Origin of the sequence: Azospirillum sp. TSO22-1 (assembly GCF_003116015.1) — a bacterium.
GTDB lineage: Bacteria > Pseudomonadota > Alphaproteobacteria > Azospirillales > Azospirillaceae > Azospirillum.
In genome coordinates this window covers 1-57,671 of the sequence record NZ_LGQZ01000141.1, presented here as the reverse complement: position 1 = coordinate 57,671, position 57,671 = coordinate 1, and the positions used below count along the sequence as shown (strand labels likewise).

45 protein-coding genes (1 of these 45 running past the window's edge) are annotated in these 57,671 nt (G+C 71.0%); 22 read left to right on the top strand and 23 right to left on the bottom strand.

Features of this window, described 5'->3' with window-relative positions; all coding sequences use genetic code 11:
• A protein-coding gene (locus TSO221_RS29695) for an ABC transporter ATP-binding protein (RefSeq protein WP_109122117.1) crosses the window boundary here: on the top strand, positions 1-185 show its end. The gene continues 874 nt to the left of window position 1, outside the view; 185 of the gene's 1,059 nt are visible here — the last part of the coding sequence; its start codon lies off the left edge, out of view; it ends in the stop codon at positions 183-185.
• 45 nt (positions 186-230) lie between these two features.
• On the opposite strand, the gene TSO221_RS29690 is transcribed toward TSO221_RS29695, so the two are convergent.
• The 3 genes from TSO221_RS29690 to TSO221_RS29680 are packed head-to-tail and all read right to left on the bottom strand — an operon-like array spanning position 231 to position 2,909.
• A complete protein-coding gene (locus tag TSO221_RS29690; protein ID WP_109122116.1) occupies positions 231-1,070 on the bottom strand; it encodes an ABC transporter ATP-binding protein in 840 nt (279 codons plus the stop codon).
• A 14-nt stretch (positions 1,071-1,084) separates the two neighbouring features.
• Positions 1,085-1,915, bottom strand: a complete 831-nt coding sequence (locus TSO221_RS29685) for an ABC transporter permease (protein WP_109122115.1) — start codon at positions 1,913-1,915, stop codon at positions 1,085-1,087.
• Positions 1,916-1,934: 19 nt separating this feature from the next.
• Positions 1,935-2,909, bottom strand: coding sequence for an ABC transporter substrate-binding protein (locus tag TSO221_RS29680; protein ID WP_109122114.1), 975 nt, complete (start codon positions 2,907-2,909; stop codon positions 1,935-1,937).
• Between the two features lie 269 nt (positions 2,910-3,178).
• Between TSO221_RS29680 and TSO221_RS29675 the strand changes: the two genes are divergently transcribed.
• Complete coding sequence (locus TSO221_RS29675; protein ID WP_109122113.1) at positions 3,179-4,969, top strand: ATP-binding protein; 1,791 nt, start codon at positions 3,179-3,181, stop codon at positions 4,967-4,969.
• Complete coding sequence (locus TSO221_RS29670) at positions 4,962-6,326, top strand: sigma-54 dependent transcriptional regulator (RefSeq protein WP_109122112.1); 1,365 nt, start codon at positions 4,962-4,964, stop codon at positions 6,324-6,326. Before TSO221_RS29675 ends, TSO221_RS29670 begins: the two co-directional genes overlap by 8 nt.
• Before the next feature lie 4 nt (positions 6,327-6,330).
• Here TSO221_RS29670 and TSO221_RS29665 read toward each other — a convergent pair whose 3' ends face one another.
• The 6 genes from TSO221_RS29665 to TSO221_RS29640 all read right to left on the bottom strand — a co-directional run bounded on the left by TSO221_RS29665 (position 6,331) and on the right by TSO221_RS29640 (position 13,359).
• A complete protein-coding gene (locus tag TSO221_RS29665) occupies positions 6,331-6,981 on the bottom strand; it encodes a carbonic anhydrase (RefSeq protein ID WP_109122111.1) in 651 nt (216 codons plus the stop codon).
• Between the two features lie 139 nt (positions 6,982-7,120).
• A complete protein-coding gene (locus TSO221_RS29660; RefSeq protein WP_109122110.1) occupies positions 7,121-8,401 on the bottom strand; it encodes a four-carbon acid sugar kinase family protein in 1,281 nt (426 codons plus the stop codon).
• Positions 8,398-9,663: a ribulose-bisphosphate carboxylase large subunit family protein gene (locus TSO221_RS29655; protein ID WP_109122109.1), complete on the bottom strand. Its 1,266-nt coding sequence runs from the start codon at positions 9,661-9,663 to the stop codon at positions 8,398-8,400. Before TSO221_RS29655 ends, TSO221_RS29660 begins: the two co-directional genes overlap by 4 nt.
• Before the next feature lie 19 nt (positions 9,664-9,682).
• Positions 9,683-10,222, bottom strand: a complete 540-nt coding sequence (locus TSO221_RS29650) for a VOC family protein (RefSeq protein ID WP_109122108.1) — start codon at positions 10,220-10,222, stop codon at positions 9,683-9,685.
• A gap of 32 nt (positions 10,223-10,254) precedes the next feature.
• Positions 10,255-12,135: a TRAP transporter large permease subunit gene (locus TSO221_RS29645; protein WP_109122147.1), complete on the bottom strand. Its 1,881-nt coding sequence runs from the start codon at positions 12,133-12,135 to the stop codon at positions 10,255-10,257.
• A gap of 204 nt (positions 12,136-12,339) precedes the next feature.
• Positions 12,340-13,359 (bottom strand): TRAP transporter substrate-binding protein, encoded by a 1,020-nt coding sequence (locus tag TSO221_RS29640; RefSeq protein ID WP_109122107.1) that lies wholly within the window; start codon positions 13,357-13,359, stop codon positions 12,340-12,342.
• 122 nt (positions 13,360-13,481) lie between these two features.
• On the opposite strand from TSO221_RS29640, the gene TSO221_RS29635 reads away from it, so the two are divergent.
• The gene (locus tag TSO221_RS29635) at positions 13,482-14,552 is read left to right on the top strand and encodes a LacI family DNA-binding transcriptional regulator (RefSeq protein WP_109122106.1); all 1,071 of its coding nucleotides are present in this window, start codon (positions 13,482-13,484) and stop codon (positions 14,550-14,552) included.
• On the opposite strand, the gene TSO221_RS29630 is transcribed toward TSO221_RS29635, so the two are convergent.
• Positions 14,542-15,723 (bottom strand): TMEM43 family protein, encoded by a 1,182-nt coding sequence (locus tag TSO221_RS29630; RefSeq protein ID WP_158284252.1) that lies wholly within the window; start codon positions 15,721-15,723, stop codon positions 14,542-14,544. The genes TSO221_RS29635 and TSO221_RS29630 overlap by 11 nt on opposite strands.
• 179 nt (positions 15,724-15,902) lie before the next feature.
• Entirely contained in the window at positions 15,903-16,451 is a 549-nt protein-coding gene (locus TSO221_RS29625) for a PQQ-dependent catabolism-associated CXXCW motif protein (RefSeq protein WP_247878326.1), read from the bottom strand.
• 133 nt (positions 16,452-16,584) lie between these two features.
• Here TSO221_RS29625 and TSO221_RS29620 point away from each other — a divergent pair, with 133 nt between their 5' ends.
• The 4 genes from TSO221_RS29620 (at position 16,585) to TSO221_RS29605 (ending at position 20,473) form a co-directional block, all read left to right on the top strand.
• The gene (locus tag TSO221_RS29620; protein ID WP_109122104.1) at positions 16,585-17,568 is read left to right on the top strand and encodes an ABC transporter substrate-binding protein; all 984 of its coding nucleotides are present in this window, start codon (positions 16,585-16,587) and stop codon (positions 17,566-17,568) included.
• Between the two features lie 3 nt (positions 17,569-17,571).
• Positions 17,572-18,327 carry an ABC transporter permease subunit gene (locus TSO221_RS29615; protein ID WP_109122103.1) on the top strand — a complete coding sequence of 252 codons (756 nt, stop codon included), beginning with the start codon at positions 17,572-17,574 and terminating at the stop codon, positions 18,325-18,327.
• A complete protein-coding gene (locus tag TSO221_RS36905; protein ID WP_282187846.1) occupies positions 18,317-19,021 on the top strand; it encodes an ABC transporter ATP-binding protein in 705 nt (234 codons plus the stop codon). The genes TSO221_RS29615 and TSO221_RS36905 overlap by 11 nt, the downstream gene beginning before the upstream one ends.
• Before the next feature lie 375 nt (positions 19,022-19,396).
• Positions 19,397-20,473 (top strand): DUF1565 domain-containing protein, encoded by a 1,077-nt coding sequence (locus TSO221_RS29605; RefSeq protein WP_158284251.1) that lies wholly within the window; start codon positions 19,397-19,399, stop codon positions 20,471-20,473.
• 63 nt (positions 20,474-20,536) lie between these two features.
• On the opposite strand, the gene TSO221_RS29600 is transcribed toward TSO221_RS29605, so the two are convergent.
• The 4 genes from TSO221_RS29600 to TSO221_RS29585 form a co-directional block, all read right to left on the bottom strand.
• Positions 20,537-22,276, bottom strand: a complete 1,740-nt coding sequence (locus tag TSO221_RS29600; protein WP_109122100.1) for a methanol/ethanol family PQQ-dependent dehydrogenase — start codon at positions 22,274-22,276, stop codon at positions 20,537-20,539.
• Between the two features lie 212 nt (positions 22,277-22,488).
• On the bottom strand, positions 22,489-23,409 hold the full coding sequence (locus TSO221_RS29595; protein ID WP_247878325.1) for a quinoprotein relay system zinc metallohydrolase 1: 921 nt from the start codon (positions 23,407-23,409) through the stop codon (positions 22,489-22,491).
• A gap of 104 nt (positions 23,410-23,513) precedes the next feature.
• Entirely contained in the window at positions 23,514-24,287 is a 774-nt protein-coding gene (locus tag TSO221_RS29590) for a quinoprotein dehydrogenase-associated SoxYZ-like carrier (protein ID WP_247878324.1), read from the bottom strand.
• A 14-nt stretch (positions 24,288-24,301) separates the two neighbouring features.
• Entirely contained in the window at positions 24,302-25,165 is an 864-nt protein-coding gene (locus tag TSO221_RS29585; RefSeq protein WP_109122144.1) for a transporter substrate-binding domain-containing protein, read from the bottom strand.
• Positions 25,166-25,254: 89 nt separating this feature from the next.
• Here TSO221_RS29585 and TSO221_RS29580 point away from each other — a divergent pair, with 89 nt between their 5' ends.
• From TSO221_RS29580 to TSO221_RS29565, 4 genes are read left to right on the top strand one after another with little or no spacing between them, the layout of a single operon-like run.
• Positions 25,255-26,418, top strand: a complete 1,164-nt coding sequence (locus TSO221_RS29580; protein ID WP_109122098.1) for an ABC transporter substrate-binding protein — start codon at positions 25,255-25,257, stop codon at positions 26,416-26,418.
• Between the two features lie 17 nt (positions 26,419-26,435).
• Entirely contained in the window at positions 26,436-27,395 is a 960-nt protein-coding gene (locus TSO221_RS29575; protein ID WP_109122097.1) for a YVTN family beta-propeller repeat protein, read from the top strand.
• A 3-nt stretch (positions 27,396-27,398) separates the two neighbouring features.
• Entirely contained in the window at positions 27,399-28,136 is a 738-nt protein-coding gene (locus TSO221_RS29570) for an ABC transporter ATP-binding protein (protein WP_109122096.1), read from the top strand.
• A complete protein-coding gene (locus TSO221_RS29565; protein WP_109122095.1) occupies positions 28,133-28,924 on the top strand; it encodes an ABC transporter permease in 792 nt (263 codons plus the stop codon). The genes TSO221_RS29570 and TSO221_RS29565 overlap by 4 nt, the downstream gene beginning before the upstream one ends.
• 231 nt (positions 28,925-29,155) lie before the next feature.
• Here TSO221_RS29565 and TSO221_RS29560 read toward each other — a convergent pair whose 3' ends face one another.
• Both TSO221_RS29560 and nosP read right to left on the bottom strand, forming a co-directional pair.
• Complete coding sequence (locus tag TSO221_RS29560) at positions 29,156-31,405, bottom strand: NahK/ErcS family hybrid sensor histidine kinase/response regulator (protein ID WP_109122094.1); 2,250 nt, start codon at positions 31,403-31,405, stop codon at positions 29,156-29,158.
• Positions 31,402-32,562 carry a nitric oxide-sensing protein NosP gene (nosP, locus tag TSO221_RS29555; protein WP_109122093.1) on the bottom strand — a complete coding sequence of 387 codons (1,161 nt, stop codon included), beginning with the start codon at positions 32,560-32,562 and terminating at the stop codon, positions 31,402-31,404. The genes TSO221_RS29560 and nosP overlap by 4 nt, the downstream gene beginning before the upstream one ends.
• Before the next feature lie 448 nt (positions 32,563-33,010).
• Between nosP and TSO221_RS29550 the strand changes: the two genes are divergently transcribed.
• The 6 genes from TSO221_RS29550 (at position 33,011) to TSO221_RS29525 (ending at position 38,221) form a co-directional block, all read left to right on the top strand.
• Positions 33,011-33,394 carry a cytochrome c family protein gene (locus TSO221_RS29550; RefSeq protein ID WP_109122092.1) on the top strand — a complete coding sequence of 128 codons (384 nt, stop codon included), beginning with the start codon at positions 33,011-33,013 and terminating at the stop codon, positions 33,392-33,394.
• Positions 33,391-35,016: an alginate export family protein gene (locus TSO221_RS29545; protein ID WP_109122091.1), complete on the top strand. Its 1,626-nt coding sequence runs from the start codon at positions 33,391-33,393 to the stop codon at positions 35,014-35,016. The genes TSO221_RS29550 and TSO221_RS29545 overlap by 4 nt, the downstream gene beginning before the upstream one ends.
• 127 nt (positions 35,017-35,143) lie before the next feature.
• Positions 35,144-35,794: a response regulator transcription factor gene (locus TSO221_RS29540; protein ID WP_109122090.1), complete on the top strand. Its 651-nt coding sequence runs from the start codon at positions 35,144-35,146 to the stop codon at positions 35,792-35,794.
• A gap of 282 nt (positions 35,795-36,076) precedes the next feature.
• Entirely contained in the window at positions 36,077-36,508 is a 432-nt protein-coding gene (gene pedF / locus TSO221_RS29535) for a cytochrome c-550 PedF (protein WP_109122089.1), read from the top strand.
• Positions 36,509-36,570: 62 nt separating this feature from the next.
• Positions 36,571-37,023 carry a cache domain-containing protein gene (locus tag TSO221_RS29530; RefSeq protein ID WP_109122088.1) on the top strand — a complete coding sequence of 151 codons (453 nt, stop codon included), beginning with the start codon at positions 36,571-36,573 and terminating at the stop codon, positions 37,021-37,023.
• 409 nt (positions 37,024-37,432) lie between these two features.
• On the top strand, positions 37,433-38,221 hold the full coding sequence (locus tag TSO221_RS29525; RefSeq protein WP_109122143.1) for a transporter: 789 nt from the start codon (positions 37,433-37,435) through the stop codon (positions 38,219-38,221).
• Positions 38,222-38,279: 58 nt separating this feature from the next.
• On the opposite strand, the gene TSO221_RS29520 is transcribed toward TSO221_RS29525, so the two are convergent.
• Together TSO221_RS29520 and TSO221_RS29515 are read right to left on the bottom strand one after the other, a co-directional pair.
• Positions 38,280-40,058, bottom strand: coding sequence for a hypothetical protein (locus TSO221_RS29520; protein WP_109122087.1), 1,779 nt, complete (start codon positions 40,056-40,058; stop codon positions 38,280-38,282).
• A 176-nt stretch (positions 40,059-40,234) separates the two neighbouring features.
• Positions 40,235-42,754, bottom strand: coding sequence for a PAS domain S-box protein (locus TSO221_RS29515; RefSeq protein ID WP_247878323.1), 2,520 nt, complete (start codon positions 42,752-42,754; stop codon positions 40,235-40,237).
• A gap of 253 nt (positions 42,755-43,007) precedes the next feature.
• Here TSO221_RS29515 and TSO221_RS29510 point away from each other — a divergent pair, with 253 nt between their 5' ends.
• The 3 genes from TSO221_RS29510 (at position 43,008) to TSO221_RS29500 (ending at position 50,677) form a co-directional block, all read left to right on the top strand.
• The gene (locus TSO221_RS29510) at positions 43,008-48,221 is read left to right on the top strand and encodes an alpha-2-macroglobulin (RefSeq protein ID WP_109122085.1); all 5,214 of its coding nucleotides are present in this window, start codon (positions 43,008-43,010) and stop codon (positions 48,219-48,221) included.
• A 190-nt stretch (positions 48,222-48,411) separates the two neighbouring features.
• Entirely contained in the window at positions 48,412-50,415 is a 2,004-nt protein-coding gene (pbpC, locus tag TSO221_RS29505) for a penicillin-binding protein 1C (protein WP_247878322.1), read from the top strand.
• 76 nt (positions 50,416-50,491) lie between these two features.
• Positions 50,492-50,677 (top strand): hypothetical protein, encoded by a 186-nt coding sequence (locus TSO221_RS29500; protein ID WP_109122083.1) that lies wholly within the window; start codon positions 50,492-50,494, stop codon positions 50,675-50,677.
• 156 nt (positions 50,678-50,833) lie between these two features.
• On the opposite strand, the gene TSO221_RS29495 is transcribed toward TSO221_RS29500, so the two are convergent.
• On the bottom strand, positions 50,834-51,484 hold the full coding sequence (locus TSO221_RS29495) for a DUF882 domain-containing protein (RefSeq protein WP_109122082.1): 651 nt from the start codon (positions 51,482-51,484) through the stop codon (positions 50,834-50,836).
• Between the two features lie 245 nt (positions 51,485-51,729).
• On the opposite strand from TSO221_RS29495, the gene TSO221_RS29490 reads away from it, so the two are divergent.
• Positions 51,730-53,625, top strand: coding sequence for an MASE3 domain-containing protein (locus TSO221_RS29490; protein ID WP_109122081.1), 1,896 nt, complete (start codon positions 51,730-51,732; stop codon positions 53,623-53,625).
• On the opposite strand, the gene TSO221_RS29485 is transcribed toward TSO221_RS29490, so the two are convergent.
• The 3 genes from TSO221_RS29485 to TSO221_RS29475 form a co-directional block, all read right to left on the bottom strand.
• Positions 53,626-54,708 (bottom strand): LacI family DNA-binding transcriptional regulator, encoded by a 1,083-nt coding sequence (locus TSO221_RS29485; protein ID WP_109122080.1) that lies wholly within the window; start codon positions 54,706-54,708, stop codon positions 53,626-53,628.
• A gap of 402 nt (positions 54,709-55,110) precedes the next feature.
• The gene (gudD, locus tag TSO221_RS29480) at positions 55,111-56,439 is read right to left on the bottom strand and encodes a glucarate dehydratase (protein WP_109122079.1); all 1,329 of its coding nucleotides are present in this window, start codon (positions 56,437-56,439) and stop codon (positions 55,111-55,113) included.
• A 49-nt stretch (positions 56,440-56,488) separates the two neighbouring features.
• Entirely contained in the window at positions 56,489-57,565 is a 1,077-nt protein-coding gene (locus TSO221_RS29475) for a mannonate dehydratase (RefSeq protein WP_109122078.1), read from the bottom strand.
• Between the last annotated feature and the right edge of the window lie 106 nt (positions 57,566-57,671).

The following is a 57,671-nucleotide window of genomic DNA, read 5'->3' as shown; positions in this document are numbered from 1 at the left end:
TCGCCCACGGCGAGGCCGGCGGCGAGAACACCGTGCGCGCCGAGCTGGAGACCTCGGTCTACCTCGGCGGCCACTGGGAGCACGTGTTCCGTTGCGGCGAGCTGTCGCTGCGCGCCTTCGGCAAGCCGCTGAAGGCCGGCCCGCACTGGCTGCACCTGCCGCCGGAGCAACTGTGGGTGTTCTGATCATGCGGAAAGCCCCTTTCCCTCGACGGGAGAGGGGCTTTCGCGTCAGTCCGCCGTCACCGAGTGGATCTCGTCGGCGTTGAAGCGTTGCTGCTCCTCCATCACCATCTGGGCGAGGTCGCGCTTCAGGCGGTTGAACTCCGCCGACGCGCCGTCGCGCGGGCGCGGCATCTCCACCCGGACCTCCTGCTTGATGGTGCCCGGCCGGTAGGTCATCACCACGATGCGGTCGGCCAGATAGATCGACTCCTCGATCGAGTGCGTGACGAACAGCACCGTCTTGCCGACCTCCTCCCAGATGCGCAGCAGCTCGTCCTGGAGGGTGCGGCGGGTCAGCGCGTCGAGCGCGCCGAACGGCTCGTCCATCAGCAGGATCGGGCTGTCCAGCGCCAGCACGCGGGCGATGGCGACGCGCTGGCGCATGCCGCCGGAGAGGTCTTTCGGGAAACGGTTGCGGAAGTCCTGCAGATGCAGCTTGTGCAGCAGCACCTCCACCCGCTCGGCGATCTCCGCCTTGCCCATGCGCTTGATCTGCAGGCCGAAGGCGATGTTCTCGGCGACCGTCATCCAGGGGAACAGTGCGTATTCCTGGAACACCATGCCGCGGTCGGGGCCGGGCGCGGTGATCGGCTGGCCGTCCACCAGCACCACGCCCCTTGACGGCGGCTGGAAGCCGGCGACGGCGTTGAGCAGCGTCGACTTGCCACAGCCCGAGGGGCCGAGCAGGCAGATGAACTCGCCGTGGCGGACCTCCAGGTCGATGCCCTTCAGCGCGACGACCTCGTGGCCGCCGGTGGCGAACACCTTGTCCACCCCGCGCACCTCGATCTGCACGGGGGCGGTCTCGGGAACGGAGGCGGGGACGGATTTGAGTGCGGTGATCATGGGGACGCCTCCGCTCAGCTGTCGAGGCCGCGGTGCCACCGCAGCAGATGGGTGTTCAGCCGGTTCATCGCGATGTCGATGCCCAGGCCGAGGAAGCCGATGGTGAACATCCCGGCGATGATCTTGTCCGACCACATGAACTCGCGCGCCTCCAGGATGCGGAAGCCGAGGCCGGCGTTGACCGCGATCATCTCCGACACGATCACCACGATGAACGCGGTGCCGATGCCGATGCGCGCTCCGGCCAGGATGTACGGCGTCGCCGCCGGCAGGATGACACGCACGAACATGGTCAGCTTGCCGGCCCCCAGGTTGCGCGCGGCGCGGAGATAGATGCCGTCGACGTGGCGCACCCCGGCGATGGTGTTCATCAGCACCGGGAAGAAGGCGCCGATGGCGATCAGGAACACCGCCGGCGGGTTGCCCAGGCCGAACCACAGGATCGCCAGCGGGATGTAGGCGATCGGCGGGATCGGGCGCAGCACCTGGACCAGCGGGTCCATCAGGCCGTAGACGCGCTCGCTGGTGCCCATCAGCAGGCCGAGCGGCAGCGCCAGCCCCGCCCCCACCACGAAGCCGAGCACGACGCGGTACAGGCTGGAGTAGGCGTCGGTCAGCATCTCGCCCGACAGCGCCCAGGCGAGCCAGCCGGACTGTGCCGGATCGTACGGGTCGGCCGGCAGCAGATAGTGCCACCAGCGCACCAGCACCGCGCCCGGCGACGGCAGCACCGTGGGGTTGACCATGCCGGACGAGGACAGCGCCTGCCAGACGGCGACGACGACCAGCGGCACCAGAGCGCCGCGCGCCAGCGCGGCCGGCGTGATGCGGGAGGGACGGGACATGGCGTGCTCTCCCCTGTCCTCAGTTCACCTGGACGGCGGTCTTGGCCTTGGCCAGCAGGTCGGGCTTGACCCAGTCGGCGGCCTTCGGCGGATTGGCCATGCGGCCGACGCCGTATTTCTGCATCATGTCGGTGCTGGTCTGCACGTGCTCGACCGTGATGTCGGTGCTGAACGGCGAGTTGCCGATGGCGTCCTGGTAGTCCTGGCTGGTGATCTGGCCCTTGAAGACGTTTTCCCGCACGTACTTCTCGGCCAGTTCCGGCTTGGACAGGAAGATGGCGGTGGCCTCGACGAAGCAGCGGATGAAGCGCTGGGCCACCTCCGGCTTCTTCGTGTAGAAGTCCTCGGTGACGACCAGCGAGCGCACCGGTTCGCCCAGATCGGTGTCGTAGGGCTTGATGACCTCGACGCCGAAGCCCTTGTTGATGGCCTGGCTCGACTGCGGCTCCGACTGCGACATGGCGTCGATGCTGCCGGCGGCCAGCGCCTGGTTGAGGTCGGCATAGCCCATGTACAGGATCTGCACGTCCTTGCCGCCGCGATCCGACCAGGACAGGCCGTGCTTGGCAAGTTCGGCCAGCAGCACCAGTTCCTGCGTCCCGCCGCGCGCCACGCCCACCTTCTTGCCCTTGAGGTCGGCGATGGCCTTCACCCCGGCGTCGGGCTTGGCGACGATGCGCACGCCGCCCTTGGCGAAACCGGCCACCGCGTAGATCGGCACGCCCGACGCGCGGCCGGCGATGGCGGCCTCTACGGCGCTCGCGGCGGCGTCGATCTCTCCGGCGACGATGGCCGGCAGGATGTCGATGCCCTTGGGAAACACCCGTTCTTCGATCTTCAGGCCGTACTTCGGCCCGATCTCCTTCATATAGGAGACGGCGCCATAATGGGCGAACTTGAGGTTGCCGAGCCGCACCACGTCGTCGGCGTGCGCGGTCTGGGTCACGAAGGCGGCGAGCACCGCCATCGCGGCAAACAGGAACTTCTTGGACATGCATCCTCCTCGGGTTCTTCCGCGGTGGAGCCGCGGTTTGCCGGCCCCTATGGCAAGCAGCGTGCCGGAGGCGCAACCGTTGGGGATGCTGATGTTCGCGATGGCAAATCGGCGGAAATCCGCCGAGGCGCCGCGTGAAATCGGCGGAAATCCGCCGACCGCGGAAAATCCGTTCCTCCGCCGGAGGAACGGTGCCTTGCCGGCGCCCCTTGACCACGGGCGATCCGTCCCAGCACTCTGCGCTTCCGCCTCAATCCCCGGCACAGGCCATGTCCATTGCCCGCACCGACCAGCAGACGGACGCCCTGCCCCGCCCGCGCCCCGGCGGTCGCCGGGCTCTGTGGACCGTGGCGTTCGTCGCAGCGCTGACGCTCGCCCCTTGGCAGACGCACCGCTGGGTGGAGGCGAGCGGGCTGGCCGAACTGCGCCGGGTCGGCGACCAGCGCCTGGGCCTGTACGCCAGCGGCATCCGCACCGCCGTCGGCCGATACGACTACCTGCCTTTCCTGCTGGCGCACGACAAGGACGTGCTGGCGTTGCTGGAGGATCCTTCCGCCGACCGTCGGCACACCACCAACCGCCTGCTGGAGGACGCAAACGAGGCCGCCGGAGCGGCATCGTTGTACGTCACCGACCGCACCGGGCTGACGCTGGCCGCCAGCAACTGGCGTGACCCGGTGCAGAGCCTCGTCGGCAACCGCTACGACTTCCGCCCCTATTTCCGGCAGACGATGGCGACCGGCAGCGGCCGCTACTTCGGCATCGGCGCCACCACCGGCCTGCCCGGCTACTTCCTGTCGCGTGCGGCGCTCGGAGCGGAGGGGGTGGCCGGCACCGCCGTCGTCAAGGTCGACCTGGAGCCGCTGCAGCGCGACTGGCAGGCGGCCGGGGAACGGGTGATGGTCACTGACGGGAACGGCGTCGTCTTCCTCGCCAGCCACGCCGAGTGGAAGTACCGTCCCCTGCGTCCGCTGGCCGAACCGGTGCGCGCCCAACTCGCCGCCACCCGGCAGTATGCCGGCGCCGACCTCCGTCCGCTCGGCCTCGGTGACGGGCCGGACGGCATGGTGACGCTGTCGGATGAGCGGGGCCGCGCCTTCCTGATGCAAGAACTGGCCCTGCCCGACTTCGACGCCACCATCCGCCTGCTCGCCGACGTCGAACCCGTGCTGGCCCAGGCGCGCAGCGGCGCGGTGCTGGCGGCGGCGCTCGTGCTGCTGCTCGCCGCCGGCCTGCTGCTCGCCCGCCAGCGCGCCGAGACGTTGCGCCTGCAACGCGAGGCGCACGAGACTCTGGAGCGCCGCGTCGAGGAGCGCACCCACGAGCTGGCCGCCGCCAACCAGGTGCTCCGCGACGCGCAGGAGGAACTGGTGCAGGCCGGCAAGCTGGCGGCGCTCGGACAGATGTCGGCGGCGCTGGCGCATGAGTTCAACCAGCCGCTCGCGGCGATCCGCACCTTCGTCGCGTCCACCCGCCTGCTGGCGGAGCGCGGCGACACCCCCTCGGTGCTCGGCAACCTGGGCATGATCGCCGACATGGCGGAGCGCATGGCGGTGATCTCCGGCCACCTCAAGACCTTCGCCCGCAAGGGGCCGGCGCGGGTGGAGGCGGTGCCGGTGGGGCAGGCCCTCGATCGCGCGCTGCTGCTGCTCGGCCAGCGGCTGCGCCAGGATGGCATCGACCTGACCCGCGCCGTGCCCGACGACGCCCTGGTGCGCGGCGACGCGGTCCGGCTGGAGCAGGTGCTGGTCAACCTGATCCGCAACGCCGCCGACGCCCTGTCCGGTGTGGAGGACCGCCGCATCACCGTATCGGCCGTGCGTGGTCCCGGGGTGTGGGAGGTGCGGATCTCCGACATCGGAACCGGCATCGCGGCGGAGCATCAGGCCCGCCTGTTCGACCCGTTCTTCACCACCAAGGAGGTCGGCGAGGGCCTGGGCCTCGGGTTGTCGCTGTCCTACGGCATCGTGCGCGACTTCGGCGGCAGCCTGCGCGCCGAGAACAATCCGGACGCCGGCGCGACCTTCGTGATGATCCTGCCGGAGGCCGCCCATGGCTGAGCTGAGACACGTCCTGTTCGTCGACGACGAGATGCCGATGCGCGTCTCGGTCGAGCAATGGCTGCGCCTCGCCGGCTTCGCGGTGGAGGCGTTCGAGACACCGGAACCGGCGCTGGCCCGTCTGGCGCCGGACTTCCCCGGCATCCTGGTCACCGATGTGCGGATGCCGCGCACGGACGGGTTGACCGTGTTGGGACAGGCGCTGGAGCGCGACGGCGACCTGCCGGTGATCCTGGTGACCGGCCATGGCGACGTCGCCATGGCGGTGGAGGCGATGCGGCGCGGTGCCTACGACTTCATCGAGAAGCCCTTCGAGCCCGAGCGCCTGACCGAAGTGATCCGCCGCGCCTGCGAGAAGCGCCGGCTGGTGCTGGAGAACCGCGGCCTGCGCCGGCAGGTCTCCGGCCGCGGCATCGAGGGACGGCTTGTCGGCACGTCGCGCGCGATGCAGGACCTGCGGCGCGAGGTGCTGGAACTGGCCGCCACCAGCGCCAGCGTGCTGATCCACGGCGAGACCGGCTCCGGCAAGGAGGTGGCGGCGCGCTGCCTGCACGACTTCGGCCCGCGCGCCCGCGGCGCCTTCGTCGCCGTCAACGGCGGCGCCATCCCCGAGAGCATGGCGGAGAGCGAACTGTTCGGCCACGAACCCGGCGCCTTCACCGGCGCTGCGCAGCGCCGCGTCGGCCGGATCGAGCATGCCGACGGTGGCACCCTCTTCCTCGACGAGGTGGAGAGCATACCTGCGGCGATCCAATTGAAACTGCTGCGCGCCCTGCAGGAGCGCAGCATCGAGCGGCTCGGCTCCAACAAGGCGGTCGCCGTCGACATCCGCATCGTCGCCGCCAGCAAGGTGGACCTGTTGGAGGCCAGCGACGCCGGCCGCTTCCGCGCCGACCTCTACTACCGTCTGAACGTGGCGGAGTTGCACATCCCGCCGCTGCGCGCCCGCGGCGAGGACATCCCGCTGCTGTTCGACTTCTTTGCCGCGGAGTTCGCCGCCCTGCACGGCCGCGAGCCACGCCCGCTGGAGCCTGTGGACATCGACGCGCTGCTGGCGCACGACTGGCCGGGCAACGTGCGCGAGCTGCGCAACCTCACCGAACGCCACGTGCTGACGCTCGGCCGCGGCGGGGTGGCGGCGCTGCTGCGGCGACGGCCGATGGGCGAAGCCGAGACCGGACGGCGCTCCCTGCCCGAGCAGGTGGACGCCTACGAGAAACGCCTGATCGAACAGGCGCTGGAGCGCTGCCGCGGCGACATCAAGGCGGTGATCGACCTGCTTGGCATCCCGCGCCGCACCCTGAACGAGAAGATGGCCCGGCACGGGCTGGAGCGGCAGGCTTTCCTGGCGCGCTGACCGCTCAGCCGCAGGCGGCCGGCGGCCGGCGCTCGGTCTCCGCGGCCATGGAGCGGAAAGCGCCGCTGGCCGGGTCGTGCAGCAGCAGATCGGCCGCCGCCACGTCGAACAGGCAGCCGTGCAGCGCAAGCGTGCCGGTCTCGACCTTCTCGCGGATCCACGGGAAGCTCATGAGGTTGGCGAGGGATTGGCGGATCACCTCGCGCTCGGCCGCGGCGCAGGCCTGTTCCGGATGTGCGGCGCCGTCGAGGACCCGCGCGCGCACGTCGGCGGCGATGGACATCCACGGGCCGATGAAGTCGCCGCCATCGGCGCCGCGGTCGAGCAGCGTGCGGATGCCGCCGCAGCGGGTGTGGCCCATGACGATGACCTGCGGCACGCTCAGTTGCCGGATCGCGAACTCCAGCGCCGCGCTGGTGCCGTGGTAGTCGGCGCTTGGCGCGTAGGGCGGCACCAGGTTGGCGACGTTGCGGATGACGAACAGGTCTCCTGGCCCAGCCCCGAAGATCAGCTGCGGATCGACGCGAGAATCGCAGCAGGCGATCACCGCCGCGCGCGGGTTCTGCCCGGCGACGGAGAGGTGGCGGTAACGCTCCTTGTGATTCTGGAACGCCGTGGCGCGGAACGTCCGGAAACCATCGATGAGCGTCTGCATGGGGCGTCCTCGTCAGTCATGCCGCATGCGATTATTCGCATCCTTCGCAGGTTCGCAAGCCCTGGGCCGAAAAATCATGCAATCTTGCGAGGATATACGCCGCCATTCCTCCGTTTTTGCGAAGATTGCAAATTCGTGTTCACCCGTGAACCAGCCGTTCCAGAAGATCTTCGCTCCCCATCTGGCCGCCCTTGAGCATCAGCTCGATGCCGTCGCAGGCGGGGTCGTCGCCGTGGCTCCGGCACAGCGTCACCCCTGGCCCCAGGATGGTCGCATAGGATAGCCCCCAGCAGCCGAGCGCGGCGACGGCCCGGCTGGAGGTGTCGCCGCCGAGGATGCCCAACCGCCGCACCGGCACCGCGCGCACCACGTCGGCGACGAAGGCCGCGGTGGCGGCGGCGACCGCGGCGGCCTGAGCGGTGTCGGGCGCGTCGTCCGGCGGCGCGGTCCACACCAGGACGTGCCGTCCGGTCCGCAGGCGGGTGGCGACGTCCTCCCGCAGGCGCGCCGCGTAGGCGGGGTCGGCGCACAACAGGCCGGCGGCGGCGTGCAGGCGGTCGAAGGACGCGGCGGCCTCGACCTGCCGGCGCGTCACCGGCGACAGGCTGCCGGCCATGACGAACACCGGGCCGCGCGCCGGCTCCAGGGCGTAATCCATGGGACGGGACGCCGCCGGGCCGGCGAGCGACCAGTGCGCGGTCAGCGCCTGCGCCACGCTGCTCGGCCCCACCGCCAGCAGCGGCGCCCGGCGGGCGCGCTCCCAGATCAGCCGGCCGATGAGGGCGAGGTGCGCCGGGCGGGCGACGTCGAGCAGCACGCCCCCTTCGCCCACCCGCGCGTCGAGCGCCGCGTCGCCCAGGTCGTAGTCGGGGTAGTGCAGCGCCGCGACGTCGGACAGCCCTTGTGCGGCGAGATGCAGGCGCAGGTCGGCCTCGGTCATCGGGGTGACCGGGTGGGCGCGCATGGTCGGGTGGCGGTCGATGCGATGTACGGTCCCGCCGATACCGGCGGCGGCGAAGAGGGTGCTGAACAGGCAGTAGCGGCCAATATTCGGCTGGCCGCCGACGATGGGCAGGAACGGGTTCGGGAAGAACGGCCGCAGCGCCGCCACCGCGGCGCCGATGCTGCCGACGTGCGGCGCGCTGTCGAAGGTCGAACAGCACTTGTAGTGCATCACCGGCACGCGCAGGCCCGCGAAGAAGCGCCCGACCGGCTCCAACTCGGCCCGCATGGCCTCCGGATCCATGCCGCGCGCCGCCCCGGCGATGCCCAGCGCGTCGAGCGGGCCGAGGTTCGCCAGCCGCCCGGCGTCGGGCACGCCGAGCAGCAGCAGCGCCCGCTGCCCGGCCTTCGCCAGGGTCGCCAGCGTGTCGGTGGCGCCGGTGAAATCGTCGCCGTACCAGCCGTACCGGAGCGTCACGCCTTCCCCCCAAAGAACGCCAGCGCGCGTTGTAGTTCCGGCTGCGCTTTGGCCGCATCCTCCAGGCTGGTGCCCGCGCGCACCGCTGCCCACGCCTGCCGGATCGAGGCGACGCCGGCCGCCGGGCCGTCCGGATGCGCCATGATGCCGCCGCCCGACATGAACAGCAGGTCGTCGGTGCCCGCGGCGTCCCAGGTCACCGGCACGGTGCCCGCCCATTGCCCGGAGGAAAAGGCCGGCATCACCCGGTCGTCCGCCCCGTCGGCCAGCGGCGTCAGGCAGGCGCGCGCGCCCTCGATCACCTCCGAATCCGGCTGGGCGAACTTGCCCTGCAGGCCGTGCACGTGCATGTGGTCGACGCCGGCCAGCCGCCAGAGGACCTGATAGGCATCGAAGCCGATGCCCAGCATCGGGTGCCGGGAGAGAGCGCCGAAGCCGTTGCGGTGGCCGTGCAGCACCAGCCCGGTGCTTTGCCGCAGCGTTTGCACCGCCGAGAAGCCGCACCAGTTCAGGCTGACCATCACGCAGCTGCCGTCCTCGCGCTCCACCAGCTCGGCGTGGCGGCGCATGGCGTCGGTCTCGTCGGTGATGTTGAACGCGACCATCACGTGCTTGCCGGTGCGGTCCTGGTGCGCCCGCACCCGCCGCATCACCGCCGGCACCCGCTCGGCCAGCGGCGCGTGCGCCGGGTCGGCGCAGATTTCGTCGTCCTTGATGAAGTCCAAACCGGCGGCGCAGAGCTGGCCGACCAGCTCCCCCGTCTCCTCGGCCGACAGGCCGACGTTGGGCTTGATGATCGAGCCGACCAGCGCGCCCTCGGAGACGCCGGTCAGCCGCCGGGTGCCGGCGACGCCGTGCCGCGGCGCCTCGAACTGCGCCCGGTAGACAGCGGGGACGCGCACCGATTCCAGGCGCAGCCCGGTGACCTCGCCCAGGTCGTACAGGTTGCCGGCCACCGTCGCCGCCAGCGTCGGCAGGTTGGGCCCGAGGTTGGCGACCGGGAAGGAGATGGTGATCTTCGCCCGCCGCCACGGCCCCGGCCGCCTCTGCCGCTCCAGCCAGCTGTTCGGCAGGCTGGGGGTGAGCGCGGTGGGCAGTTCCTCGATCCGCTCCACCACGGCGCGGGCGCGGGCGCGCAGGTCGTCGGTCTCGCCGTGCACGCGGGTGAAGGTGCCGCAGGACTGCTCGCCGGCCATCACCTCGGCCACCTTGGCCGGGTCGAGCGGCGTCTCGATCAGGTAGTCGGCTTCCAGGCGCCCCATAATATGCTCCATAAGCGGCTTACAGCCGGCTGAGGTCGGGGAACGGGCGCACCGGGTCGCTGCCGTCCCAGCCTTCGGAGGCGGCGCGGATCAGGTCGAACATCTTGCCCTTGGGGCCGGCGACCTCCGACAGCTCGATGACGGTGCCGGGGTGGTACTCGGTGTCGAAATAGACGAAGCGCCCGCGCTCTCCCACCTCGCCGCTCATGACGGGTTTGAACCCCTGTTTGAGCAGCCGCTCCATGTCGGCGTCGTAGTCCTGCGTCCAGTAGGCGACGTGCTGGAGGCCGGTGCGCCCGGCCTGCCGGAAGTCGCGGTACATGGAGGGCGCATCGTTGCGGGTCTGGATCAGCTCCATCTGCAACGGGCCGGAGTTGGCGAGCGCCACCGAGTTGTGCACCTCGTACCGCTCGCCCCGGTAGGTGTAGTTCCTGATGGGCACGCGCTCGTTGTAGAACCACGGGCCGATGCCGAGCGTGCGGCTCCAGTAGTCCATGGCGGCCTCGATGTCGTCCACGACATAGCCGGCCTGCCGGATCTCGCCGAAGAATCGGCTCATGCGAACACTCCTTGAAAGAGGGACCGGCGGCCTCAGAAGGGCAGAAAGCCGGTGGAAATCCAGGGGATGGCGGCGACCACGACCAAGCCCACGAGCAGGGCGGCGACGTAACCCCAGATGTGCTTGAGGCCCTCGTCCGGGTGGACCTTGCTGATGGCGCAGGCGCCGTAGTAGCCGACGCCGAACGGCGGGGCGAACAGGCCGATGCCCATGGCGAAGATCACCACCATGGCGTAGTGCACCTCGTGCACGCCGGCGGCCCGCGCGATGGGGAACAGCAGCGGCCCGAACAGCACGATGGCGGGGATGCCCTCCAGCACGCTGCCGAGGATGACGAAGGCGACGATGGAGATGGCGAGGAAGCCGTATCCCCCGCCGGGGATGCCGGCCATCCAGCGCGCCAGATCCCGCGAGAAGCCGGATTGCGTCAGCCCCCAGGCCATGGCGGTGGCGCAGCCGACGATGAAGATGATAGCGCCCGTGAGCGACGCGGTCTCGATCAGCATGGGCCGCAGCCGCGCCCAGTCGAATTGCCGGTAGACCAGCAGGCCCATCAGCGTCGCGTAGGCGATGCCGATGGTCGACACCTCGGTGGCGGTCGCCACACCTTCGACCACCGCGGCGCGGATGACGAAGGGGAGCGCAATGGCCGGCAGCGCCACCAGGGCGAGGCGCGCGATCTCCTTCTTCGGCGTGCGGGCGACGTGGCTGAGGTCCTCGTGCCGGTAGCGCCACCAAACGACGGCACACAGCGCCGCGCCCAGCACCACCGCCGGCAGCAGCCCACCGGCGAACAGCGCGGCGATCGACACGCCGGTGACCGAGCCGATGGTGATCAGCACGATGGAGGGCGGGATGGTCTCGGTCTGGGCACCCGTGGCGGACAGCAGTGCCACGAGGTCGCCGGGGGCGGCGCCGCGCTTCTTCATCTCGGGGAACAGCACCGGCGCGATGGCCGCCATGTCGGCGATCTTCGAGCCGGAGATGCCGGAGACTAGGTACATCGCCCCGATCAGCACGTAGGACAGCCCGCCGCGCACGTGCCCCAGCAGGCTGGCGAGGAACTGGATCATGGCGCGCGCCATGCCCGTCATCTCGATCAGCAGGCCCAGGAAGACGAACAGCGGCACGGCCAGCAGGATCAGGTGCGACATGCCCTCGTCCAGCCGGCCGACCATGACCAGCAAGGGCGTCGTGGTGGTCAGCGCCAGATAGCCGAAGGTGGCCAGCGCGAAGGAAAAGGCAATGGGCACCCCGGCGAAGACGTTGGCCGCCACCACGCCGACGAAGAATATGATCAGGTTGGCCTGCCCCAGCGGCTTCAGCACCGGCCCGGCCAGCCAGAAGGCGCCGACCACGCCGGCGGTCAGCGCCACCGCCGCCAGCACCAGCCGGGGCGAGCGCAGCCGCATCAGCCGCACCAGCGCCACCACCAGCATCAGCGCCACGCCGGTCGGCAGCGCCGCGGCGCGCCATGCGTTGGAGACCTCCAGCGCCGGGGTGACGATGTACTGCTCCTCCATGGCGTAGTCGGCGGCGTGGTGCAGGATCAGCGCCAGGAAGGCGACGGGCGCGGTGATCGCCAGCGTCTCCAGCAGGGCGCGGGCCTGCGGGCCGACGCGGCTGACCAGCCCGGTCATCCGCATGTGCTCACCCCGCCGCAGCGCCACCACCGCGCCCAGCATGGACAGCCAGAGGAAGAGGATGGAGGCCAGTTCGTCCGACCACACCAGCGGCGCGTGGAAGACGTAGCGGGCGACAACCCCGGCAAAGAGGATGACGATCTCCACCAGCACCAGCAGCGCCGCCACCGCCTCGACGGTGAAGGCGAGGCCGCGGTCCAGCCGGTCGGCGAGATGGGTGGCCGAACCGGAGGAGGCCGTTGTCTGGAACACGGTCGCTTCGCCGGACATGGTCGCGTGCTCCTCGGTATGGGGGTGCATGGCGCTAATCCGCTTCTGCGACACCCTCCCCCGCCTCCGGCGGGGGAGGAAGGGGCCCGCGCCGCAGGCGTGGGAAGGTGGGGGCTACGGTGGAGGTGGCAGGCGGTGATCTTCGCGCGCGCTGCAGCCCCCACCCAACCCTCCCCCGCCGGAGGCGGGGGGGGGGGCAATTCATTACGCCAGCTTGCCGACCGCGCCCTCCAGCAGGCCCCAGGCCTCGTCGCCGAAGCGGCCCTTCCACTCCGAATAGAAGCCGGAGTCGCGCAGCTTGGCGCGGAAGCTGTCGGGGTTGGGCTTGTTGAAGGCCAAGCCCTTGCTCTCCAGGTCCTTCTGCACCGACTGGTTCAGCGCCTTGATGTCCTCGCGCTGCGCCATGCCGGCGTCGTTGATGGCGCCCGCCACAATCTTCTGGAGGTCCGGCGGCAGGCCGTTCCAGGCGCGGCCGTTGGCGATGAACCAGAAGCCGTCCCAGATGTGGTTGGACAGCGCGCAGTACTTCTGCACCTCGTACAGCTTGGCGACCTGGATGATCGGCAGCGGATTCTCCTGCGCATCGACGATGCGCGTCTGCAGCGACGAGTACACCTCGCTGAACTGCAGGCTGGCCGGGGCGGCGGAGAGCGCCTTGAACATGGCGATGGACAGCGGGCTGACCGGCACGCGGATCTTCAGGCCGTTCATGTCCGCGGCGGATTCGATGGGCTTGCCGCTGCTGGTCATCTGGCGGAAGCCGTTGTCCCACATCTTCTCGAAGGCGTGGAGGCCGACCTTGGCGATGGCGCCGCGCACGTGCGCGCCCAGCTTGCCGTCCATCGCCGCCCACACCTGCCCGTAGTCGGAGAAGGCGAAGCCCACGGCGTTGATCGCCGCCACCGGCACCAGCGTGGCGATCACCAGCGCCGACGGCGTGAAGAAGGTGATGCCGCCGCTGCGCACCTGGCTCAGCATGTCGGTGTCGCCGCCCAGCTGATTGTTCGGGAAGATCTGGACGGAGACGCGCCCGTTGCTCTCGCGGGCGATGCGCTCGGCCGCCTCCTGCGCGCGGACGTTCAGCGGGTGGGTGAGCGGCAGGTTGTTGCCGTACTTCAGCTCGAACTCGGCGGCGCGGGCGATGCCCGGCATCCCGATGAGCGCCCCCGCGGCCGGAGCGGCGGCGAAGGCCTTGAGCATGGTGCGGCGCGACAGCTGGTTCATGCTTTCCTCCCCGGCATCGTTGATGTAGTTTGATGCCATAGCGTGATTGTTGGCGTGACGGTATGTCGGCGAACCTCCTCGGTCAAACGTGATTTTTGATGTGATTTGATGGATGATCATTGATGCAGGATGATGTCGGAACGGCCGGTGAAGCCCGCGGCCTGCCGCGCATCGCGGACATCGCGCGGCTGTCCGGCGTGTCCACCGCGACGGTTGATCGGGTGCTCAACCACCGACCCGGCGTGCGGGCGGCCACCGTGCAGCGGGTGCTGAAGGCCGCCGCCGAACTGGACTATCTGCCCGAGGCCGACCTGCGCGCCGCCATGGCGCCGAAGCCGACGCGGGTGGCGTTCCTGCTGCCGGCCGGCACCAACCGGTACCTCACCGGCCTCGGCCAGCTGGTCCGCGCGTCGGAGGCGGCGCTGGCGCCGCTCGGCATCAAGGCGCAGGTCGAGTTCATCAAGAGCTTCAACCCCGAACTGCTGGCGCGCAGCCTGCTGCAGCACTGGCGCAAGGCCGACGGCGTCGCCTTCATGGCGCTGGAGCATCCCGCCGTGCGCGAGGCGGTGAACGAGCTGGCGGAGCGCAACGTGCCGACGGTGACGCTGATCTCCGACGTGCAGAACTGCCGGCGCGCCGCCTGCATCGGGCTGGACAACCGCGCCGCCGGCCGCACCGCCGGCCACCTGATCGCCCGCTTCGCCGGCCGCCGTCCCGCCAAGGTGGCGATGATCGCCGGCAGCCTCAGCTACCGCGCGCACGAGGAACGCGAGCTGGGGTTCCTCGCCTACCTTGCCGAGGCGGCACCGGACGTGCTGGTCCTCGGCCTGCGCGAGGCGCACGACGACGAGGGGGAGAGCTACCGGCAGACGCGCACCCTGCTCGCCCACCACCCCGACCTCGCCGGCATCTACAACATCGGCGGCGGGGCCGGCGGCGTCGCCCGCGCGCTGAGGGAGGCGCGGCGGGAGCGCGACGTGGTCTTCGTCGGCCACGGCCTGACGGCGGAGACGCGCGCCATGCTGATCGACGGCACGCTGGACGCCGTGCTCAACCAGGACGCCCGGAGCGCCATGCTGGCCGCCGCCGCGGTGTTCGCCAACCTGCGCGCCGGGCGCGAGGCCATGCACGGCATCGACGCCCCGCGCATCGACGTGATCTTCCGGGAGAATCTCCCCCAGCCTACGCCGTAGCGGCCACCCGCTTGCGCGACGGCAGCACGCGGCGGATCAGCACCGCCAGGACGATCCCGGCGACGATCAGCCCCGCGCCGACCAGCGGCCGGTGGGCCAGCCACGCCACCGCGACGACGGTCAGCGTCAGCGGGACCGACACCACCACCGCCATGCCGAAGGCCGCCGCCCCCACCAGCGATTCCAGGAAGGGCAGCAGGCTCGCCAGCCACAGGATTGGGCTGGCCATGAACAGCACCCCGAACAGCATCACGAAGAAACCCACCGCGCGCAGGATCCAGGTGAGCGTGTTCTCGTCCGACTTGGCGTGCTGGAACATGGTGTCGGCGCTGCGGGCACCGGTCTCGACCAGGTTGATCGTCTGGCCACGCTCGCCGGGGAAACCGGTCAGCGTGCCGTTCATCTGCGCGCCGACGACGCTGAGCGTCTGCACCGGCACCACCCGGAAGCCGACGCGCACGTCGCCGACCTGCGGCTGGTCGGGCGAGGCGCCGCGGTACAGCTGCTCGCCCACCCACGAGAAGCCCTGCGGCAGCACGGCGGACGAATCCGGCGCCAGCCGCTCGAAGGCGCTCACCTGCTTGACCAGCGACGGGTCGAGGGCGAAGGCGCCGAGCCTGGCGCCGCGCGCCTCAATGGCGGCGCTGCGGTAGGGCATGGAGGGATTGCGGTGGCCGTCCGGGCGCTTGAAGGCGCTGGAGTCGATGGGGCGCTCCGACCATTCCTTGACGTAGCGGTAGGTGGTCGTCGTGGTCTCGGAGCCGCCGACCGACTTCTCGCTCTTGCTCTCCTCGTTCTGGCGCCACTGGTACATCTCGACCGTGCGCTCCAGCCGCAGGGCCGAGGGGTGGCCGACGTTGAACACCGGGTCGTTCAGCCGCCCGGGCACGGTGGCCGGGCCGGAGACGTGGACGAGCCTGCCCTCGTTGGCCGGCTGCACGGCGTCGGCCGGCACCGACTGCACCGCCTTGGCGCCGGCGTTCAGGGCCGTGATGGCGTCCACCGCGCGGCCCTCGTTCCAGGACAGCAGCACGATGCTGCCGACCAGCATGAGGAACCCGATGAACGCCCCGGCGACCGAACCGCCGAGGCGGCCGAGCCACCCCTGCCGCGTCGTCTCGGTGACGGTGTCGTCACTGTCGGTGATGATCACCGTATCCTCGTCCGCCATGCCGGCCTCCCCCATTGCTTGCGGGCCAGCGTAACGCAAGCACAGCGCGCGACACCACCGCAGAATACGCAAATCGGCGCAATGTTGCTTCAGGGGAGAATTACAATGCAGCGTACGGTTTTGCTCTCCCTATGCCTGTTCGCATCGAACCAGTACATCCGCAAACACTGACGTGTTGGTCACGGCACGTCGAGCAGGGGCAGCGGGCCGCCGTCCTGGGTCGGCAGGCCCGCCTCCGCCCAGCCGTCGAGGCCGTCGCGGTACCAGTAGACGCGGCGGTAGCCGAGGGAGAGCGCCCGCTTGGCGGCGTTCCACGACATCCAGCAGTCGGCCAGGCAGTAGAACAGCAGCCCCCGCCCGCGCTCGCCGCCGGTCAGGCGCTCCAGGGCCTGAACCATGTAGGCCTCGACCTCCGGCCCGGGCTCGCCGAGCCCGACGTTGGGTAGCCAGACCCCGCCGGGGATTTGCGGCGTCGGCTTGGCCAGCAGCCACGGCCCGCCCGGCCGGCGTTCCAGCTTGAGCACGTTGACCGGCAGCGCCGCCCCCTCCTCCACCAGCCGCCGCGCCGCCGCCGTGTCGACGGCCATCGCCCCGGCCAGCGTCGCCGGCGTCGGCGCGCGGTAGCCGTCGAGGCGGTAGCCCGCCGGCTCGGCCACCGGCCCGCCCGCCCGGGCCGGCAGAGCCAGCGCCATCACGACGGCCATCGCCGTCCAGAAGGATCCGCGCACCCCGCCCTCCGTTCCAATCACGTTCACGCCGACGAGACCGGCGCCGGTCCCCCAACGTCAAGTTGCCTGAAGGTCGAATGTCCGGCCGGCCCGCGCCCTGATACCCTGATGTCTTCTGGGGAGAACGCCCGTGATGAACTTCTGGAAGCGCCTGACGGTCCCGGCCGTGCTGCTGCTCGCGGTCCTGGCCTCCCCCGCCGCGGCCGAGCGCCCGCTGCTGACCATCGGCGTGCTGAAGTTCGGCACCGCCACCTGGGAGCTGGACACCATCCGCGCCAACCGCCTGGACGAGGAAGGCGGCTTCGCGCTCAAGCTGGTCGAGCTGGCCAGCAACCAGGCCACCCAGGTCGCCTTGCAGGCCAAGGCGGTGGACATGATCGTCACCGACTATCTGTGGGTGGCGCGCCAGCGCGCGGCCGGGGAGGCGCTGTCGTTCCTGCCGCACTCCAGCGCCGTCGGCACACTGATGGTGCCGGCCTCCTCCCCGATCAAGGATGTGGCCGACCTGCGCGGCCGGCGCCTCGGCGTCGCGGGCACGCCGCTGGACAAGAGCTGGCTGCTGCTCAAGGCCTACGCCCGCGAGCGGCATGGGCTCGACCTGGAGGCGGAGTCCCGGCCGGCCTTCGCCGCGCCGCCGCTGCTGAACCAGAAGGTCGCGTCCGGCGAACTGGACGCCGTGCTCAACTTCTGGCCCTACGCCGCGCGGCTGGAGGCGCAGGGCATGCGCGCGGTGATCGGCGTGGACGAACTGATGCGGGGGCTGGGCGCCAAGGTCGCCGTGCCCGCCGTCGGCTTCACCTTCCGCGAGGAGTGGGCGAAGGCCAACCCGACACTGCTCGCCGGCTTCGCCACCGCGTCGGAGAAGGCCAAGCGGATCCTCGCCACCTCCGACGCCGCGTGGGAACGGCTGCGGCCGATCATGCAGGCGGAGGACGGCGCCACCTGGACACGCCTGCGCGACCGTTACCGCGCCGGCATTCCCGCCCACTGGGGCGACGCCGAGCGCGCCGAGGGGGCGGCGCTCTACGCCCTGCTCGCCAAGCTGGGCGGGCGGGAACTGGTGGGCGACGCGCCCACCCTGCCCGAGGGCACCTTCTGGCCATCCGTGCGGTATTGAATCATGCGCCGCGCCGCCCTCCCGCTGCTGTCCTTCGCGCTGCTGCTGGTGCTGTGGCAGGCGGCGGCGGTGCAGGCGGCCAGCCGCGTCCTGCCCGGCCCCGACGCGGTGTTCGCGGTACTGCTGCGCGAGGCGGCTTCGGGTGCGCTGGTCCACCACCTGGGCATCACGCTGCTGCGCGTCGCCGCGGCCTTCGTGGTGGCGATGGCGGTCGGCGGAGCGGTTGGGCTGCTGCTCGGCCGGTCGCGGACGGTGGACCGGCTGTTCGGACCGTGGCTGGTGTTGTTCCTCAACGTCCCGGCGCTGGTGGTCATCGTGCTGGCCTATGTCTGGTTCGGCCTGACCGAATCGGCGGCCATCGGCGCCGTGGCCGTCAACAAGATCCCCAACGTGGTGGTGCTGGTGCGCGAGGGCGCCCGCGCCGCCGACGCCCGCTATTTCGAGATGGCGCAGGTCTACCGCTTCAGCCCGCTCGATCGGCTGCGCCACGTGCTGCTGCCGCAACTCACGCCGTACTTCGCCGCGGCGGCCCGCTCCGGCCTTGCGCTGATCTGGAAGATCGTGCTGGTGGTCGAGATGCTGGGACGCAGCGACGGGGTCGGGTTCCAGATCAACCTCCTGTTCCAGATGTTCGATGTCGCCGGCATTCTCGCTTACACGATTGCCTTCGTGGCCGTGGTCCAGGTCCTCGAGTACGCCGTCCTGCAGCCGACCGAAGCCCGGCTTCTCCGCTGGCGGGACGTGCGCGCTGAGGCTTGAGGTCCGCTCCAAGCGCTACGGCGCCGCCGAGGCCCTGCGCGGGGTCCGGCTGGAGGTCGCGCGGGACGAGGTGGTGGCGCTGGTCGGCCCGTCGGGGTGCGGCAAAACGACGATGCTGAACATCGCCGCCGGCCTCGACCAGGCCTTCGACGGCGATGTGGAGCGGGCGGACGGGACGCTCGGCTACGTCTTCCAGGATCCGCGCCTGCTGCCGTGGCGGACGGTGCGCGAGAACGTCGCCCTCGCGCTGCCGCGGCGGGAGCGGCATGGTCCACGCGCCGACGCGGCGCTGGCCGCGGTGGAGATGGCGGGGATGGGCGACCGCTACCCGTTGCAGCTGTCGCTGGGCATGGCGCGGCGGGTGGCGCTGGCGCGCGCCTTCGTGGTCGATCCCGACCTGCTGCTGATGGACGAGGCGTTCGTTTCCCTCGACGAGCCGACGGCGATGCGGTTGCGCGCGCTGCTGGTCACGCTGCTGGAGCGGCGGCCGGTGGCCGTGCTGTTCGTCACCCACAACCTGCGCGAGGCGCTGGGGCTGGCCGACCGGCTGCTGGTGCTGTCGCCGGGCCCCGGCCGGGTGGTGGCCGAGGTGCCGATCCGGATCCCGCGCACCGAGCGCGGGCCGGAGGTGGTGGAGGCCTTGCGCGCCGAGCTGCTCGCGCGGCCGGAACCGGCGTTCCGGGTGCTGGCGTAGCGGATCCTTCGAGGACGACGTGCCGGATGAAACGCTTTGCGACACCGTGAAACGTGAATCGGTGGCGTGTTTCATGCCTGGACGCCCCCGGTTGCCGGTCGGGCCTGGCCTGCGGCTCAACCCAAATCACGGTAACAGGTATTTATTCCCATATCAAGTGCGCCCCTGCTTTGCCCAACGCCATAGTTGATGTGTGCGGTGCGGCGTATACCATGCGCAGGTAAAACTTGGCATTGATGGTAAGTAGTTCCTCCGTCATTGTCAGGACACAGCGCGCTACTCGGCTGCGCCATAAAGAAAGCGATGCGATTGGGGTGCTTTCACGGAATGGATTACCCCATTCATCATCGGACAGATCATGAGGGTTCGCAAAACATGGTCGATCTTTACGTCTCGGCGACCGGATCCGATTCGAATCCTGGCAGCAAATCCTCGCCCTTCAAGACCATCCAGGAAGCGGCCGAGCACGCCAAAGCCGGGACTACCGTCCACGTCGCACCGGGGACTTACCTGGGCGGGATCCATACCGAGACAGACGGCGTCACCTACGTCTCGGACGTGAAATGGGCCGCCAGGATCGTGCCGGGATCCGCCGACAACGAGCACGAGGCCTGGAACAACCTGGGCGACCACGTGGTGATCGACGGCTTCGAGGTCGACGGCAGTCAGCCGCAGGGCGGCATGCCCTGGCTGTATGGAGTGCTCACGTCGGGGAGCGGGTCGGCGGTGCGCAACGTCAAGGTGCACGACATCGCCCGAGATTCCGTGGCGTGGTCCGCCGCCAACACCGGCGGCCAGGGCGGCGCCGGAATCATGGCGGACGGCTTCAACGGTGACGCCGACATCACCATTTCCGGCAGCCTCGTCTACGACATCGGCCCGAACGGCGAGCACAGCACCCTCGTGCACGGCATCTATATCGGAACCAGAGGCCGGGTGGTGAACAACACCGTGCACGACGTGGTCGGCGACGGCATCAGCTCGTGGCACGACGCCACCGACCTGACGATCACCTGCAACGCCATCCGCGCGGTGCACGGCGCCGGCATCCTGATCGGCGCCGGCAACCATCTGCATGGCAGCGGTCCGAACGACCATTCGCTGGTCAGCAACAACACGATCACCGACAGCCTCAAGGGAATCGAGGAGAACGGCGACACCGGCGTGAACAACACCTACCGGAACAACACGCTGCGCGGCAACGGCACCGACTGGAGCCTGCAGACCGGCGTCCGGGCGGCGATGGCGGCGGAACCGGATCCGGGTGTGGCGAACCTGTTCGGCCCGCCGGCCCTGCTGGATCCCGGGTTGCCGCAGGACGGGGCGACGCTGATGGCCGCTCCCGGGGTGGATCTGCCGGGCACGCCGCGGAGTCCGCTCGACACGGTGTCGGCCCTCGTGGAGCCCCCGCAGCCGGGTTACGACCTGAGCGGCGGCTTCTTCATGCGCTGACATTTCAGACGCAAAAAAAGCCCCTCTCCCGTCGGGGGAGAGGGGCTTCCAGAGGCTTTTGCGCTACGCCTTCGGCAGCTTGAACACCCAGAGCGAGCCGCCCTGGTTGATGTCCTTGACCAGCTTGGCGACGTCGCCGCCCCACAGCGGCACGGCACCGCCCCAGCCGGAGGCCACGGCGACGTACTGCTCGCCGTCCATCTCCCAGGTGATCGGGCAGCCGACCACGCCGGAACCGGTCTGGAACTTCCACACCTCCTTGCCGGTCTTGGCGTCGAACGCCTTCAGGAAGCCTTCCGGCGTGCCGGTGAACACCAGGTTGCCCGCGGTGGTCAGGACGCCGCCCCACAGCGGGGCCGGGTTCTTGTATTCCCAGACGATCTTGCCGGTCTTCGGGTCCATGGCGCGCAGCGCGCCGATGTAGTCGTTGTACAGCGGCTTGATGGTGAAGCCGGCGCCCAGGTACGCCGCGCCCTTCTTGTAGGTGATCGGCTCGTTCCAGATGTCCATGCCCCACTCGTTGGCCGGGACGTAGAACAGCTCGGTCTGCGGGCTGTAGGCCATCGGCATCCAGTTCTTCGCACCCAGGAAGGCGGGGGCGGCGAACACCGGCTTGCCCTTCTCGGCGCCGCTCGGGTCGGCCGGGCGGTTGTCGTCGATGTAGACCGGGCGGCCGGTCTTCAGGTCGATCTCCTTGGCCCAGGTGATCTTGCTGACGAACGGCGCGGCGTTCAGCAGCTTACCGTTGGTGCGGTCGATGACGTAGAAGAAGCCGTTGCGGTCGGCCTTGGCGCCGGCCTTGATGGTCTGCCCGTCCTTCTTCAGGTCGAAGGAGACGAACTCGTTGACGCCGTCGAAGTCCCAGCCGTCGTGCGGCGTGGTCTGGTAATGCCACTTGATCTCGCCGGTGTCCGGGTTCAGCGCCACGGTGGACGAGGTGTAGAGGTTGTCGCCCGGCCGCAGGTGCGAGTTCCACGGCGCCGGGTTGCCGGTGCCGAAGAACAGCGTGCGGGTCTCCGGGTCGTAGGTGCCGCCCAGCCAGGTGGCGCCGCCGCCGGTCTTCCACAGGTCGCCCGGCCAGCTGGCGTTCAGCTTGCCGGTCATCGTGGATTCCTTGCCGTTCAGCGTGCCCATGTGGCCTTCGACCATCGGGCGCTGCCAGACCAGCTCGCCGGTCTCGGCGTCGCGCGCCTCGACCATGCCGACGATGCCGAACTCGCCGCCGGAGTTGCCGGTGATGACCTTGCCCTCGACGACCAGCGGCGCCGCGGTGTTGGAGTAGCCGGCCTGGTAGTCGGCCAGCTTCTTGTTCCACACCACCTTGCCGGTGTCCTTGTCGAGCGCCACGAGGCGCGCGTCCAGCGTGGTGAAGTAGACCTTGTTGCCGTGGATCGCGGCGCCGCGGTTCACCACGTCGCAGCAGGGCATGATGCCCTCCGGCAGGCGGTGATCGTACTGCCACTTCTTCTGGCCCGTGCGCGCATCGACCGCGAACAGGCGCGAGTAGGAGCCGGTGACGTACATGACGCCGTCGTGCACCAGCGGCTGCGCCTCTTGCCCGCGCTGCTTCTCGCCGCCGAAGGAGAAGGACCACGCCGGAACCAGCTTCGCCACCGTCTCGGGCGTGAGCTTGGCGAGCGGGCTGAAGCGCTGGCCCTGCGGACCCAGGCCGTAGCTGAGCACGTCGCCGGTGCTGGTCGCGTCCTTGAGGATGTCGTCGTTGGAGACCGGGCCGGCGACGGCCGCCGCGGCCCAGACCGCCAGGCCGGCCGCCAGGGCGAAGGTTGAGATCAGGCGCTTCATGATGCGGTTTTCTCCCATGGGCAGAGGTTGCGCAGGCACACCGTTCCCGTCGCCGCCGCACGCCGGTGCCGGCGGCGTTTCAAAGAAAGGCGATACTGGTTTTCTTTGGACGCGGAGCGCCTATGCTCCGACGTTAGGGTAGTCTAGACAGCGGCTCCGACACGGCAATTGTCAGATAGTAGGAGACGACTTGCGGCATCGTCCGGTTTCCTTCACTTGACGCGCGGCAGCGCCGCCTGTTCGATCTTCGGCCAGAGATGGGCGACCGAGCGCCGGTATTCCTCGCGCAGCACGCCCAGGCCGGCGAAGCGCTCGGGGATCGGCAGCTCCAGCGCCTCGGTCATGTCCAGCCCGGCTTCCACCGAGTCCCGCAGCGTGCGGTCGAGCCAGGTGAGCCAGTCGCGCGTCTGGGCGATGCAGGCCTTGTCGTTGCGAACGCGGCCGTGGTTCGGCACCAGCGTGCGCACCTCCAGCGCCTCCAGCGCATCGAGTTCGGCCAGCCATTTCGCGACGTCGGCGTGCGGCGTGGTCGGCGTGCGGTCGCAGAACACCACGCCGCCGGCGAACAGCACGCCGGTGGTCTCGTCCAGCACCGCGAGGTCGGCGTCGGTGTGGCCCTCCAGCGGGATCAGGCGCAGGCGGTGGCGGCCGTAGACGACGGTGGAGCCGTAGGCCGGCTCGGTCGGGGGCACCGGCTCGGTGCCGCGCATCCAGTCGCCGATCAGGCGGTACATGTTCCCGGCGATGCCCTCGCCCTCGCGCCGGATGCCCTCGATGGTGCCGGGCAGGGCGGCGATGGGCACGTCGGCGAAGGCCTGGTTGCCCAGCCAGTAGTCGGGGTGCAGGTTGCTGACGAAGACCTTGCGGATCGGTTGCGCGGTGACGGTGGCGATCGCCGCCCGCAGCGCCTCGCCGAACTTGCGCGACGGGCCGGTCTGGAACACCAGCACGCCATCGCCGGTGACGATGAAGCCGGGGTTCAGGATGTTGCCGCCGTTGGCGCGGGTGAAATGCTCGCGCGTGCCCTCGAAGACGTAGGTGTCCTCGGCGATGCGGATCGGCGTGAGGGTGTAAGTAAGTGGGGCGGCGGAGGCGGAAAGGGTAAGGAAGGCGGCGAGCACGCTTGCCCCCACCCTGAACCTCCCCCGCTTCGCAGGGGAGGGAACTCCGCCGCTTGTTCCCCCTCCCCTGCGAAGCGGGGGAGGGGTCAGGGGTGGGGGCAATACCTTGCGTCGCATCACCCTTCCCTCCCCACCCACGGCAACGGAATGGTCGCGTCGATCTCGCCGGCCTGGTTGTCCCGGCCGCGCAGGCGCACCGCGCGCGTCGCGCCGGGGTGGAGTTCCAGGGTGAAGACAGGGTTCTCCGCCACCGGCTCGCCGGTCTGCAGCCGGCCGAGCACGCGGCCGTCGTCGCCGGTCAGCGCCAGTTCCTCGATGAAGTAGGCGGGAATGCCGGCGACCAGCCCGGTGTCCTGCGGGTGCCGGATGCGCAGGCGGACTCGCGTCGTGCCGGCCGGACCGGGCGCCCAGGCGCGCGCCTGCACCTCGCCGACGTGCTGGGCCCAGTCCTTTTCCGCGTAGGCCTGCGCCGGCGCGGCGCAGCCGCCGCCCGCCGCGTCGACCAGCGCTCCGCCGACGTGCCACACCCCATCCGCGGTCAGCGCCGCGCCGCGCACGGCGGTGGCCTGCTGCACCTTGATGCGGGTGGCGACGAAGGGCGCCGCCGCGTCGGGACGGAAGCGCAGCACCAGCGGGAACGGGTTGAGATCGGCGAGGAGCACGATCTCGCGCACGCCCTCCAGGCCGCGGGCGTCCACCGCCACCGGCACGGCGAAGACGTTCTCGGCGCTGGCCGGCGCGGTGACGGCCACACGCCCGTCGAAGACCACCGGCGCGGTGCCGAAATACTCGCCGCGCAGCACCTCCCACATCGGCGAGCCGAACGGATCGTCCTGCGCCGCCGCGGGCGCGACGGCCAGGACCAGCAGGAGAGCCAGGATCGTCCGCACGCCGCGTCCTCCGCTCAATCCACGGGAATCGGCGCGTAGGTCACGCCGTGGCGGCGGAACAGCGCCTCCAGGCTGCCGTCCTCCGCCATCGCCGTGACCACGTCGCCGGCGGCGTAGGCGAGGTCGCGGGCGTTCTCGCGCGCCGCCATGCCGATGTCCCAACTCGACGCCATCAGCCCGGGCAGGCGGACCGCGGCGACCGGGAACCGCGCTCGCAGCTCGCCGAGCGCCGCCTCGATCTGGCTGCGCGGTGCCAGGACGGCGGCCAGTTCGCCGCGCGCCAGCGCCTCGACCGCCGCCCTGGGATCGGGGAAATGCACCACGTGCCGGCGCAGACGGCCGCCGTCGAGGCCGAGCAGGTAGAAGTCGGGGACGCTGTCGATCTCGACGCCGACCGGCTCCTCCGGCAGGTCGGCGGGATCGGCGAAGGGCACGCGCTCCGGGTCGCGGACGAGCGCGAACAGCTCGCGCTGGTAGGGGGCGAACAGCACCGCCTCCGGGTTGCGCAGCGCGAAATCCTTGCTGTGCGGGATGTGCATCATGATGTCGGCGGGCTCGCCGCCGAACAGGCTGCCACGCCAGACGGCGACGCGCAGGTCGTCGGACACCGTCTCGCCCGCCGTGTGCTCGAACACGTCCGGGCGGACGCCGAGCCGCTCGGCGATGGTGTTGGCGAGGTCGACGTCGATGCCCTTCAGCGCCCCGCCCTCGCGGTAGGAGAAGGGGTGGAAGTCGCGGTAGACGGCGACGCGCAGCCGGTTGCGCTGCACCACCTCGTCCAGCGGGCGGGCGCGGGCGGGGCCGGCCGCGAGCGCGGCGGCGCCCAGCGTCGTGACACCGAGCGTGGCGAGGAACTGGCGGCGGGAGGCGAGTTTCATGCGCGCCAGGATAACCATCGCTGCCCTGGTCAATAATTGGACGATGGTACAATAGCCCCCAGCCGGGGCGGGGTCGTTACAGTGCGGTCATGCGCCCGTCCGCCGTCCCCCTCCTGCTCGCCCTCCTGTTGCCTGCGGCGGCGCACGCCCAGGAGGCGGAGCTGCGAATCGGCTACCTGACGCAGGAGGTCGAAGCGCCGCCGTCGCTCTCCACCCCCGACGAGCCGGTGCCGGACGCCGGGCTGATGGGGGCGAGGCTGGCCATCGCCGACAACGCCACCACCGGCCGATTCCTCAAGCAGCGCTTCGAGTTGGACGCCGTCACCGTCGCGCCGGACGGTGACGTCGAGACGGCGTTCCGCGACCTCGCGGCCAAGGGCGACCGCTTCGTGGTGCTGAATCTTTCCGCCGCCGCGGTGGCGCGCCTGACCAAGCCGGCGCAGGCGGCCGGCGTCACGCTGCTGAACGCCAGGGCGCCGGACGATTCGCTGCGCGCCGAGGGCTGCGCGCCCAACCTGCTGCACGTCGCGCCGAGCCGCGCCATGCTGGCCGACGCGCTGGCGCAGTACCTCGTGAAGAAGCGCTGGAGCAAGTGGCTGCTGGTCGTCGGCCGCCGGCCGGAGGACGCCCTCTACGCCGCCGCGATCCGCCGCGCCGCCAAGCGCTTCGGCGCCACCGTCGTCGAGGAGAAGCGCTGGACCGCCGAGAGCGACGTCAACCGCACCGCCGAGGCCGAGGTGCCGGTGTTCACCCAGGCCCGGGCGCACGACGTGCTGGTGGTCGCTGACGAGATCGGCGAATTCGGCGAGTACCTGCCCTACCGCACCTGGGAGGCGCGCCCGGTCGCCGGCACGCAGGGCCTCGTGCCGACCTCCTGGCACCGCACGCACGAGCAATGGGGCGCGTCGCAGCTGCAGAACCGCTTCAAGGCGCTGGCGCACCGGCCGATGACTCCGGCCGACCTCGACGCCTGGACCGCCGTACGGCTGGTCGGCGAGGCGGCGGCGCAGACCCGCAGCACCGACCCGGCGGCGCTGGCCACGCACATCCGCAGCCCCGGATTCGCGATGTCGGCGTTCAAGGGCGTGCCGATGAGCGTGCGCCCGTGGGACGGGCAGCTGCGTCAGCCGGTGCTGCTGGCCGCCGACCGCTCGCTGGTCTCGGTGTCGCCGCAGGACGGCTTCCTGCACCCGAAGACCGATCTGGACACGCTGGGCTTCGACCAGCCCGAAACCGGCTGCAAGCCGCACTGACCGAGGGAATTCCCACGATGAAACGCCTGCTCCCCGCCCTTCTCCTGCTCGGCCTCGCGCCGGGTGCTTCGGCCGGCACCATCTACGTGTCGAACGAGAAGGACAACACCGTCTCCGTCATCGACGGCGGCTCGCTGGAGGTGGTCGACACCATCAAGGTCGGCCGCCGGCCGCGCGGCATCACACTTTCGAAGGATGGTGGCCAGCTCTTCGTCTGCGCCAGCGACGACGACGCGGTGCAGGTGGTCGATCTGGCGACGAAGAAGGTCGTCCACGACCTGCCCTCCGGCCACGACCCGGAGCTGTTCGCGCTGCACCCCGACGGCCGGCAGCTGTTCATCGCCAACGAGGACAGCAACGTCGTCACCGTGGTGGACGTGCCGACGCGGCGGGTCACCTACCAGGTGGACGTCGGCGTCGAGCCGGAGGGCATGGCGGTCAGCCCCGACGGCCGCTGGGCGGTCAACACCTCTGAGACCACCAACATGGTCCATTGGATCGACACCGAGAAGCGCGCCACGGTGGACCACACCCAAGTCGGCGCCCGCCCGCGCTACGCAACGTTCAGCAAGGACGGCCGCCAGCTGTGGGTGAGTTCGGAGATCGGCGGCACCGTCGCGGTGATCGACGCGGCGACGCGCAAGGTCACGAAGACCATCGGCTTCAAGCTGAAGGGCATCGCCCAGGACAAGATCCAGCCGGTCGGCGTGCGCCTGACCGACGACGGCCGGTACGCCTTCGTGGCGCTGGGGCCGGCCAACCACGTGGCGGTGATCGACGCGCAGACCCACGAGGTGAAGCAGTACCTGCTGGTCGGCCGCCGCGTCTGGCAGATGGACCTGTCCGCCGACCAGAAGACGCTGTTCACCACCAACGGTGTCAGCGGCGACGTGTCGGTGATCGACGTGGAGAAGCTGTCGGTCGTCAAGACGGTCAAGGTCGGCCGCTATCCCTGGGGCGTGGCGGTGAAGGGCTGAGGCATGGACGCCCTGTCGGTCGATTCCCTCGGCTACACCTACGCCTCCGGGCGTAAGGCGCTGGACGGCGTGTCGTTCGGCGTGGCGCCGGGCCAGTTCACCGCGCTGCTCGGCCCCAACGGGGCGGGGAAGTCGACGCTGTTCGCCCTGGCCACCGGGCTGCTGAGCCCGCAGGCCGGACGGATCCGGGTGCACGGCCATGACCTCGCCCGCACGCCGGGGCCCGCCTTGGCGCGGCTGGGCGTGGTGTTCCAGCAGCCGACGCTCGACCTCGACCTCAGCGTGGCGCAGAACCTGCGCTACTTCGCGGCGCTGCACGGCATCCCCCGCCGCGAGGCCGACCGCCGCATCGAGGTGGAGCTGACCCGCTTGGACCTGTTCGGGCGCCGCGACGAGAAGGTGCGCGCCCTGAACGGTGGCCACCGCCGCCGCGCCGAGATCGCCCGCGCCCTGCTGCACCGCCCGGCCCTGCTGCTGCTCGACGAGCCGACGGTGGGCCTCGACCTGCCGACGCGGCGGAAACTGATCGAGCACGTGCACGCGCTGTGCGCGCAGGACGGCATCGCGGTGCTGTGGGCCACCCACCTGATCGAGGAGATCGACGCCGGGACCGACCGCGTCGTGGTGCTCCACCGCGGCACGGTGCGGGCGGCCGGGCCGGTGGCCGAGGTCAACCGCGCGACCGGCGCCGCCACCGTCACGGAGACCTTCGACCGCCTGACCGGAGGGGCCGCGGCATGAGCTGGTGGATCGCGCTGAACGGCGTCGTGGTGCGCGAGGTGCTGCGCTTCGTGCACCAGCGCGAGCGCTTCCTGGGCGCGCTGGTGCGGCCGCTGATCTGGCTGTTCGTCTTCGCTGCGGGGTTCCGCGCCGCGCTCGGCATCGCCATCGTCCCGCCCTATGCGACCTATATCCCCTACGAGGTCTACATCGTGCCGGGGCTGATCGGCATGGTGCAGCTGTTCAACGGCATGCAGGGCTCGCTCTCCATGGTCTACGACCGCGAGATGGGCAGCATGCGCGTGCTGCTGACCAGCCCGCTGCCGCGCGGCTTCCTGCTGTTCGCCCGGCTGCTGGCTGGGGTGGTGGTGTCGATCCTCCAGGTGTACGCGTTCCTGCTGGTGGTCACACTGTACGGCGTCGAGCTGCCGGCCTGGGCGCCTCTGACCGTGCTGCCGGCGCTGGTGCTGAACGGGCTGATGCTGGGCGCGCTGGGGATGCTGCTGGCCTCGACCATCCGGCAGTTGGAGAACTTCGCCGGGGTGATGAACTTCGTGGTGTTCCCGCTCTTCTTCCTGTCATCGGCGCTGTACCCGCTGTACCGCATGCAGGAGGCCGGCGAGGCGCTGTACCTGCTGTGCCGGCTGAACCCCTTTACGCACGGGGTGGAACTGGTGCGCTTCGCCCTGTACGGGCAGGTGTCGGGCGAGGCGCTGGCGGCGGTGTTGGGAGCCACGGCGCTGTTCCTGGCGGGGGCGATCCTGCGCTATTCGCCAGCGCGGGGGATGACGGCCAAGGCGGGGGCCTGAAGCCCTCCTTCGCCTCCGGTCCACCGCATACGCACATGTTGCGGCGCTCCGCGTCCCCAAATTCAAAAACTTAACCGTCATCCCCGCGAAGGCGGGGATCCATACGTTCCACAGCCTCTCGCTTTGGGAGTTATGGATCCCCACTTTCGTGGGGATGACGGAGAAATAAATATTTTTCAATGACTTACTAGTTCGCGACCTCTGTGCATACCCGAGGCGAGGGAGGGGCTTTTACCCGATCAGCCCGCTCATCAGCGCGCGCAGCTGCGCCGGGCGGACCGGCTTGTTGAGCAGCATGCAGCCCTGCGCCTGCGCCTCCGCCGCCAGCTCGGCGGTGCGGTTCGCCGTGATGATGATCGCCGGCAGGCGCCGGCCGCAGGCCGCGCGCAGCCGTTCGACCTCCGTCACGCCGAGCGCGCCGTCGTCCAGGTGGTAGTCGGCGATCAGCAGGTCCGGCGGCCGGTCCAGCCCCTCCAGCCCGCGCAGCGCCTCCGCGCCCGAGGCGGCGGAGGTCACCCGGCACGACCAGCCACGCAGCAGCGCCTCCATCCCCGCCAGCACCGCCGGTTCGTTGTCGAGCACCAGCACCGACGCGCCGGCCAGTCGGTCGTTCACCGGCCGCACCGCCACCTCCGGCGCGCGGGCCGGGCGCGGGCGGATGCCGGAGGGCACCGTCACCGAAAAGACCGAACCCCGCCCCGGCTCCGACCGCACGCCGATCGGGTGGCCGAGCATGCGCGCCACGCGCTCGACGATGGCGAGGCCGAGGCCGATGCCGCGGTGCCGGTCGCTGGCGGCGCACGGCGTGTCGAGGCGCCGGAACTCCTGGAACACCTCGTCCAACTTGTCGGGCGGGATGCCGGGACCGGTGTCCCACACCTCGATGCGCAGGCCCTCGGGCACCCTCCGGCAGCCCACCAGCACACGCCCGTGCGCCGTGTAGCGCAGCGCGTTGGACAGGAAGTTCTGCACGATCCGCCGCAGCAGCCGGATGTCGGAGCGCACCACCGCCCCCGACACCACGACGCGCAGGTCCAGCCCGCGCTCCCGCGCCACCGGCGCGTATTCGGTGGCCAGCGAACCGAACAGGCCCTTGACCGGGAAGTCCGCCAGCTCCGGCGTCACCGCGCCGGCGTCCAGCTTGGAAATGTCGAGCAGCGCCGCCAGCAGGTCCTCCACCGAGGCCAGCGCCACGTCGATGTTCTCGACCATGGTGCGGTTGGCCGCCGGCTGCTCCAGGTCGTCGAGGGCGGAGACGAACAGCCGCGCGGCGTTCAGCGGCTGCAAGAGGTCGTGGCTGGCGGCGGCGAGGAACTTGGTCTTCGACAGGTTGGCCTGCTCGGCCTCGGCGCGGGCGACGCGGGCGGCAGTCTCGGCCGCGGCACGCTCGCGGATCTCCTGATGGAGCTTGCGGTTGAGCTGGGTCAGCTCGGCCGTGCGCTCGACGACGCGGCGCTCCAGGCTCTCCTTGGCGTCCTCCAGCGCTTGCGCCACCTGCCGGCGCTCGGTGATGTCGGTGAAGGTCAGCACGAAGCCGCCGTCCGGCATCGGGTAGCGGCTGATCTCCAGCACGCTGCCGTCCAGCCAGGGCTGCTCGACCACGCAGGCGTGGCGCGTCAGGGCGCCCATGGACAGCCCGCGCTCGCCGAGCGCCGCGTTGAAGGCGACGAAATCGGCGAAGCGCGCGTCCTTGCGCGCCACCGTGGTCGGCAGGCGCAGCAACTCGGCGAAGCGGCCGTTCCAGGCCACCAGCTTTTCGTCGCGGTCGTACACCGCCACACCCTGGGCGATGTTGTCGAGGGTGGCCTGGAGCAGCGCCGACTTCTCCGCCAGCTCGCTCTCGCGCCGGCGGGTCTCGTGCTCCTTGAGGTCGGTGATGTCGGTGTAGACGCCGACCACGCCGCCGTCGCGGATGCGCCGCTCGTTCACCTGGATCCAGCGCCCGTCGGCCAGCCGGTGCACGTGCGGCCCGCCGAGGTTGCGGTGCTGGCCCAGGCGCTGCGCCAACCAGGCCTCGGCCGGCTGGTCCGGCTCCCCGGCGGCGTGGGTGGAGGCGACCAGCTCGGCGATCTCGCGGAAGCGCATGCCGGGCTGGATGCGGTCCGCCACCGACGGCCAGAACGACAGATACTTGCGGTTGCACAGCACCAGCCGGTCGTCGGCGTCGAACAGCGCGAAGCCTTCGTTGACCGATTCGATGGCCTCGGACAGGCGGGAGCGCATGGTCTCCGCCAGTTGCTTGGCGCGGGCGAGGTCGCGGTGCGAATCCTCCAGCTCGCGCAGTGCCCCTTCCAGCTCCAGGGTGCGTTCGCGCACCTTGTGCTCCAGCACGATGGCGGTCTGGAACAGCGAGAAGGCGCCGCCCTGGAAGTCCATCGACCGCTCGACGCGGTCCATCAGCACCTTGTTGATGCGCTTCAGCTTCTGGTTCTCGCGCTCCAGCTCGGCCAGCCGCGCGCCCTCGTCCAGCAGCGTGGTCATCGGCCACCTATGGCGACCCCGGTGAGGGTCTGGTTGACGTGCATGCCGTTGTACTGCTCGCCGTAGGCGCAGAAGCCGACGACGTTGTGCTGCGCCATCAGGCCGGACATGGTGCGCTTCAGCTGGCTCTGCTCCAGCTCCAGCCGGCGCAGGATGCAGTCGCAGCTGAGCACGAGGTCCGGCGTGCCGATCTCGTCGGTCAGGCGGGCCATCATCGCCTCGAAGTTCCGCACCGGGTCGACGCCCTCGGCCACCGTCAGCACGATGCCCTCGTCGATGGCGCAGAAGAAGGTGAGGCTCTCGTCCTCGTTGACCTTCTGGATCGAGCGGACGTGGTACTGGCCGCCGACGCGCACCACCACCGGGTGGGCGGCGAAGATCATCGGCGTCAGCGGCTCGCCCTCCAGCCCGACCATGCGGGCGTATTCGCGCCCGGCCGGCTCGGCGTTGATCTCGGTGACGATGCGGCGCTGCGGGTCGGCGCCGGTGACCACCATCTTGCGGTCCGAGCTGACGAAATGCTCGGTGCGGAAGACCGAGAACCGGCGGGCCGAGGTGAACAGCGCGATCACCCCGGCGTTCTCGTGGAAGCGCCCGTCGTGCAGGACAAAGGTCCGTTCGAAGCGCAGGTCGTCGCCGGCCGAGCCGCCGAACAGCGGGATGTCCACCAGCACGCTGTGCAGCGCGCTGACCACCGTCTCCTCGCGCATCGACATGCCGTCGACCAGCAGCATGGCGAAGCTGCCCTTGTCCGGGAACGGCTCCGGCCGCGCCGCCAGCGCGCGGTCGCGCTTGGACAACAGCGAGCGCAGGATCCGCGTGCTGTCCGACACCTCGAAGCCGTTCAGCGCGTCGATGCGCTCGGTGACGATGGAGAAGTCCTCGGACGGGAAGCCGATGCCGACCAGCGTGCCGGAGGCGTAGCCCTCGGGCGTGATCTCGCCGGCCGTGGTGCAGCCGATCACCGTCGTGTCGCCGAACCGCCCGGCCAGTTCCCGGCCCAGCTCGGCGGTGTCGTAGCGCGGCGCGCAGAACACCACCACCAGTTCCAGACCCGGCCGCCACAGCCGCTCGTGCAGCTCGCGCGCCGCGGTGGCGGCGTCCTCGGCCGTCGACATGGCGCGCGGCAGCGCTGAAGCGTCGGCCTGGGCCGGCATGGCGCAAGCTCCTGTTCCGTTGGGGCGATTCCCCGCGACCGAGCGTAGCGCAGCCGCGTCTTCCGACAAAAGGCGCTTCGCCACCGAGGCCATGCGACTTTCGTCCAGTTTACGCCAGATCGGCCCATCGATACGCCACATGCCGCGGCACCGCTCCACAAAAAAGACGCCCCCCGCGGGGCGGGGGGCGTGAGAGCGGGTATTTCTGGTCGCACCGCCCGCCGGGCTGAAGCCCGGACCGGCGATGACCCGCCCCTTATACGCCATCCCACCCGCAGGCGCTATGACGAAAAAAACATAGCGAAAATCCAACCCGTCTCCAGTGGACCTTGGTTGGAGGTTTTGCCGGCGGCAACCGGGGGCGCGTTCGTCCTTAGTCGCATTCGGCGGCATAGCGTGTTCGGTTATCATTAGTGGTATCAATGATCCGACACGGGAGAATCCACCGATGACGCGTCCGTCGCCTTCCTTCCTGGCGCTCGCCGCCGCTGCCGCGGTGCTGGCGTCGGGCGCGGCCCGCGCCGACGGCGACCCGGCGGCGGGCGAGAAGCTGTTCCGCCAGTGCCGCTCCTGCCACGCGGTCGAGCCGGACAAGAACCGCGTCGGCCCGTCGCTGCACGGCGTGGTCGGCCGGCCCGCCGGCAGCGCGGCGGGCTTCCCCGGCTATTCGGAGGGGCTGAAGGGCGCCGGCTTCGTCTGGGACGACACCCGGCTCGACGCCTATCTGACCAACCCGAAGGCGGTCATCCCCGACAGCCGCATGAGCTTCGCCGGCGTGCCCGGCGCCGAGGAGCGCGCCAACCTCATCGCCTACCTGAAGACGGTGCGATGAGCGGCGGGGCGGGCCGGAAGGCGCTTTGCCGCCTGCTGCTGCTGGGCCTGCTGGCGCCGGCGGGCGCGTTGGCGCAGACCGCCGTGCCGGTGGAGGAGGCGCCGGCCGCGCCGCGCTTCACCAAGGGCAAGAGCCCGGGCACCGGCGGCTTCCACATCGCGCGCTACGACGAGGACAGCGGCCATCTGCGCGACCCGGCCAAGGCGACCTCCACCCTCGCCCCGCTCAAGTTCATCCGCCTGGACGAGGCGGGAGACGTCTATCTGACGCTGAACGGCGAGGCCCGGCTGCGCTTCGACTACACGGAAAACAAGAACTTCGGCGTCGCCACGACGGCGCGCGTGCCGACGCGGCCAGGGGCGCCGCTGGTGCTCGGCGCCGCCCGGCCACCGCTGGACAGCGAACTGCTGAAGCAGCGCTACATGGTCGGCGCCGACCTGCACCTCGGCCCGTACCTGCGCTTCTACGGCGAGCTGTGGCACGCCGAGCAGACCGGCCACGGCTCCGGCCCGGTGATCCCGGCCAGCCAGCGCAACGACCTGGAACTGGTCAACGGCTTCGCCGAGGTCATGCTGCCGCTGGAGGGCGGGCGCGCCGGACTGCGCGCCGGCCGGCAGGCGCTGTTCTTCGGCAACAGCCACAACGTCGCCGCCAACATCGCCACCAGCCTGCCCGACCCGATCTTCGACGGCGTGCGCGCCTACGCGGACTGGGGCAGCGTGCGCGTCGACGCCTTCGGCTACAACGCCTACCGCTACAAGGACGGCTGGTTCGCCGGTGAGGACAACCCGCACCGCAACCTCTGGGGCGTCTACGCCAGCGTCGACCTGCCGAAGGCGGCGCTGTTCGGGGAGCCGCTGACGGCCACGCTCGACGCCTTCTACTACGGCTTCCGCGCCGCGCCGAACAACAACGGCCCCGGCACCGGGCTGTACAACGCGGCGGAGTTGCGCACCGCGGCGACGGTGTCGGCGACCAGCGGCTTCCTGGTCGCCCAGGACCACCGCCACACCGTCGGCCTGCGCGCCTTCGGAGCGCTCGGCAACGTCAGCTACGACTGGGACGCGGCGGTGCAGCGCGGCAGCTACGGCCCGTTCGACGTGCGGGCCTGGGCGTTCAACACCGACACCGGCTATACGTTCGCCGCCGAGCCCTGGCGGCCGCGGGTCGGCGTACACATCGACGGCGCCAGCGGCGGCGCCGACCGCGCCCGCGGCACCCTCGGCACCTACCAGCCGCTGTTCCCGGACACGCTGTACTACATGCCGAACAGCTTCTTCTCCCCCACCAACTTCTACGACATCGCCCCGCGCGTCCGGGTGACGCCGCTGCCGGGGGTGAGCGCCGAGTTCTCCTACGGCTTCTTCTGGCGGCACTCGGAGGACGACGCGGTCTACGGCGGCAACTGGAAGGGGGCGAACGGCACCAACCCCATGGCGGTGTCCGCGCTGGTGCCCGGCCGGGTCATCGGCCGCCTGCCGAACCTGACCGTCGCCTGGGCACCGCTGCCGAACCTCGTCCTGCGCGTCACCGTGGCGGAGTTCCTCCCCGGCAGCGCGCTGAAGGCGGTGCAGGCGAGGAACACCACCTACGTCAACACCCAGCTCACGGCCCGATTCTGACCCGCGCCGGCATGGACATCTTGTTGCGGGAACAGCACGGCCGCGTTGCCGTTCTTGCGGACACCACACCCATGCGTCATGATGACGCCTGGAAACGCCCTGGCAACCACGAGCGTGGAAACACGCCATGAGCAAGATTCTCATCGCCGACGACCACCCGATGGTCCGCGACGCGCTGCGCAGCGCGGTCGGCTACACCTGTCAGGCCGAGCAGGTCTTCGAGGCCGGCTGCCTCGACGATGCCGTGCGCCTGCTGGGCGAGCAGGGCGACATGGACCTGCTGCTGCTGGACATCAACATGCCGGGGATGAACGGGCTGTCCGGTCTGGTCAACCTGCGCAACCAGTTTCCGGCGACGCCGGTGGTGGTGGTCTCCGCGCACGAGGACCGCAAGCTGGTGCGCGAGGTGATCCAGTGCGGCGCCGCCGGCTTCATCCCGAAATCCACACCACGCGACGGCATCGCCGCGGCGCTGCGCCTCGTCATGGAGGGCGGCGTCTACGTGCCCGACCTGCCCGGCGAGGACGAGCCGGAGGACGGCGAGACCGCCGAGATCGCCCGCCGCCTCGCCACGCTGACGCCGCAGCAGATGCGGGTGCTGGAGATGCTGGGCACCGGCAAGCTCAACAAGGAAATCGCCTACGAGCTGAGCATCACCGAGACGACGGTGAAGGCCCACGTCTCGGCCATCCTGCAAAAGTTGAAGGTCTACAGCCGCACCCAGGCCGTGGTCTTCGCCAACCGCCTGCAGATGGAACAGGCGCGCACCCACTTCTGAGCGGCGCGGAGCAACCGCGACCACTCCCTTGACCGTCATCCCCGCGAAGGCGGGGATCCATAACTCCCATGACAGGCCGCTTCGAAACTTATGGATCCCCGCCTTCGCGGGGATGACGGCGTGAAGAGCGGCCGATTGCGCCCAGCTCAACCACCCGCTCATTGTACCATCGTCCAATTATCCGCCCCACGGCGTCCTCGTTACTCTTCCGGCCAGATGATCCAGCCGCTCGGTTTCAGCACATCCGAGCCCTGATTTCTTGCCCAGAGAGGACGCTCACTGATGAACGCTCGGCTTCTTCGGCTCATGGCGGCCGGCCTGATGTTCGGTTCCGTCGCCGCCGTTCCGGCCGTCGCCGTCGCCCATGGCGACGTCACCCCGCAGGCGGTGGACACCACCGGCCTGGACAAGCTCGGCGCGGACTGGCGCGAGGCCAACCCCTACCGCGGCAACGGGCGGGCCGTCGAGATCGGCTCCTCGGCCTTCAACCAGAACTGCGCGCGCTGCCATGGCCTGGGCGCGGTGTCGGGTGGCATCGCCCCGGACCTGCGCTTCCTGGAGAAGGGCGACGCCGGCGACGAGTGGTTCAAGGAGCGCGTCATCAACGGCTCGATCCGCAACGGCGTCACCTACATGCCGAAGTTCGGCGAGGCGCTGGGGCAGGAGGCGCTGTGGGCCATCCGCACCTGGCTGGAGACCGTGCACGAGGACTGACCTTCCCGTTCTCCGACCAAAGACCAAGACCCGACCCAAGGACGACCTGAAAGGTGCCCGCGATGCGCAAAGCCGTTCCGCTGATCCTCCCCCTCCTCCTGATGGCCGGCGGCGCCGGGGCCGCCGACCGCTCGACGCCCGAGCAGGCCAAGGCGCTGGTGCAGGAGGCCGCCGCCTACCTGAAGGCCAAGGGGCCGGAGGAGGCGGTGAAGGCCTTCCACGACCCCAAGGGCGCCTTCGTGCGCCAGGACCTGTACGTCTTCGTGTTCGACACGGCGGGGAAGTACGTCGCCTCCGGCGCCAACCCCAAGCTGGCAGGCTCCAGCGCCTCCGACCTGACCGACGCCGAGGGCAAGCCCCTGGTGCAGGAGATGATCGCCCGCACCCGCGACACGCCGGAGGCCGCGCTGGACTATGTCTGGCTCAACCGCCAGACCAACAAGGTGGAGCACAAGCACTCCTACCTCATCCGCCAGGGCAATTACATCGTCGGCTCCGGCTCCTACAGCCAGTGACCGCCGGTTTTCCGCACCGGACATGGGCCTCGAAGCCATTGCGGCTTCGGGGCCTTTTTGTTGCAATAAATGCAGCCATGACCACATGCTTCTTAAGTACTATCAATACAAAAGTATCATGCCGCCAAATCGTTTTTACTGCATCGCACAATTAAAAACGACTCGAGTCGCGCCAAAGACTATCAATATTTGACGTGAGTCGCGCACGCGAGAGTTATTGCCAGTGCGAATGGGCGCGGCGTCAGATAGTTCAATAGCCACCCAAGCTCCTTTTCCTGCGTATTGCGCCCGGCGCCGACGCGCGCCGAACGGTGGCCGGGCGACAACCGGCATCCGATGGGAAAAAAACGCATCGCGAGAAAGGGCGCGGACAATGTTGAAATTCTTCGGTTCCAAGCTGCGAAGCACCATGGTGGCAGCGGCCGGTGCGGCGGCGGCGTTCTGCACGGCGCCGGCGCTGGCCGGTTCGGTCACCCAGCCCGGCGAAACCATCGGCCTCGCGGCCGGAGCCCCGCTGCCCGAGGGCTTCTACTTCGTCGATACCTTTGACTGGGGCGTGCGCAAGGGCACCGGTTCCAATCCGGACGTGACGCTGGGCGTCAACATTCCGGTGCTCGCCTGGTCGACTCCGGCGAAGATCGCCGGCGGCCGGCTGCAGTTGCTGGCCGCGTTGCCGGAACTCGAGGTCGGCGTCAACAGCACCAGTTACAAGTCCGGCATGTACAACCCGTTCTTCGCTGCCCAGCTGGCGTGGGACCTGGGCGGTGGCCTGGGCGTCAGCTACCTGTTGGGCGTCTACACGCCGGTGGGCAACCGGCTGGGCTTCGACACCACCGACATCAACCAGCGCCTCGGCATCAGCTACACCGCCGACGGCTGGAACCTGACGGGCAACTTCATCTACGGTATCAACACCCGCGACGCGACCCGCACGCTGAATCCGGACTTCCTGAACATCGACCTCACCGCCACCAAGAGCTTCGGCAAGTGGCAGCTCGGCCCGGTGGCCTTCGCCTCGTTCGACACCAGCAAGCCCACCCCGACCTACAAGAAGCAGGAGCAGTTCGCCGTCGGCGCGCTGGTCGGCTACAGCTTCTCCGAGCTGATCCTGCAGGGCTACCTGACCCGCACAGTGGCGGAGAACAACTACGGTGGCCTCGACACCCGCGCCTGGGGCCGCATCATCCTGCCGTTCTGACGGGATCCCCCTGGCAGCTCCGAGCGACTGCGCGCCTCCATCCGGGGGCGCGCCTTTTTCAGTTCCGCGGCAGCTTCGCCACCCGGTCGGCCTGCATCCGCCAGCCGCGCAGCGCGAGGTTGGTGGAATCCTGGTCGGGGCGCTTGTAGGCGCCGAAACGGCGGTCGTGGATCTGCGCCTGGGCGTCGGCCCACACCACCGCCCAGTCGATGGTGCCGCTGGTCAGCAGCCGCTCCTCGATGATGCGCAGCAGCGCCTGGTTGACGGTGGAGATGCCCATGTTCTGGGTCGCCAGCACCTGGGCGTCCGGCGCCTGCTCCAGCGTCGCGCCCAGCCGCACGTGCCCGCCGCACGAGCCCCAGAACACCAGGGCGGTCGCCGCGGCGATCTCCGTCATGGTGCCGTCCTCGTGGTAGCTGTGGCCGCGGTGGACGACGATGGTGGGCGACACCCCGTGCTGCTCCAGCCACGCGCGCAGCGCAGCGCGGCCGGCCTCGCCCGATCCGGGGACGTCGGCGATGATGACGATGCGCCGGCCGCGCCGCTCCGGGCTGGCGGCGGTGATGAAGCCGCCGTGGTCGTTGATCGCCCAGCCGAGCGCGCGGCGCTGCTGCACGAAGGCGCGGAACGAGGCACGGCCGTCGCGGTCGTCGTAGAAGGTCATGCGCTGCCAGTTGACGCCGCGCTGGAACAGCCGCTCCTCCGACAGCGCCGGCGGCGGCGGCAGGCGGTACAGCTCGCCGAAGCGTTCGGTCTGGAAGGCCGGGCTGGCCGGACGGCCGGACAGCCGCAGCGCGTGCAGCCCGCCGGCGAGGCCGGCCACCGCCTTGGCCTGCGGGTCCTGCGTGGTGCGGTGGAAGGCCGCCACCTCATCCTCCAGCGCCGTCCGGGCGGGGATCAGGCGGATGGTCATCGCGTCGGCCAGCGCCCCGGCGACGATGGGCGGCGCCACCCCGTGATCGAGCGTCAGCAGCGCCGCGACGCTCACCCGCGCCAGCTCGCGCACGTCGCCGGCGGTCGCGTCGAACAGGTCGCGCGCCCGGCCGCTGGACACCACGGCGACGAAGAACTTGGCCCACAGCGCGCGGGTGCCGGGCGCCTTGGCGAGGTTGAGGACGCTGCGCTTCTCCTGCTTCAGCTGGATGCGCAGCACGTTGACCAGCCCGTCCAGCGACGAGGTGTAGAGCAGTGGCCCGGCGTGGGCGATCAGCTCGAACAGGGAGTCGGCGGGCAGCGCCAGCGCCACGCGGAAGCGGTCGGCCGGGTGGTCCTCCGACATGTCGTCGAGCAGGATGCCGATCTGGCTGGACACCGCCACCGGGTCCTGGCGGAAGGCGCCCGCCAGCAGCCTGGCCGCCCGTCCCTCCAGCGCGCGCACGGCGGCCGGCTGCAGGCGGCGGCGCAACTCGTGCCGCGTCTGGTAGAAGGGCAGCCCGTTGTCGAGCGCGCGCTCCAGCAACGCCGGGTCGAGCGCCGCCTCGACGATCGCCGCCCCGCCGGGGCGGACCGACAGCCGCTCGAAGGCGCCGACTGCGTCGTAAGGCGCGGCGCGGGCGGCGGCGAGCAGCGCCTCGGTGGCGGCGGCGCCGGGAAACAGGTCGGAGCAACGCAGCGCATCCGCCGGCCGCTCGCGGGCCAGCCGCGCCACCGCCTCCTCGCCGCCCGCCGCGGCGTCGAGCACGGCTTGGCCCGGCGGCTCCTCATCGACGCAGGTGGGCGGCGCGTTCGGGTTGGGCGCCGCCTTGGGACGCTGCCAGAGCGTCTGCAGCGGGTCGCCGGCCGGGGAATGCGGCACGCGGGCGCCGCCGTCGCCGGGCAAGGCGGCCAGGACCACCACCGCCAGACATCCGGCCAGTCGGACCCGAGGCCGTGCCGCCCTGAGGGACACGGTCGCTGCCATTCGAACCGGACTGGAAACCATACCCGCGGGCCTTCGCCTCAAATGCCGTCGGCGGCAATCTAGCATCCCAGAAAGTGGTATCCAAACTATATGAGCCCGCTGTGACCGCCCCCTCACTCCGCCGCGCGCAGCATCTCGCCGACGGTGGCGCGCAGTTCGTGCGCGGCCACCGGCTTGTGCAGCAGGGCGTAGCCGCCCTCGCGGACCTCGACCAGGCGCTCGGGCGCGGTGTCGCCGGTGATGACGGTGGCCGGCACCGCGGTGTTGAGGCGGCCGTGGATGGCGCGGATGGCGTCCAGCCCGGTCTCGCCGCCGCGCAGCCGGTAGTCGGCCAGGATGGCGTGCGGCCACGCGCCGCTCTCGATATGGCGGACCGCCTCCTCCACCGAGCCGGCGGACAGCACGCGGTAGCCCCAGCCCTCCAGCATGGCCTGCAGGCCCAGGCGCACCAGCGGCTCGTCGTCGATCACCAGGATCAGGCCGTCGCGCGGTCGGGCGCTTTCCACCTTCGCCGGCTGGGCGTCGGCGGCCGCAACGACGACCGGCATATCGAGCGCGAAGACCGAGCCCTTCCCCGGCACCGAGCGGACCGTCACCTCGTGCCCGAGCAGCCGGGCCAGCCGCCGCACCACGGCGAGGCCGAGGCCCAGGCCCTTGCTGCGGTCGCGCTCGACGTTGCCGACCTGGAAGAACTCCTCGAAGATGTCCGCCTGCTTGTCCGGCTCGATGCCGACGCCGGTGTCCCAGACCTCGACGCGCAGCCGGTCGCCGCACCGCCGGCAGCCGAGCAGCACCCCGCCCCGCTCGGTGTAGCGCAGCGCGTTCTCGATCAGGTTGCGCAGGATGCGCTCCAGCAGCACCGGGTCGCTGCGCACCACCATCCCGGTGCAGGCGACGCGCAGGCGCAGCCGCTTGGCACCGGCCTGCGGGAGGTACTCGGCGGCGAGGCGCTCGATCACCGCCATCAGCGGCACCTCCTCCGGGTGCGCGACGATCAGCCCGGCGTCCAGCCGGGAGACGTCGAGCAGGCTGTCGAGCAACATGTGCAGGCTGCCGAGCGCCTGCCCCATGGACTCCACCAGCGGCTCCGCCGCATGCCCGGCGAGGCGCTCGGCCAGCGTCGCCTGGAACAGCACCAGCGCCTGCACCGGCTGGCGCAGGTCGTGACTGGCGGCGGCGAGGAACTTGGACTTGGCGAGGTTGGCGCGGTCGGCCTCGACCTTGGAGGCGCGCAGCGCGTCCTCGGCCCGGCGGCGCTCGGAGACGTCGCGCATGATCCCGGTGTAGTAGCGGCGCCCGCCGGCATGCCATTCCGTCACCGCCAGTTCGGCCGGGAAGGTCGAGCCGTCCTGGCGCCGCCCCATGATCTCGCGGCCGATGCCGATGATCTTGCGCACCCCGGTGCGGCGGTAGTTTCTCAGATAGGAGTCATGCTCCGACGCGTAGGGCTCCGGCATCAGCGTGCGGATGTTCCGCCCGACCACCGCTTCGGCCGTGCAGCCGAACAGCCGCTCCGCCGCCGGGTTGAAGGCCTGGATGATGCCGCCGTCGTCGATGACCACCATGGCGTCCACCGCGGTCTCGACGATGGCGCGGTAGCGGCTCTCGCTCTCCTGCAGGGCGATGGCGCGTTGCTGGATGAGGGGGGCGGCGTCGCGGATGGCGGCATCGACCGCGTCCAGCTCGACCACGCCGCCGTCCTGCGGCGGGATGGCCTCGCCGGTGCCCAGCGCCTTCGCGGCGGCGGTGAGGTGGACAACCGGGCCGGTCAGGCGACGGCTCAGCCGATAGGCGCCGGCGACGCCGAGCAGGAACAGCGCGAGCCCGCCGGCCGTGAAAAGCAGCAGCGCTTGCCGCGCGGGCGCTGCGACCAGCGCTTCCGGCACGCTGACGCCAATCACCCAGCCGGACGATTCCGACCGGCCGTAGGCCTGCAGCGTCGGGTTGCCCTCCAGGTCCGGGACGCGGTGGATGCCCTCGGGTGCCGTGCGGACCCGCTCCCATACCGCAGGCGGCAGGCGGCTGCCGACGAACTCCTCGGGACGTCGCGACCGCGCGATCATCACGCCGTCGCCGTCGGCCACGCCGACCGCCCAGCCCGGCGGCTGGCGGTCGGAGGCTATGACGGCCTGCAAGCGTTCCGGCGCGATGGTCAGGCTCAGCAGGTGGCGCACCTCCCCGTCGCGCAGCAGCGGAACCACCACGGCGAGCAGCGGCGCCTGCGCCGCGTCGCCGCCCAGCAGCCCGGACACCTGCGGCCGCCGGGTGCCGATCACCCGCTCGTCGACTTCGTAGGACGGGGTGCGAGGCAGCGCCATTCCCCACGGCACGCGGGTGTTCACCACCTGCTGGCCCGAACGGTCGCGAACCACGACGTTGGTCTCGAGCTGGTGGCGCACCTGCATGGCGCGCCGGTGGAAGGCCTCGAAGTCGCCGCGGGCGAGGTTATCGTCGGTGGACAACACCTCCGCGGCGGCGATCGTCCGCGCCACCTCGCGATCGACGTCCTCCGCCAGCAGCCGCGCCCGGTTGAGGACCAGCCGCCCGGTCTGCTCGGCGTCGGCGGCGATGTTGCGCAAGAGAAGGACCGCGGAGAACAGCACCAGCGGCAGGACACAGGCGCTGACCAGCAAGACGAGCCAGGTCCGCACCCGGTATGGGCGCGAAAAAAGTCCGTCCCCTCCCTGCCCACGGGCAACATTCGTCATTTCAAATATAAAGCCTGCCTAATGAATTGATCAGGCGATCCTCCATTTTCATACGTACTATTTTTGCGCTTGGTTGGCGGGAGCGTCAATGCACGCGAACGGGCCCGCTCCGGTATCCACTCGTTGGCCCGCGCGGGACCTGCTAAGCTCGTGCCCGGCACCTTGGGGAGGGCGCATCATGGCTCGCGTGTTCGCATCGTTCGGGCTGTTCCTGCTCGTTCTGGTCTCAACCACAGGCGCCTGGGCGCGCTTCGACCCGCCGGGACTGGCCACCGACGCCAACGCCTACGCGTCGGAACTGCGCCTGAAGGCGCCGCCGCAAGTCAGCCAGCAGCAGCGCGACAAGGCGCAGCGGGACGCCCGCGAGGCGCTGGCCAAGCGCGACTGGCCCAAGGTGGTGGCGGCCTTCGAGGCGGCGGTGGCGCTGGGGGTGGATGGCCCCGCCAGCTGGCTGGCGCTGTCGGAGGCGTGGCTGTCGCTGCCCAAGCCGAACCGCGACCGCGCCCTGCACGCCGCCTACACCGCCTACGACAGCGCGACCACCCCGGCCGAGCAGGCGACGGCGCTGTGGCGCCTCGTCACGCTGCTGGACGAGGTCTTCAACCAGCCGGAGTCGGCGCTGCTGGCGGCGCGCGAGATCACGGTGGCGGTCAAGGACGCCGAGCCGCCGGTCGACCTCGACGCCCGCGCGCCGGGGCTCGACGCCCGCATCACCGCGCTGCGGCAGAAGGTCGGGCTGTCCGTGCGCTCGGTGCGCGTCGAGTCGGACCAGACGGTGCCGCGCGCCTGCGTGCGCTTCTCCGACACGCTCGGCACCCAGAAGGGCATCCGCTTCGGCGACTTCGTGGCGCTGGAGCCGGCGGTGCCGCAGGCCCCGGTCGAGGCGCGCGGCGACACGCTGTGCGTCGGCGGCCTCGCGCACGGCGGCGCCTACGCGGTCACGCTGCGCCAGGGCCTGCCCGGCACCGACGGGGTGGCGCTGAAGGCCGATTCGGTGCAGCGCTTCCGCGTCTTCGACCGCAAGCCCTTCGCCGTCTTCCGCGGCAACGCCTTCATCCTGCCGCGCGTCGGCGGCGAGGGCATCCCGCTGGTCACCGTCAACCTGCCGGCGGTGGCGCTGAAGGTGCTGCGCGTCAACGACCGCACCCTCGCCGCCCGCATCCGCAGCCAGAGCCTGCTGGAATCGCTCGGCTCCTACCAGACCGAGGATCTCGCCGACAACGACGGCGAGCTGGTGTGGAAGGGGCGCATGGACGTGGCCGGCGGGCGCAACCGCGAGGCCACCACCGCCGTCCCCTTCCGCGAGCTGGTGCCCTCCCCCCGCCCCGGCCTGTACGCCGTGGTGGCGGAGCCGGTGGACATCCCGCGCCACGAGCTTCCCTACCCGCTCGCCACCCAGTGGGTGCTGGTGACCGACGTGGCACTGACCAGCTTCCAGGGGGCGGACGGCATCACGGTGTTCGCCCGCTCGCTGTCCACCGCGCAGCCGCTGCCGGGGATCGAGGTGGCGCTGGTCGCCCGCAACAACGCCGAGCTGGCCCGCGTCACCACCGATTCCATCGGGCGCGCCCGCTTCGCCCCCGGCCTGGCGCGCGGCAGCGGCGGCAACGCGCCGCTGGCCGCGATGGCCTACGCCGGGGCGGACTTCGCGGTGCTCGACCTCACCACCGCGGCCTTCGACCTGTCCGACCGCGGCGTCGGCGGCCGGACGCCGCCGGGGCCGATGGACGCCTTCGTCTACACCGACCGAGGCGTCTACCGGCAGGGAGAGACGGTCAACCTCGGCGTCCTGCTGCGCGACGACAAGATCGAGGCGGTGGAGAGCTTCCCCCTCACCGTCAAGGTGCTGCGGCCGAGCGGCACCGAATACTGGTCCGGCCCGGCGCCGGCCGGCCCGCAGGGCGGCTTCTTCCTGCCGGTCACGCTGTCCCGCACCGCACCGCTCGGCGGCTGGACGGTGGAGGCGTACACGGATCCCAAGGGCAAGCCGGTCGGCCACGCCACCTTCCAGGTCGATGACTTCGTGCCGGAGCGGCTCGCCGTCGACCTGACGCCGCCCGCCCCGTTCCTCGACCCGGCCAAGCCGTACGAGCTGCTGGTCAAGGGCCGCTTCCTGTACGGCCCGCCGGCCGCCGGCCTGCCCGGCACGGCGGAGGTGTCGGTGCAGCCCGACCCGGCGCCCTACCCGCAGCACAAGGGCTTCCGCTTCGGCCTCGTCACCGAGACGGTGAACGCCAAGCTGGAGCCGCTGAAGATCCCGGACACCGACGCCAAGGGCGAGGCGCGCGTCGACGTCAAGCTGCCGGCGCTGCCGGACACCACGCGCCCGCTGCGCGCCGAGGTCCGCATCACCCTGTCCGAGCCCGGCGGCCGGCCGGCGCGCGCCAACATCTCGGTGCCGGTGCGCAGTAAGGCCTTCGCCGTCGGCCTCCGCCCGCGCTTCGACGGGCGCCTGGGCGAGGGGCAGGAGGCCGCCTTCGACCTGATCGCCGTCGCCCCCGACGGCACGCCGGTCGCCAAGCCCGGCCTGAGCTGGGAGCTGGTCGAGGAGAACACGACCTTCCAGTGGTACATGGCCAACGGCCGCTACACCTACCGCGCCACCACCCGCGACATCCCCCGCAAGTCGGGCACGCTGGACGCCGCGGCCGACAAGCCGGCGGTGCTGAACCTGGGCGCGCAGCCGTTCAGCCGCTACCGGCTGGAGGTCAGCGACAAGGCGACCGGCGTCGCCAGTTCGGTCCGCTTCCTGTCGGGCTGGGAGATGGCGGCGGAATCCGCCGACACGCCCGACAAGCTGGAGCTGGTCGCCGACAAGCCCGCCTACCGCCCCGGCGAGACGGCGAAGCTGCGCCTGACCCCGCCCTTCGCCGGTGAGGTGCTGCTGACCGTCGCCACCGACCGCCTGTTCGACGCCCGCGCGATCAGCGTGCCGGCCGGCGGCGCCACGGTGGAGGTGCCGGTGGACGCCGCCTGGGGGCCGGGCGCCTACGTCACCGCCACGCTGTACCGCCCGCCGGTCAAGGGCCGGGAGCGGCAGCCGGTACGCGCGCTGGGCGTCGCGTGGCTGGGGATCGACCCGGCGACACGGCGGCTCGACGTAGCACTCACGGCGCCGACGGTGGCGCGCCCGCGCGGCCCGGTGGCGGTGGACATCGCCGCGACGCCGGCGGCCGGCGACGCCGAGGAGGCGTACGTCACGCTCGCCGCGGTGGACGAGGGCATCCTGCGCCTGACCGACTTCCAGTCCCCTGACCCGGGCAAGCAGTTCTTCGGCAAGCGCCTGCTCGGCCTCGACATCCGCGACGACTACGGCCGGCTGATCGACGCACTGGACGGCCCCTTCGGCAAGCTGCGCGAGGGCGGCGATTCCAGCGGGGCGGCGCTGCCGGTCGTGCCGTTCACCGTGGTCTCGCTGTTCCAGGGGCCGCTGAAGGTCGGGCCGGACGGCAAGGTGCGCGCCACGCTCGACATCCCCGACTTCAACGGCGAGCTGCGGCTGATGGCGGTGGCTTGGTCCAAGGGCCGCGTCAGCTCGGCGTCGGGCCGGCTCACCGTGCGCGACCCGCTGGTGGCGGAGGCGGTGATGCCGCGCTTCCTGGCGCCGGGCGACGACAGCCGGCTGACGCTGTCGCTGCACAACGTGGACGGCGCCGCCGGCACCTACAAGGTGTCGGTGACCGGCCGGGACGCGGTGGCGGTGGAGAACGGCAGCCTCTCCGTCGACCTTCAGGCCGGCGAGCGGCGCGCCATCCCCCTGCCCTTCAAGGGCACCGCCCCCGGCATCGGCCGGGTCGAGCTGGCGGTGAGCGGGCCGGACGGGGCGTCGGCGACGCGCTCCTACGGCATCACGGTGCGGCCGTCGCGCCCGGTGGAGACGCAATTTCTCACCCGCGAGCTGCCGCCGGGGGCCAAGGTGACGCTGGCCGCCGCCGACCTCGCCGCCTATGTGCCGGGCACCGCGACGCTGGCCGCCAGCTTCGGCACGGCGCCGCCGTTCGACGTGGCGGGGACGCTGAAGGCGCTCGACCGCTACCCGTTCGGTTGCCTGGAACAGACCATCAGCCGGGCGTTGCCCCTGCTGTTCGTCCGCGACCTGGAAACGGCCATCGGAAGCGCGCCGAAGCCGGACGAGACGGCGGAGGCGCGCGTCGCCACCGCCGTCGCCCGTACGCTGGACAAGCAGCGCTACGACGGCGCCTTCGGCCTGTGGAGCGCCCGCGACGAGGCCGAGCCGTGGATGACCGCCTACGCGGTCGAGTTCCTGGCCCGCGCCAAGGCCAAGGGGCACACGGTGCCGGAGAAGCCGCTGAGCGACGCGCTGGCGTGGCTGCGCCACCACGCCATCGACGGCGGCCGCGAGAACGCTCAGCTCGCCAGCCGCGCCTACGCGCTGCACGTGCTGGCGCTGGCCGGGGTATTGACGCCGGGGCCGGCGCGCTACTTCCACGACGCCTACCTGGAGCAGTTGCCGACGCCGCTCGCCAAGGGGCAGCTCGGCGCCGCGCTGGCCCGCCTGGGCGACCGCGAGCGGGCGGAGAGCGCCTTCTCGGCCGCCGTCGGCCGGCTGGCGCGCGAGCCGTGGCACGAGGATTACGGCTCCACCGTGCGCGACGCGGCGGCGCTGGTCACGCTGCTGGGCGAGGCTGGCATGACCGGCAAGCGCCTGCCGGCGCTGATCGACCGTCTGCCGGCCTCGGCCACCGAAGCCAAGCTGACCAGCACGCAGGAGAAGGCGTGGATCGTCCTCGCCGCCGAGACGCTGAGCCACGGCGGCACGCCGCTGGAGCTGGCCGTCACCGGTGCGCCAGCCCCAAAGCGCGATCCCTTCAACCTGCTGCCCGACGCCGCCCAGCTCGGCCGCGGGATCGAGGTGTCGAACGCCGGCAAGGCGGCGGTGTGGCAGGCGGTGTCGGTGTCCGGCATCCCGACGCAGCCGTCGCCGGCGGCGCGCGAGGGGCTGCGCATCAAGCGCAACTTCCTCACCCGCGCCGGCCAGCCGCTGAACCTCGATCAGATCCGGCAGAACGACGTGTTCGTCGTGGTGCTGGAGGGCGAGGCGGGCACCAAGCTGTTCCATCAGGCGGTGGTCACCCACCCGCTGCCGGCGGGCTGGGAGATCGAGAATCCGCGCCTGGGAGCGGCCGGCACCAACGACATGCCGTGGCTGACCGACCTCACCCACACCCGCACGACCGAAGCCCGCGACGACCGCTACGTCGCCGCGTTCGACCTGACGGAGGAGGAGCCGAAGTTCAAGCTGGCCTATCTGGTGCGCGCGGTGACGCCGGGAAGCTACGAGCTGCCCGGCGCGGTGGTCGAGGACATGTACAAGCCCCGCTTCTTCGCCCGCCAGGGCGTCGGGCGGATCACCGTGCATGCGGCGGAGTGATCCATCGTCCCCCTCCCCCACCTCCAGCCGGGGAGGGGGGGACCCGCGAAGCTCTCGCGCAAGCGAAGCTTGCGCTGACGCGACAGGCGGATCCTTTGGATCCGCCGAGAGCGGGAGGGTGGGGGCTACGGCGTCCCCCGGAAGCCGCTGCCCCCACCTAACCTCCCCCAGCGGGGCTGGGGGAGGGATTTTGTTTATCCTCGTACTCACCCTCCTCGCCGTCGACCGCCTCTTCCCGCCGGACCTCTCCCGCCTCGGCGACCTCTCCGTCACCGTCACCGACAGCCGCGACGCCCCCCTGCGCGCCTTCACCAACGCCGCGGGCGCGTGGCGCTTCCCCGCCACGCCCGACGACGTGGCGCCGCTGTTCACCGACCTGCTGCTCGCCTACGAGGACCGCCGCTTCCACGACCACCCGGGCGTCGACCCGCTCGCCGTGCTGCGCGCCGTCGGGCAGAACCTAGCCGCCGGGCGCGTGGTGTCCGGCGCGTCGACGCTGACCATGCAGGTCGCCCGCCTGCTGGAACCCCGCCCCCGCACCCTGGCCGCCAAGCTGGTCGAGGCCGCGCGCGCCGCGCAGCTGGAGTGGCGTTACTCGAAGCGCGAGATCCTCGGCATGTACCTGACGCTGGCCCCCTACGGCGGCAACGTCGAGGGCATCCGGGCCGCGTCGCTCACCCTGTTCGGCAAGGGCCCGGCCGAGTTGAGCGCAGCGGAGGCGGCGCTGCTGGTCGCCCTGCCGCAATCCCCCACCCGCCTGCGCCCCGACCGCGCCGCCGAACAGGCCCGCGCCGCGCGCGACAAGGTGCTGGACCGCGCCGCCGAGGCCGGCGTCCTCACCCCGCGCGCGGTCGCCGAGGCGAAGGCAGAGCCGGTGCCCGACCGGCGTCTGCCCCTGCCGGTGCTCGCCGCCCACCTTGCCGACGCCCTCCGAGGCCGCCAGCCCGGCCGGACCACGCTGCCCACCACCCTCGACGGCCGGCTCCAGGCCGCCGTCGAGGACCTCGCCCGCCGCACCCTGCCCGACCTGCACGAGCGCGCCGGGCTGGCGGTCCTGGTGGTCGAGAACAGCCGCCGAACCGTGCTCGCCTACCTCGGTTCGCCGGACTATTTCGACGAGCGCCGCGAGGGCCGCGTGGACATGGTGCGCGCCGTGCGCTCGCCCGGTTCGGCGCTGAAGCCGTTCATCTACGGCCTGGGCTTCGACGACGGACTGATCCACCCGGCGACGCTGGTCGCCGACGTGTCGACCCGCTTCGGCGACTACGCGCCGCGCAACTTCGATCGCGGCTTCACCGGCGAGCTGACGATCCGCGACGCGCTGCAGCGCTCGCTGAACGTGCCGGCGGTGCTGGTGCTCGACAAGGTCGGGCCGGTGCGCTTCGCCGACGCGTTGCGCCGAGCCGGCGCCCGGCTGGTGATGCCGGCCGGTGCCGTCACGCCGGGGCTGCCGGTGGCGCTCGGCGGCGCGTCGATCAGCCTGTGGGACATGGCGGCGCTCTACACCGCGCTGGCCCGCGACGGGCAGGCGGCGCCGCTGCGGGTGGAGCGCGGCGCGGCGGAAGCGGCGCCGGTACCGTTGCTCGCCGCCGCTTCGGCCCGGCAGGTGCTCGACATCCTGGAGGGCGCGCCGCCGCCGCCCGGCGCCGTGCAGGCGCAGGAGGTGCGCCGCTCGGCGCCGGTGGCGCTGAAGACCGGCACCAGCTACGGCTTCCGCGACGCCTGGGCGTTCGGGGTGACCGGGCGCTTCACCGTCGGCGTCTGGGTCGGCCGGCCGGACGGCACGCCCAGCCCCGACCGCTTCGGCCGCAACACCGCGGCGCCGCTGCTGCTGCGCGTCTTCGACCTGCTGCCGGAGGAACCCGCTCCCGGCCCGCGTGTCGCCGAGGCGCCGCCCGATCTGTTGCGCCGCGTCGCCGCCGGCGCGCCGGAGGCCGTGGAACGGCCGCGCCTCGTCTTCCCGACCGAGGCCATGGTGGTCGAGGCCGGCGCTGCCTCCGGAACGCCGGAGCCGCTGACCTTGCTGGCGTCCGGCGGACGGCGGCCGCTGTCATGGATGGTGGACGGCCGGCGCATCGCCGTGTCGCCGGTGCGCCGCGACGCCGTCTGGCGGCCGGAAGGGCCGGGCTTCGCACGCATCACCGTGATCGACGCCGACGGGCGCAGTGACAGCGCCACCGTCGAGGTGCGCTGAAATTACAGCGTTTGGGGCTTGTTTCCGCGCCGCGGCATGGCCATCATCCGGGGCCCACGCAACACGGGATGCCTTGATGTTCACGGTTACCGAGGAAGAAGCTGCGGCGATCCGGAAAGCCTACCTGGAAGGTGGCGAACTGGTCGCGGTGGCGGAGCTGCGCCGGCGGTTCCCCAGCTTCAACGGCAACCCGCGGGCGCTGGACGCCGTGCGCGCCATCGCCGGCTGGCGCCCGGCGGAGCGGGAACGGCCGAAGAATTAAGGTCGATCTCCGAGTAACCTTATCCTCCCCCGTTCGTCATCCCCGCGAAGGCGGGGATCCATACGTTCCAAAACTGGATGCCATGAAAGTTATGGATCCCCGCCTTCGCGGGGATGACGCGGACAGAGCGTCAGTGACGGTGATCGGTGAAACGCCCTAATTTCGCCCCAACGCCTGCCGCCGGGCGATCTGGCGATGCAGACGCATGCGGTCGGCGACGGTGCGCAGCCGGCCGCTGGTGCCCTTGGCGAACAGGCCTTCCAGGCCGCGGCCGAACATCTCCCAGCTGCGCACCGGCCCGGAATCGATGTGCAGGAAGGAGGAGCGCGGGTACCACCCCACCCCGCCGCGCTTCAGTTGCAGCGCCGTGCGGTGCGCGTCCGGCAGGCGCGCCGGGAAGGTGACGTCGAGCGCGCGGCCCAGCAGATGCTGGCTGTGCTCGGCCACGCCGAGGCCCTTGGACGCCAGCAGGGCGTTGGTCTCCGGCGTGCGGAAGGCGGAGAGCACGGTGGCCCGGCCCTGCCCGATCGCCTCCATGATGTCGGCCAGGAAGTCCAGCGTGCCCACGTCCACCGGGCCGGCCTTGTTGGCGCGGTGGTCGCGCAGCACGTTGGCGAGATCCGTCATGGCGTCGGGCAGCGGTCCCGCCGCGTCGCGGTAGGGTCCGCTGAAGACGTCGCCCGTGTGCTCGTTCTTGAGGTTCAGCCGCCGCGCCGTGGAGGTCTGCGCCAGGGCGCCGTTGCACAGCAGCACCAGCGCGCCGCAGCCGGCCAGCAGCTCGCGGCGCTTCAGAGGGATCGAGGACATGGCGCAGGCGACATCGGACGTTGACCCGGGGCTGTGTGGCGCGCGCGCTCGTGGCGGCGGTGCAGCAAACATAGTGGATCGGGGGCGGCGCGACGAGGGGCGGCGTGCGCGTATCACGCGGACAAGCACAATCGGCGTCACGTTCGGCGATGGCTGCCGTGCAGCCCTTCCCTTGCTGGGGGATGTGCGGATGAGCGTATGCTGATGCGAATAGGCTCTGGTCTCCCGGGACTGGAGGAGACGCCATGGACACCCGCCCGGCCACCCCCGAGGGCGCCGCCCGACCGGACCCCGCACCGCTGCGGGTGCCGGCCTCCACGCTGCTGGCGCTGGGTGGTGCCGCGGCGCTCGTCGCCGCTTATCTGGTCAGCCGCGCCAACTACCTCGTGTTCCACGCGGTCCTGGAGTCGTTCCGGGCGGTCACCGCGCTGTGCGTGTTCGTCATCGCCTGGAACTCGCGCGGCTACCTGAAGTCGGGAAACCTGTGGTTCCTGGGCGTCACCTACGCCTGCACGGGCGTGGTCACACTGCTGCACATGCTGGCCTACAAGGGCATGGGGGTGTTCCCCGCTGCCGACACCGACCTGCCGACCCAGCTGTGGACCGCCAGCCGGCTCGTCGAGGCGACCGCGCTGTGCATCGCCGCCTTCACGCCCAATCGCCGCTTTCCGACCGGGGTGACCGTCATGGCGGTCGGCGGCGTGTCGGCCGCCCTGCTCGGCGCCATCGCGCTCGGGGTCTTCCCCGCCTGCTACGTCGAGGGAAGCGGCCTCACCCCCTTCAAGAAGGCGAGCGAGGCGGTGGCCATCGCCCTCTACGCCGCCGCCGCCGTCGGCATCCAGCGCCAGACGAACGAGCGCACACGGCGCCGCCGCCACCTCTTCCAGCTGGCGGTCATCGCCAACGCACTGGGCAGCCTGTCCTTCTCGCTGTACGTCGATGTCTACGGTTTCCTCAACTTCGCCGGCCACGCACTGGTCGCCGCCGCCGACGCGCTGGTCTTCGCGGCCTTCGTCCGCGTCGGCATCAAGCGCCCGCAGGAGCTGGTGTTCTGGGCCATCGAGCACGAACGGCAGGTCCTGCGCAACGAGCTGGACCGGCAGAACCTCCAGCTGCTCTCCGCCGAGGCGGAGCTGGAGCAGGGGCACGCCGAGCTGGAGGGCACGCGGCAGGCGCTCGACACCATGCGGGCGCGCGAGACCGCCATCGTCGGCGCCGTCGGCGAGGGCATCCTGTGCGTCGACCGCGGCGGACGGGTGACCTTCGCCAACGACGCGGCGCGACGCATGCTCGACGGCCTCGGGCTCGCGGTCGGCCAGCCGCTGCCGCTGCGGCTCGTGCTGGCTGGGGCCGCCTACGACCTGCCGCTGCCCGACATCGCCGCGCCGGACCGGGTGCTGGAGGTGTGCGTGCGTCCGTTCCTCACCGGCGGTGACGCGTCGGTCGTGGTGATGCGCGACGTCACGGCGCGGCGCGCGCTGGAGGCGGCGGCGTCGCAGCACGCCGAGGCGATGAAGCGCTCGCTGGTCGAGACCATCGCCGTGGTGGCGCAGATCATCAATATCCGCGATCCCTACACCGCCGGCCACCAGGAGCGCGTCGCCGACCTCAGCGTCGCCATCGCCCGCGAGATGGGGCTGGGCGAAGAGGAGGTCACCGGCATCTACCTGGCCGGCGTCGTGCACGACATCGGCAAGATCTCCGTCCCGGCGGAACTGCTGAACCGGCCGGGCCGCCTCACGCCGCCGGAATACAACCTGCTGAAGACGCACGCCCGGTCCGGGCACGACATCCTGTGCAAGGCCAACCTGCCCTGGCCGGTGGCCGAGATCATCCTGCAGCACCACGAGAAGCTCGACGGATCCGGCTACCCGCAGGGCCTGACCGGCGACGCCATCCGGCGCGAAGCGCGCATCCTGGCGGTCGCCGACATCATCGAGGCGATGGCCTCGCACCGCCCCTACCGCCCCGCGCTCGGCATCGAGGCCGCGCTGGAGGAGGTCGGGCGCTGCGCCGGCGTCAGCCTCGACGCCGACGTGGTCGCCGCCTGCCTGCGGCTGTTCCGCGACAAGGGCTACACCCTGCCGGCGGTCGACTGGGGCGCCCCCTCCGTCGCCGTTGCCCGTTTGGCGGCGCGCTGATCAGAGGGTTGGACGCGTGCTGTCGCGCACCACCAGCTCGCACTCCAGCGCGAAGTGGCTCGGCGGGATCCTGGCGCCGCCCAGGCGGGCGAGGATCTGCATGGCGGCCAGCCGGCCGATCTCGCGCTGCGGCGGGCGCACGGTGGTCAGCGGCGGCAGCGACACCCTGGAAAACCCCAGGTCGCCGAAGCCGACCACCGCCAGATCCTCGGGGATGCGCAGGTCGCGCCGCCGCGCCTCGAACATCGCGCCGAGCGCCAAATAGTCGTTGGAGCACACGACGCCGTCGATGTCCGGGTGCGCGGCCAGCACCTCGTCGATCAGCCAAGTGCCGACCGGGGTGGAGGCGGCGTCCGGCGCGGTCAGCGCGATGGGCGGGTGCAGGCCGCGGCGGCGCACCTCGTCCTCGTAGCCGTCGGTGCGGCTGCGCACGCGCAGGTCCTGGTGCACGGCGGCGCCGATGTAGGCGACCTTGCGGCTGCCCTGGTCGTAGAGATGCGCGGTCTGCCGCCGCCCGACCTCGAAGTGCGAGAAGCCGACCGACAGGTCGACCGCCTCGTCCGGGGTGGCGGGCATGTCCCACATCTCCACCACCGGTACGCCGGCACCGCGCAGCATGGCCCGGGCGCGCTCGGTGTGGTCGAAGCCGGTCAGCACCATGGCGGCCGGCGACCAGGCCAGGAAGGCGCGGATCAGATCCTCCTCCACCTCCGGGCTGAACTCGGTGACGCCCAGCATGGTCTGGTAGCGCGAGCCCTGGAACAGGCTCTGCAGCGTGTTGTAGGTCTCGGCGTAGAAGGAGTTGAGGATCGACGGCAGGATCACCGCCACCGTCCGGCTCTGCGCCGCCGCGAGGCTGCCGGCCACCAGGTTGGGGACGTAGCCCAGCTCGTCGATCACCGCGCGCACCTTCTCGGCGAGGTGCGGCGACACCGCCTCCGGACGGCGGAAGTACAGCGACACGGTGCTGGCCGACACCCCCGCGGCGGCGGCCACGTCGGTCATGGTCACCCGCTGCGTCGCGCGCCGCGCCCGCTTGCGCGGAGCGGCGCGGCCGGCCTTGGCGGTGGGGGTGATGGTCATGGGCGATTCCCTTCGTCGAACAACCGGAGATGGGGCGGCGCTACCGCATTGCAACATGGAATGCCCGGATCGCCACGGCACCATGCCGCATGGCACCCATGTTTTGTTAGCGCTACCACGACGCCGGGCCGTGACATTATACAGACACCAGCTGACGCGTTGAACGCAGGTTCATACGCCGAGTGCGTTTCCTCCCAAGACTTCCAGGGCCGCCGGGCTTCCCGGGCGGCCCTTTTTTCTTGTGCTGTTGCAAGCCCTCCCCCGCCTCCGGCGGGGGAGGGTTGGGTGGGGGCAGCCGCATCCATGGCAGGCGTTGATTCTTGAGTACGCCGCTGCCCCCACCCTCCCGCTGCGCGGGCCCCTCCCTCCCCCAGCGGAGCTGGGGGAGGGACAGTCTCCGCCTCAACGCACCAGGCAGGGGCGCTTGTTGTCGAAGGTCCAGCCCGGGATCAGGTACTGCATCGCGGCGGCGTCGTCGCGCGCACCAAGGCCGTACTCCTTGTAGAGCCCGTGCGCCTTCTCCAGCTGCGCCATGTCGATCTCCACACCCAGGCCCGGCTTCTGCGGCACCGCCACCAGGCCGCCCTCGATCCGGAACGGCTCCTTGGTCAGGCGCTGGCCGTCCTGCCAGATCCAGTGCGTGTCGATGGCGGTGATCCTGCCGGGCGCCGCCGCGGCCACGTGCGTGAACATCGCCAGCGAGATGTCGAAGTGATTGTTCGAGTGCGAACCCCAGGTCAGCCCCCACGCGTCGCACATCTGCGCCACCCGCACCGAGCCCTGCATGGTCCAGAAATGCGGGTCGGCCAGCGGGATGTCCACCGAGTGCAGCTGGATCGCGTGGCCCATCTGCCGCCAGTCGGTGGCGATCATGTTGGTCGCCGTCGGCAGCCCGGTGGCGCGGCGGAACTCTGCCATCACCTCACGCCCGGAATAGCCCTGCTCGGCCCCGCAGGGGTCCTCGGCGTAGGCCAGCACATCGCCCTTGCCCTTGCACAGCCGGATCGCCTCCTCCAGCGACCACGCGCCGTTGGGATCCAGCGTGATGCGCGCCTTGGGAAAGCGGCGGGCGAGCGCGGTGACCGCCTCGATCTCGTCCTCGCCGGCCAGCACGCCGCCCTTCAGCTTGAAGTCGTTGAATCCATAGCGCTCGTGCGCCGCCTCGGCGAGGCGCACCACGGCCTCGGGCGTCAAGGCCACCTCGTGGCGCAGGCGGAACCAGTCGTCCTTGGCGTTCGGCTCGGAACGGTAGGGCAGCGCGGTCTTGCGGCGGTCGCCGACGTAGAACAGGTAGCCCAGCATCTCCACCGCGTCGCGCTGCTGGCCCTCGCCGAGCAGGGCGGCAACCGGCACGCCGAGGAACTGGCCGAGCAGGTCGAGCAGCGCCGCCTCCAGCGCGGTGACGGCGTGGATGGTGATGCGCAGGTCGAAGGTCTGCAGGCCGCGCCCGCCGGAATCGCGGTCGGCGAACTGCTTGCGCACGGCGTTGAGGATGGCGTTGTGGGCACCGACGGGCTGGCCGACGACCAGCGCGCGGGCGTCCTCCAGAGTCTTGCGGATCTTCTCGCCGCCCGGGACCTCGCCGACGCCGGTGTTGCCGGCGCTGTCCTTGAGGACCACCACGTTGCGGGTGAAGAACGGCGCGTGCGCGCCTGACAGGTTGAGCAGCATGTCGTCGTGGCCGGCGACCGGCACGACCAGCATCTCGGTGACTTTCGGGGAGGACGTCATGATGGGTCTCCAGGCCGCGGGAGGTCCCGCGGCCACGTTATGAAGGGAGTCAGGCGGCCTGCAGCAGGCCCTGCGTGTAGCCGAGGCAGAAGGAGAAGAAGCGCTCGCGGCCGGGATCGACCTCGGACAGCGGCACGTGGTCGGGGCAGAGGATCCCGCTGTAGCCGACCTCGCGGTACGCGCGGATGCACGCCGCCATGTCGACCGAGCCCTCGTCCGGCATTGCCTCGCGGAAGTCGAGGTAGCCGCCCTTGATGTTGCGGAAGTGGACCATGAAGATGCGCTTCTGCGGCCCGAAGGTGCGGATCGCCTCCAGCACCGTTTCGGTCGGGTTGGGCGACATCTCGGCGATGGTGCCCTGGCAGAAGTTGAAGCCGTGCGACGCGCTGCCCGGCGCCAGGGCGACGAAGCGGCGCAGCCCGTCCAGCGAGCCCAGCACGTGGTGCACGCCGTTCAGCCCGCCCGGCGGGTAGGCCGGGTCGTGCGGGTGGCAGGCGAGCTTGACGCCCGCCGCCTCGGCGGTCGGCAGGATGGACTCCACGAGGTACTCGATGGCGTTCCAGCCGTCGGCCTCGCTGATGCCGCCGGCCTCCGCCGCCGTCACCTGCCCGCAGGTCTCGGCCGTGCCCTTAGCGGCGGTCGGCGAGTGGCCCTTGCCCGAGCCGTCCTCCGGCAGCACCACGCCCCAGTAGGAGAAGCGGGCGTCGGCGTCGGGCTGGTACTCCGCCGCCTTGAAGGTGCTGCACTTCATGCCGCCGCGGCCCTCGACCATGCCGGTGCGGGTGATGCCCACCATGGCGACGGTGTACTTCACCATCGGCACCCCGCCCTCGGCGGCGGCGCGGATGTTGTGGCGCAGCTGCTCGGCCCGCGCCTCGGCCCTGGCGCGGTCGCGCAGGCTGTCGAGCAGGATGGCGCCGACGTCGATCGCCATGCCGTCGAGGCTCATACCGAAGCTCTCGATCCACTGGCGCTGCGCGGCGACCTTGCGGCCGTCCCACAGTCCGTCCTCGCCCATCACGTCGCGGTTGGGGCGGCTGTCGATGACGATGCCCTTGCAGCCCAGCTGCTGCGACAGCGTCAGGCGCTCGGCCGTCGGGTTGATGAGTTGTTCGCCGATGTACATGGAGGATCTCCCGCCACTCACTTCTTGAGTTCCATACGCTTGATGTCGCCGACGACGAGGAGGTAGCTGACGGCGGCGATGAGGGCGTTGGCGCCGACGAAGACGA

What these genes read in the sequence shown, in the direction of transcription:
- TSO221_RS29570 (WP_109122096.1), top strand. Translation starts at nt 27,399, where the DNA reads ATGGACGCCCTGTCGGTCGATTCCCTCGGCTACACCTACGCCTCCGGG.
- TSO221_RS29645 (WP_109122147.1), bottom strand. Translation starts at nt 12,135, where the DNA reads ATGTCCGGCGAAGCGACCGTGTTCCAGACAACGGCCTCCTCCGGTTCG.
- TSO221_RS29580 (WP_109122098.1), top strand. Translation starts at nt 25,255, where the DNA reads ATGCGCCCGTCCGCCGTCCCCCTCCTGCTCGCCCTCCTGTTGCCTGCG.
- TSO221_RS29640 (WP_109122107.1), bottom strand. Translation starts at nt 13,359, where the DNA reads ATGAACCAGCTGTCGCGCCGCACCATGCTCAAGGCCTTCGCCGCCGCT.
- TSO221_RS29495 (WP_109122082.1), bottom strand. Translation starts at nt 51,484, where the DNA reads ATGTCCTCGATCCCTCTGAAGCGCCGCGAGCTGCTGGCCGGCTGCGGC.
- TSO221_RS29565 (WP_109122095.1), top strand. Translation starts at nt 28,133, where the DNA reads ATGAGCTGGTGGATCGCGCTGAACGGCGTCGTGGTGCGCGAGGTGCTG.
- TSO221_RS29560 (WP_109122094.1), bottom strand. Translation starts at nt 31,405, where the DNA reads ATGACCACGCTGCTGGACGAGGGCGCGCGGCTGGCCGAGCTGGAGCGC.
- TSO221_RS29615 (WP_109122103.1), top strand. Translation starts at nt 17,572, where the DNA reads ATGCGCCGCGCCGCCCTCCCGCTGCTGTCCTTCGCGCTGCTGCTGGTG.
- TSO221_RS29600 (WP_109122100.1), bottom strand. Translation starts at nt 22,276, where the DNA reads ATGAAGCGCCTGATCTCAACCTTCGCCCTGGCGGCCGGCCTGGCGGTC.
- TSO221_RS29650 (WP_109122108.1), bottom strand. Translation starts at nt 10,222, where the DNA reads ATGAGCCGATTCTTCGGCGAGATCCGGCAGGCCGGCTATGTCGTGGAC.
- TSO221_RS29690 (WP_109122116.1), bottom strand. Translation starts at nt 1,070, where the DNA reads ATGATCACCGCACTCAAATCCGTCCCCGCCTCCGTTCCCGAGACCGCC.
- TSO221_RS29490 (WP_109122081.1), top strand. Translation starts at nt 51,730, where the DNA reads ATGGACACCCGCCCGGCCACCCCCGAGGGCGCCGCCCGACCGGACCCC.
- TSO221_RS29680 (WP_109122114.1), bottom strand. Translation starts at nt 2,909, where the DNA reads ATGTCCAAGAAGTTCCTGTTTGCCGCGATGGCGGTGCTCGCCGCCTTC.
- TSO221_RS29675 (WP_109122113.1), top strand. Translation starts at nt 3,179, where the DNA reads ATGTCCATTGCCCGCACCGACCAGCAGACGGACGCCCTGCCCCGCCCG.
- TSO221_RS29485 (WP_109122080.1), bottom strand. Translation starts at nt 54,708, where the DNA reads ATGACCATCACCCCCACCGCCAAGGCCGGCCGCGCCGCTCCGCGCAAG.
- TSO221_RS29525 (WP_109122143.1), top strand. Translation starts at nt 37,433, where the DNA reads ATGGTGGCAGCGGCCGGTGCGGCGGCGGCGTTCTGCACGGCGCCGGCG.
- TSO221_RS29540 (WP_109122090.1), top strand. Translation starts at nt 35,144, where the DNA reads ATGAGCAAGATTCTCATCGCCGACGACCACCCGATGGTCCGCGACGCG.
- nosP (WP_109122093.1), bottom strand. Translation starts at nt 32,562, where the DNA reads ATGCCGGCCCAGGCCGACGCTTCAGCGCTGCCGCGCGCCATGTCGACG.
- TSO221_RS29605 (WP_158284251.1), top strand. Translation starts at nt 19,397, where the DNA reads ATGGTCGATCTTTACGTCTCGGCGACCGGATCCGATTCGAATCCTGGC.
- TSO221_RS29685 (WP_109122115.1), bottom strand. Translation starts at nt 1,915, where the DNA reads ATGTCCCGTCCCTCCCGCATCACGCCGGCCGCGCTGGCGCGCGGCGCT.
- pedF (WP_109122089.1), top strand. Translation starts at nt 36,077, where the DNA reads ATGAACGCTCGGCTTCTTCGGCTCATGGCGGCCGGCCTGATGTTCGGT.
- TSO221_RS29545 (WP_109122091.1), top strand. Translation starts at nt 33,391, where the DNA reads ATGAGCGGCGGGGCGGGCCGGAAGGCGCTTTGCCGCCTGCTGCTGCTG.
- TSO221_RS29530 (WP_109122088.1), top strand. Translation starts at nt 36,571, where the DNA reads ATGCGCAAAGCCGTTCCGCTGATCCTCCCCCTCCTCCTGATGGCCGGC.
- TSO221_RS29635 (WP_109122106.1), top strand. Translation starts at nt 13,482, where the DNA reads ATGCAGGATGATGTCGGAACGGCCGGTGAAGCCCGCGGCCTGCCGCGC.
- TSO221_RS29500 (WP_109122083.1), top strand. Translation starts at nt 50,492, where the DNA reads ATGTTCACGGTTACCGAGGAAGAAGCTGCGGCGATCCGGAAAGCCTAC.
- TSO221_RS29655 (WP_109122109.1), bottom strand. Translation starts at nt 9,663, where the DNA reads ATGGGGCGCCTGGAAGCCGACTACCTGATCGAGACGCCGCTCGACCCG.
- TSO221_RS29630 (WP_158284252.1), bottom strand. Translation starts at nt 15,723, where the DNA reads ATGGCGGACGAGGATACGGTGATCATCACCGACAGTGACGACACCGTC.
- TSO221_RS29670 (WP_109122112.1), top strand. Translation starts at nt 4,962, where the DNA reads ATGGCTGAGCTGAGACACGTCCTGTTCGTCGACGACGAGATGCCGATG.
- TSO221_RS29585 (WP_109122144.1), bottom strand. Translation starts at nt 25,165, where the DNA reads ATGAAACTCGCCTCCCGCCGCCAGTTCCTCGCCACGCTCGGTGTCACG.
- TSO221_RS29550 (WP_109122092.1), top strand. Translation starts at nt 33,011, where the DNA reads ATGACGCGTCCGTCGCCTTCCTTCCTGGCGCTCGCCGCCGCTGCCGCG.
- TSO221_RS29575 (WP_109122097.1), top strand. Translation starts at nt 26,436, where the DNA reads ATGAAACGCCTGCTCCCCGCCCTTCTCCTGCTCGGCCTCGCGCCGGGT.
- TSO221_RS29665 (WP_109122111.1), bottom strand. Translation starts at nt 6,981, where the DNA reads ATGCAGACGCTCATCGATGGTTTCCGGACGTTCCGCGCCACGGCGTTC.
- TSO221_RS29475 (WP_109122078.1), bottom strand. Translation starts at nt 57,565, where the DNA reads ATGTACATCGGCGAACAACTCATCAACCCGACGGCCGAGCGCCTGACG.
- TSO221_RS29510 (WP_109122085.1), top strand. Translation starts at nt 43,008, where the DNA reads ATGGCTCGCGTGTTCGCATCGTTCGGGCTGTTCCTGCTCGTTCTGGTC.
- gudD (WP_109122079.1), bottom strand. Translation starts at nt 56,439, where the DNA reads ATGACGTCCTCCCCGAAAGTCACCGAGATGCTGGTCGTGCCGGTCGCC.
- TSO221_RS29620 (WP_109122104.1), top strand. Translation starts at nt 16,585, where the DNA reads ATGAACTTCTGGAAGCGCCTGACGGTCCCGGCCGTGCTGCTGCTCGCG.